This is a genomic window from Geodermatophilus sp. SYSU D00697 (assembly GCF_054050175.1).
The window spans coordinates 1-47,501 of record NZ_JBJGYV010000038.1; the positions used below are offsets into that span (position 1 = coordinate 1).

49 protein-coding genes are annotated in these 47,501 nt (G+C 76.4%); 22 read left to right on the forward strand and 27 right to left on the reverse strand.

Annotated features, from left to right (window positions below; all coding sequences use genetic code 11):
* The first annotated feature begins 114 nt into the window (after window positions 1–114).
* Window positions 115–1,164, forward strand: coding sequence for a 2,3-butanediol dehydrogenase (locus tag ACI79C_RS22445; RefSeq protein WP_456947906.1), 1,050 nt, complete (start codon window positions 115–117; stop codon window positions 1,162–1,164).
* A gap of 181 nt (window positions 1,165–1,345) precedes the next feature.
* On the forward strand, window positions 1,346–2,173 hold the full coding sequence (locus tag ACI79C_RS22450) for a cold-shock protein (protein ID WP_456947907.1): 828 nt from the start codon (window positions 1,346–1,348) through the stop codon (window positions 2,171–2,173).
* Between the two features lie 52 nt (window positions 2,174–2,225).
* Here ACI79C_RS22450 and ACI79C_RS22455 read toward each other — a convergent pair whose 3' ends face one another.
* On the reverse strand, window positions 2,226–2,381 hold the full coding sequence (locus ACI79C_RS22455) for a hypothetical protein (RefSeq protein WP_456947908.1): 156 nt from the start codon (window positions 2,379–2,381) through the stop codon (window positions 2,226–2,228).
* A 157-nt stretch (window positions 2,382–2,538) separates the two neighbouring features.
* Here ACI79C_RS22455 and ACI79C_RS22460 point away from each other — a divergent pair, with 157 nt between their 5' ends.
* Entirely contained in the window at window positions 2,539–2,730 is a 192-nt protein-coding gene (locus tag ACI79C_RS22460; RefSeq protein WP_456947909.1) for a hypothetical protein, read from the forward strand.
* A 28-nt stretch (window positions 2,731–2,758) separates the two neighbouring features.
* On the opposite strand, the gene ACI79C_RS22465 is transcribed toward ACI79C_RS22460, so the two are convergent.
* Entirely contained in the window at window positions 2,759–3,304 is a 546-nt protein-coding gene (locus ACI79C_RS22465; RefSeq protein ID WP_456947910.1) for a TIGR03086 family metal-binding protein, read from the reverse strand.
* Between the two features lie 37 nt (window positions 3,305–3,341).
* On the opposite strand from ACI79C_RS22465, the gene ACI79C_RS22470 reads away from it, so the two are divergent.
* Window positions 3,342–4,181: a helix-turn-helix domain-containing protein gene (locus tag ACI79C_RS22470; RefSeq protein ID WP_456947911.1), complete on the forward strand. Its 840-nt coding sequence runs from the start codon at window positions 3,342–3,344 to the stop codon at window positions 4,179–4,181.
* 19 nt (window positions 4,182–4,200) lie between these two features.
* On the opposite strand, the gene ACI79C_RS22475 is transcribed toward ACI79C_RS22470, so the two are convergent.
* From ACI79C_RS22475 to ACI79C_RS22485, 3 genes are all read right to left on the reverse strand, one after another.
* Complete coding sequence (locus ACI79C_RS22475) at window positions 4,201–4,788, reverse strand: hypothetical protein (RefSeq protein WP_456947912.1); 588 nt, start codon at window positions 4,786–4,788, stop codon at window positions 4,201–4,203.
* A gap of 92 nt (window positions 4,789–4,880) precedes the next feature.
* Window positions 4,881–5,597 (reverse strand): GDSL-type esterase/lipase family protein, encoded by a 717-nt coding sequence (locus ACI79C_RS22480; protein WP_456947913.1) that lies wholly within the window; start codon window positions 5,595–5,597, stop codon window positions 4,881–4,883.
* 30 nt (window positions 5,598–5,627) lie between these two features.
* Entirely contained in the window at window positions 5,628–7,004 is a 1,377-nt protein-coding gene (locus ACI79C_RS22485; RefSeq protein WP_456947914.1) for an FAD-dependent oxidoreductase, read from the reverse strand.
* Window positions 7,005–7,119: 115 nt separating this feature from the next.
* Between ACI79C_RS22485 and ACI79C_RS22490 the strand changes: the two genes are divergently transcribed.
* Window positions 7,120–8,097 carry an SDR family NAD(P)-dependent oxidoreductase gene (locus tag ACI79C_RS22490; protein ID WP_456947915.1) on the forward strand — a complete coding sequence of 326 codons (978 nt, stop codon included), beginning with the start codon at window positions 7,120–7,122 and terminating at the stop codon, window positions 8,095–8,097.
* An 18-nt stretch (window positions 8,098–8,115) separates the two neighbouring features.
* Here ACI79C_RS22490 and ACI79C_RS22495 read toward each other — a convergent pair whose 3' ends face one another.
* On the reverse strand, window positions 8,116–8,607 hold the full coding sequence (locus tag ACI79C_RS22495) for a hypothetical protein (RefSeq protein ID WP_456947916.1): 492 nt from the start codon (window positions 8,605–8,607) through the stop codon (window positions 8,116–8,118).
* A 116-nt stretch (window positions 8,608–8,723) separates the two neighbouring features.
* Here ACI79C_RS22495 and ACI79C_RS22500 point away from each other — a divergent pair, with 116 nt between their 5' ends.
* Entirely contained in the window at window positions 8,724–9,596 is an 873-nt protein-coding gene (locus ACI79C_RS22500) for an endonuclease V (protein ID WP_456947917.1), read from the forward strand.
* Between the two features lie 5 nt (window positions 9,597–9,601).
* Here ACI79C_RS22500 and ACI79C_RS22505 read toward each other — a convergent pair whose 3' ends face one another.
* The 8 genes from ACI79C_RS22505 to ACI79C_RS22540 form a co-directional block, all read right to left on the reverse strand.
* Entirely contained in the window at window positions 9,602–11,167 is a 1,566-nt protein-coding gene (locus tag ACI79C_RS22505) for a PucR family transcriptional regulator (RefSeq protein ID WP_456947918.1), read from the reverse strand.
* The gene (locus tag ACI79C_RS22510) at window positions 11,164–12,240 is read right to left on the reverse strand and encodes a DUF917 domain-containing protein (protein WP_456947919.1); all 1,077 of its coding nucleotides are present in this window, start codon (window positions 12,238–12,240) and stop codon (window positions 11,164–11,166) included. The genes ACI79C_RS22505 and ACI79C_RS22510 overlap by 4 nt, the downstream gene beginning before the upstream one ends.
* Before the next feature lie 62 nt (window positions 12,241–12,302).
* On the reverse strand, window positions 12,303–13,430 hold the full coding sequence (locus ACI79C_RS22515; RefSeq protein ID WP_456947920.1) for a DUF917 domain-containing protein: 1,128 nt from the start codon (window positions 13,428–13,430) through the stop codon (window positions 12,303–12,305).
* On the reverse strand, window positions 13,427–14,500 hold the full coding sequence (locus ACI79C_RS22520; protein ID WP_456947921.1) for a DUF917 domain-containing protein: 1,074 nt from the start codon (window positions 14,498–14,500) through the stop codon (window positions 13,427–13,429). Before ACI79C_RS22520 ends, ACI79C_RS22515 begins: the two co-directional genes overlap by 4 nt.
* Before the next feature lie 2 nt (window positions 14,501–14,502).
* The gene (locus ACI79C_RS22525; protein ID WP_456947922.1) at window positions 14,503–16,053 is read right to left on the reverse strand and encodes a hydantoinase/oxoprolinase N-terminal domain-containing protein; all 1,551 of its coding nucleotides are present in this window, start codon (window positions 16,051–16,053) and stop codon (window positions 14,503–14,505) included.
* Window positions 16,054–16,077: 24 nt separating this feature from the next.
* On the reverse strand, window positions 16,078–17,430 hold the full coding sequence (locus ACI79C_RS22530) for a purine-cytosine permease family protein (RefSeq protein ID WP_456947923.1): 1,353 nt from the start codon (window positions 17,428–17,430) through the stop codon (window positions 16,078–16,080).
* A gap of 146 nt (window positions 17,431–17,576) precedes the next feature.
* Window positions 17,577–18,011 (reverse strand): TIGR03618 family F420-dependent PPOX class oxidoreductase, encoded by a 435-nt coding sequence (locus ACI79C_RS22535; protein WP_456947924.1) that lies wholly within the window; start codon window positions 18,009–18,011, stop codon window positions 17,577–17,579.
* A 62-nt stretch (window positions 18,012–18,073) separates the two neighbouring features.
* Window positions 18,074–18,532 (reverse strand): winged helix-turn-helix transcriptional regulator, encoded by a 459-nt coding sequence (locus ACI79C_RS22540; protein ID WP_456947925.1) that lies wholly within the window; start codon window positions 18,530–18,532, stop codon window positions 18,074–18,076.
* A 93-nt stretch (window positions 18,533–18,625) separates the two neighbouring features.
* Between ACI79C_RS22540 and ACI79C_RS22545 the strand changes: the two genes are divergently transcribed.
* Entirely contained in the window at window positions 18,626–19,111 is a 486-nt protein-coding gene (locus ACI79C_RS22545; protein ID WP_456947926.1) for an N-acetyltransferase family protein, read from the forward strand.
* On the opposite strand, the gene mug is transcribed toward ACI79C_RS22545, so the two are convergent.
* Window positions 19,060–19,647, reverse strand: coding sequence for a G/U mismatch-specific DNA glycosylase (gene mug, locus ACI79C_RS22550; RefSeq protein ID WP_456947927.1), 588 nt, complete (start codon window positions 19,645–19,647; stop codon window positions 19,060–19,062). The genes ACI79C_RS22545 and mug overlap by 52 nt on opposite strands.
* Before the next feature lie 86 nt (window positions 19,648–19,733).
* Between mug and ACI79C_RS22555 the strand changes: the two genes are divergently transcribed.
* Window positions 19,734–20,201: a RidA family protein gene (locus tag ACI79C_RS22555; RefSeq protein WP_456947928.1), complete on the forward strand. Its 468-nt coding sequence runs from the start codon at window positions 19,734–19,736 to the stop codon at window positions 20,199–20,201.
* Between the two features lie 15 nt (window positions 20,202–20,216).
* Here ACI79C_RS22555 and ACI79C_RS22560 read toward each other — a convergent pair whose 3' ends face one another.
* From ACI79C_RS22560 to ACI79C_RS22570, 3 genes are all read right to left on the reverse strand, one after another.
* On the reverse strand, window positions 20,217–20,723 hold the full coding sequence (locus ACI79C_RS22560; RefSeq protein WP_456947929.1) for a hypothetical protein: 507 nt from the start codon (window positions 20,721–20,723) through the stop codon (window positions 20,217–20,219).
* Window positions 20,724–20,813: 90 nt separating this feature from the next.
* On the reverse strand, window positions 20,814–21,002 hold the full coding sequence (locus ACI79C_RS22565) for a hypothetical protein (protein WP_456947930.1): 189 nt from the start codon (window positions 21,000–21,002) through the stop codon (window positions 20,814–20,816).
* Window positions 21,003–21,004: 2 nt separating this feature from the next.
* Entirely contained in the window at window positions 21,005–21,331 is a 327-nt protein-coding gene (locus ACI79C_RS22570; RefSeq protein WP_456947931.1) for a hypothetical protein, read from the reverse strand.
* 89 nt (window positions 21,332–21,420) lie between these two features.
* On the opposite strand from ACI79C_RS22570, the gene ACI79C_RS22575 reads away from it, so the two are divergent.
* Complete coding sequence (locus ACI79C_RS22575; protein WP_456947932.1) at window positions 21,421–23,019, forward strand: RNA polymerase sigma factor; 1,599 nt, start codon at window positions 21,421–21,423, stop codon at window positions 23,017–23,019.
* 13 nt (window positions 23,020–23,032) lie between these two features.
* Here the strand turns inward: ACI79C_RS22575 and ACI79C_RS22580 are convergent, their stop codons facing one another.
* Together ACI79C_RS22580 and ACI79C_RS22585 are read right to left on the reverse strand one after the other, a co-directional pair.
* A complete protein-coding gene (locus ACI79C_RS22580; RefSeq protein ID WP_456947933.1) occupies window positions 23,033–23,950 on the reverse strand; it encodes a ribonuclease Z in 918 nt (305 codons plus the stop codon).
* Complete coding sequence (locus tag ACI79C_RS22585; RefSeq protein ID WP_456947934.1) at window positions 23,947–28,500, reverse strand: HAD-IC family P-type ATPase; 4,554 nt, start codon at window positions 28,498–28,500, stop codon at window positions 23,947–23,949. Before ACI79C_RS22585 ends, ACI79C_RS22580 begins: the two co-directional genes overlap by 4 nt.
* Before the next feature lie 138 nt (window positions 28,501–28,638).
* Here ACI79C_RS22585 and ACI79C_RS22590 point away from each other — a divergent pair, with 138 nt between their 5' ends.
* Window positions 28,639–29,817, forward strand: a complete 1,179-nt coding sequence (locus ACI79C_RS22590) for an LLM class flavin-dependent oxidoreductase (protein ID WP_456947935.1) — start codon at window positions 28,639–28,641, stop codon at window positions 29,815–29,817.
* A 63-nt stretch (window positions 29,818–29,880) separates the two neighbouring features.
* Here ACI79C_RS22590 and ACI79C_RS22595 read toward each other — a convergent pair whose 3' ends face one another.
* Together ACI79C_RS22595 and ACI79C_RS22600 are read right to left on the reverse strand one after the other, a co-directional pair.
* Window positions 29,881–30,153, reverse strand: a complete 273-nt coding sequence (locus tag ACI79C_RS22595; protein ID WP_456947936.1) for an amphi-Trp domain-containing protein — start codon at window positions 30,151–30,153, stop codon at window positions 29,881–29,883.
* 154 nt (window positions 30,154–30,307) lie between these two features.
* Entirely contained in the window at window positions 30,308–31,525 is a 1,218-nt protein-coding gene (locus ACI79C_RS22600) for an AI-2E family transporter (RefSeq protein WP_456947937.1), read from the reverse strand.
* A 93-nt stretch (window positions 31,526–31,618) separates the two neighbouring features.
* Between ACI79C_RS22600 and ACI79C_RS22605 the strand changes: the two genes are divergently transcribed.
* Window positions 31,619–32,002: a nuclear transport factor 2 family protein gene (locus ACI79C_RS22605; RefSeq protein ID WP_456947938.1), complete on the forward strand. Its 384-nt coding sequence runs from the start codon at window positions 31,619–31,621 to the stop codon at window positions 32,000–32,002.
* A 22-nt stretch (window positions 32,003–32,024) separates the two neighbouring features.
* Here ACI79C_RS22605 and ACI79C_RS22610 read toward each other — a convergent pair whose 3' ends face one another.
* Window positions 32,025–32,489 (reverse strand): DUF3237 domain-containing protein, encoded by a 465-nt coding sequence (locus tag ACI79C_RS22610; RefSeq protein WP_456947939.1) that lies wholly within the window; start codon window positions 32,487–32,489, stop codon window positions 32,025–32,027.
* Window positions 32,490–32,645: 156 nt separating this feature from the next.
* Between ACI79C_RS22610 and ACI79C_RS22615 the strand changes: the two genes are divergently transcribed.
* Window positions 32,646–32,876: a hypothetical protein gene (locus ACI79C_RS22615; RefSeq protein WP_456947940.1), complete on the forward strand. Its 231-nt coding sequence runs from the start codon at window positions 32,646–32,648 to the stop codon at window positions 32,874–32,876.
* Between the two features lie 183 nt (window positions 32,877–33,059).
* Here the strand turns inward: ACI79C_RS22615 and ACI79C_RS22620 are convergent, their stop codons facing one another.
* Window positions 33,060–33,842, reverse strand: coding sequence for an SGNH/GDSL hydrolase family protein (locus ACI79C_RS22620; RefSeq protein ID WP_456947941.1), 783 nt, complete (start codon window positions 33,840–33,842; stop codon window positions 33,060–33,062).
* Window positions 33,843–33,922: 80 nt separating this feature from the next.
* Window positions 33,923–34,747: an IclR family transcriptional regulator gene (locus tag ACI79C_RS22625; RefSeq protein ID WP_456947942.1), complete on the reverse strand. Its 825-nt coding sequence runs from the start codon at window positions 34,745–34,747 to the stop codon at window positions 33,923–33,925.
* A gap of 121 nt (window positions 34,748–34,868) precedes the next feature.
* Here ACI79C_RS22625 and ACI79C_RS22630 point away from each other — a divergent pair, with 121 nt between their 5' ends.
* The 6 genes from ACI79C_RS22630 (at window position 34,869) to ACI79C_RS22655 (ending at window position 41,701) form a co-directional block, all read left to right on the forward strand.
* Entirely contained in the window at window positions 34,869–35,438 is a 570-nt protein-coding gene (locus ACI79C_RS22630) for a quercetin 2,3-dioxygenase (RefSeq protein WP_456947943.1), read from the forward strand.
* Between the two features lie 8 nt (window positions 35,439–35,446).
* On the forward strand, window positions 35,447–36,352 hold the full coding sequence (locus tag ACI79C_RS22635; RefSeq protein WP_456947944.1) for an alpha/beta hydrolase fold domain-containing protein: 906 nt from the start codon (window positions 35,447–35,449) through the stop codon (window positions 36,350–36,352).
* 161 nt (window positions 36,353–36,513) lie between these two features.
* Window positions 36,514–37,839 carry an MFS transporter gene (locus ACI79C_RS22640; protein ID WP_456947945.1) on the forward strand — a complete coding sequence of 442 codons (1,326 nt, stop codon included), beginning with the start codon at window positions 36,514–36,516 and terminating at the stop codon, window positions 37,837–37,839.
* Window positions 37,836–39,533 carry an FAD-dependent monooxygenase gene (locus ACI79C_RS22645; RefSeq protein ID WP_456947946.1) on the forward strand — a complete coding sequence of 566 codons (1,698 nt, stop codon included), beginning with the start codon at window positions 37,836–37,838 and terminating at the stop codon, window positions 39,531–39,533. Before ACI79C_RS22640 ends, ACI79C_RS22645 begins: the two co-directional genes overlap by 4 nt.
* Window positions 39,530–40,450 (forward strand): fumarylacetoacetate hydrolase family protein, encoded by a 921-nt coding sequence (locus tag ACI79C_RS22650; protein WP_456947947.1) that lies wholly within the window; start codon window positions 39,530–39,532, stop codon window positions 40,448–40,450. Before ACI79C_RS22645 ends, ACI79C_RS22650 begins: the two co-directional genes overlap by 4 nt.
* A 3-nt stretch (window positions 40,451–40,453) precedes the next feature.
* Entirely contained in the window at window positions 40,454–41,701 is a 1,248-nt protein-coding gene (locus ACI79C_RS22655) for a DUF3500 domain-containing protein (protein ID WP_456947948.1), read from the forward strand.
* Window positions 41,702–41,728: 27 nt separating this feature from the next.
* Here the strand turns inward: ACI79C_RS22655 and ACI79C_RS22660 are convergent, their stop codons facing one another.
* Together ACI79C_RS22660 and ACI79C_RS22665 are read right to left on the reverse strand one after the other, a co-directional pair.
* Window positions 41,729–42,754 carry an alpha/beta hydrolase fold domain-containing protein gene (locus ACI79C_RS22660; RefSeq protein WP_456947949.1) on the reverse strand — a complete coding sequence of 342 codons (1,026 nt, stop codon included), beginning with the start codon at window positions 42,752–42,754 and terminating at the stop codon, window positions 41,729–41,731.
* Window positions 42,755–42,857: 103 nt separating this feature from the next.
* Complete coding sequence (locus tag ACI79C_RS22665) at window positions 42,858–43,787, reverse strand: AraC family transcriptional regulator (RefSeq protein WP_456947950.1); 930 nt, start codon at window positions 43,785–43,787, stop codon at window positions 42,858–42,860.
* A gap of 130 nt (window positions 43,788–43,917) precedes the next feature.
* On the opposite strand from ACI79C_RS22665, the gene ACI79C_RS22670 reads away from it, so the two are divergent.
* The 4 genes from ACI79C_RS22670 to ACI79C_RS22685 all read left to right on the forward strand — a co-directional run bounded on the left by ACI79C_RS22670 (window position 43,918) and on the right by ACI79C_RS22685 (window position 47,345).
* Window positions 43,918–44,967 (forward strand): carbon-nitrogen hydrolase family protein, encoded by a 1,050-nt coding sequence (locus ACI79C_RS22670; protein WP_456947951.1) that lies wholly within the window; start codon window positions 43,918–43,920, stop codon window positions 44,965–44,967.
* A gap of 206 nt (window positions 44,968–45,173) precedes the next feature.
* The gene (locus ACI79C_RS22675) at window positions 45,174–45,962 is read left to right on the forward strand and encodes a DeoR/GlpR family DNA-binding transcription regulator (protein ID WP_456947952.1); all 789 of its coding nucleotides are present in this window, start codon (window positions 45,174–45,176) and stop codon (window positions 45,960–45,962) included.
* Entirely contained in the window at window positions 45,959–46,201 is a 243-nt protein-coding gene (locus ACI79C_RS22680; RefSeq protein WP_456947953.1) for a hypothetical protein, read from the forward strand. Before ACI79C_RS22675 ends, ACI79C_RS22680 begins: the two co-directional genes overlap by 4 nt.
* Before the next feature lie 82 nt (window positions 46,202–46,283).
* Complete coding sequence (locus tag ACI79C_RS22685; protein WP_456947954.1) at window positions 46,284–47,345, forward strand: autoinducer 2 ABC transporter substrate-binding protein; 1,062 nt, start codon at window positions 46,284–46,286, stop codon at window positions 47,343–47,345.
* Window positions 47,346–47,501 lie beyond the last annotated feature (156 nt).

Below are 47,501 nucleotides of genomic sequence, written 5' to 3' on the forward strand. Positions count from 1 at the left end.
CGCCGCCCCCCCCCGCCCCCCCGCCCCCCCCCCCCCCCCCCCCCCCCCCCCCCCCCCCCCCCCCCCCCCCCCCCCCCCCCCCCCCCCCCCGCCCGACCTCCCGAGGAGGGACCCGTGAGGGCAGCCCGGTTCCACGCCCGCGAGGACGTCCGGATCGAGGACGTCCCCGATCCCACCCCAGGCCCGGGGCAGGTGAAGCTGCGCAACGCCTACGCCGGCATCTGCGGCTCGGACCTGCACGTGTACCACTCGCCGGAGAACTCCGGCCTGGACTACACCCAGCCCCACCCCATCACCGGGTCGATGCCGCCGCAGGTGCTCGGCCACGAGTTCTCCGGCACCGTCGTCGAGCTCGGCGAGGGGGTGGACGGCGTCGCGGTCGGTGACCGGGTCGCGGTCTGGCCGGTGTACCACTGCGGGCACTGCGCGGCCTGCCGCGCGGGCATGGTGAACACCTGCCGCAGCTTCGGGTTCCACGGGCTGACCAGCGACGGCGGCGGGATGGCCGAGTACACGACGGTGCCCGCGACCATGCTGCACCTGCTGCCCGACGGGGTGGACCTGCGCATGGGTGCCCTCGTCGAGCCCATGGCGGTGGCCTGGCACGCCGTGGACCTGGGCGAGGTCCGGCCGGGCGGGTCGGCCCTGGTCGCCGGCGCCGGCCCGATCGGCATCGGCGTGTACTTCGCCCTCCGTGCCCGCGGGGTCGAGACCCTCGTGGTGTCCGAGCCCAGCGCGGCCCGGCGGGAGGCGGTGCAGCGGCTCGGCGCGACGCACGTCGTCGACCCCACCGCCGACGATCTCGCCGCGGTCGTCGCCGACGTCACCGGCGGGGACGGGGTGGACGTCGCGTTCGACGCGGCCGGCGCGGGAGCCGCGGTGACCTCGGCCATCGGGCTGCTCGCGCCGGCCGGGCGCCTGGTGGTCGTCGCCCTGCACGAGAAGGGGTTCGAGTTCAACCCCACCGTGCTGGTGTTCGGCGAGACGTCGATGAAGGGGGCGCTGGCCTACCTGCCGCGGGACTTCGACGCGGTGATCGCCGCCATGGCCGAGGGGCGCTACGACGCGACCGGCTGGGTGGACGAGATCGGCGTCGACGACCTGGTGGACGCCTTCGGCCGGCTGCGTCGCGGCGACGGCATGAAGATCCTGGTCAGGGTCTGACCCCACGCCCGGCACCCGGCCCTCCCCGGCGTGAGGAACGCGACCCCGGATCCTGACCCCGGGGGCGCGCGATGTCGCGTCGGCGGGGTAAGGCACCCTGCGAGTACCGCGCACCAGCCAGAGGCCCGCGCGGGCGGTCGGTGGGACGGACCCGCCGACGCGAGAAGTGCAGGAGCAGGAGATGCCGCAGGGCACGGTGAAGTGGTTCAACGCCGAGAAGGGCTTCGGGTTCATCGAAGCCGACGAGGGAGGGCCGGACGTCTTCGTCCACTTCTCCGCGATCGCTGACCAGGGCGGCTACCGCAGCCTCGACGAGGGTCAGCGGGTGGAGTACGAGGCCAGCCAGGGGCAGCGCGGCCCGCAGGCCGACTCGGTCCGGCCGATGGGCGGTGGCGGCCGACCCCCGCGCGAGGCGCCGGCGCGCGACCGTGACCGCGGCGGCGACCGCGGCCGGCCGTCGTCCCGGGGTGGTGCGCGGAGCACGGGCACCGTGTCGTGGTTCAACGCCGACAAGGGCTTCGGGTTCATCGCCCCCGACGACGGCTCGGCCGACGTCTTCGTCCACTTCTCGGCCATCGCCGACCAGGGCGGCTACCGCAGCCTCGACGAGGGTCAGCGGGTGGAGTTCACGACGACCCAGGGCCAGCGTGGCCCCCAGGCCGAGGACGTCCGTCCCGAGGGGGGCTCCGGTGGCGGGTCACGCGGCCGGGAGGGCGGCTACCGCGACTCGGGCTACCGCGACTCCGGGTACCGCGACTCCGGCCCACGCGAGGGCGGCCGGCGCTCCGGCGGCGGTGGGGGGCGGACCCGCGGCACGGTGAAGTGGTTCAACGCCGAGAAGGGCTTCGGGTTCATCGAGCCCGACGACGGCGGCCCGGACGTCTTCGTCCACTTCTCTTCGATCGCCGACCGGGGCGGCTACCGCAGCCTCGACGAGGGCCAGCGGGTGGAGTTCGAGACGACCCAGGGTCAGCGCGGCCCGCAGGCCGAGGGCGTCGAGGGGGTCTGACGCGAGGGGCCGGCCTCCTCGCGGGGAGGCCGGCCCCTCTCGCGTCCCGGGGTCACTCCCCGGGGGCGCCGCCCTGGCCCATCGCGTCGTCGACCGTGGTCTCGCCGTCGGTGCGACCGCCGCCGGCGCGCTCGGGCTGCTGCCCGACGCTCGCGTGCGAGCCCTCCGGCTCCTGGTCCTGCTGTCCGGCGTCCGTCGGCTCACTCATCGCGTCCTCCTCGTTCCGGGTCGTCCCCGGGGAGTGCCCCGGCCCGGAGTCGGACACACCCCCACTCGTCGGGGGTTGAGCGGCGCAGCCGGGGTACCACAGGGGCACAGGCCCCGGGCGAGACGGTCCCGGCCCACCCCTCCGCCAGGGAGCCGCCGTGGTGACCACCGCCGTCCCCGTGTCCGAGATCGACCAGCAGATCGCCGAGGCCCACCGGGACCTGGGCGTCGCGCGCTCGGCCTTCGCCGAGTCGCCGAGCATCGCCGCCTTCACCGCCTGCCAGGTGGCCGAGGCCCGCCTCAACGAGTGGCTCGAGGCGCGCTGGGCACGCACCCGCCCGGCGGCCTGAGCCCGCGCGGCAGCGGAGCCGAGCCGCGTCACGCCCTCCCGAGCCGCGCCAGCACGCGGGTGGCCCGGTCGGCGTCCGCGGGCGCCTCGACCGCCGGCGCGCAGATGCCCTCCGTGTAGAGCGCGTCGCCGAAGCCCTCCGCGCCCTGCTCGATCCGGTCCAGCTCCTCGTCGGTGAAGCCGGCCTCGACGCCCGTGGCCCGCGCCACGTCCCAGCGGTGCACCAGCATGTCCCAGACGTAGAACCGCTCGAGCGTGGCACCGACGGTCGTCGGCCCGGAGAAGCCGTCGAACCCGGCGCCGGCGACGGCGTCGTCGGCGATGGCCGCGGCGACCCGCCGGGCGTGCTCCCGCCAGGCGGCGGCCGGGTCGGCGTCGACGTCGGGCTGCTCGCCCAGGTCCACGCCGCGCCCGGTCAGGAAGTCCCGCTGGGTCTCCACCATGTGCCGGACGACGTCCCGCGCCGACCACCCCTGGCAGGGCGACGGCGCGGTCCACGCCTCGTGGGGGACGGCGTCGAGGAGGGCGGTCAGCGGCCGGTCGGCCGCCTGGTAGGAACTCGCGGTGTCGGTCATGGCCGGACCGTAGGCAGCACGGCAGGGTGCGGTCTTGATGAAACCCGACACGCCCCCGGCGGCCCCGCTCGACGCGATCGACCGCGCCCACCTGCGCGATCCCCGCGACGCGTCCCACGTGATGCACCGGTACGCGGTCGACCCCGAGTTCGCCGGTCTGCTCCAGCGTTTCTGGATCCCGGTCTGGTCCGTGGCCCCCGGCCGGGAGGCGCCGCAGCGGGTCCTGCAGTACCCGGTCGCCCTGCTGGTCGTCTCGCCCGAGTACGCGCGCTTCTACGGCGTCGTCTCAGGGCTGTCCACGACCACCCTGACCGGGCGGGGCTGGGCGGTCGGGGTCATGTGTGCGCCGGCGGCCGGCCACCTCGTGACACGGGCGCCGATGGCCGCCTACACCGACCGGCACGTCGACCTGGGCGAGGTCCTGGGGGCCGAGGGGACCCGGCTGACCGGCCGCGTGCGCGCCGCGATGGCCCCCGACCCGGCCGCGCCGGCCGCGCACCGGGCGGCGATGGCGGCCTTCGGCGACGCGCTGCGCCCGCTGCTGCCGGTCGACGACGAGGGCGACCTGGTCAACCGCGTGGTGGCCTTCGTCGAGGAGGACGCCGAGGTGACCCGGGTGGCCCAGGTCTGCGCGCGGTTCGGCCTGTCGGAGCGGGCGCTGCAGCGGCTGGTGCACCGCCGGCTGGGCCTGACGCCGAAGTGGCTCATCCAGCGCCGCCGGTTGCAGGAGGCCGCCCAGCGGCTGCGGGCCGGCTCGACGACCCTCGCGGAGGTGGCCGCCGTCCTCGGGTACGCCGACCAGCCGCACTTCAGCCGCGACTTCGCGCGGGTCACCGCGATGACGCCCCGCGAGTTCGCCGCCCGCTTCGCCGGGTGACCCCGGAGCCCGGGCGCCCTCAGTCCGGCAGCAGGCGGCCCAGCAGGCCCTTGACGGTGGCGACCGGCCGGTAGGACTGCACCAGCCAGGAGCCGCAGACGATGTTGGCCCCGGCCAGTGCCGGGACGGCGAACTGGGTGATCCGCTGGCGCCGCTGCCACGCCGCGAGCTCCTTGGGCGTACCCGCGGTCGGCAGGGTGGCGTCCTTCACCTCGACCGGCGTGCCCTGCCGCTCGAGCTCCTCCGCCAGCTTGCCGATGCGGCTGCCGCTGTAGGCGGCGTACGCGGTGGCGCCGGCGCCGGCCACGGCGAGGCCGGCCTTCAGCGCGCCGACCGACGCGAAGCCCTCCTGCAGCGCGACCCGGCGACCCCCCACCTGGGTGAGCCGCAGGCCGGCCAGCAGCGTCGCCGCGATGCCGCCCCACTGGGCGGGGGCGAACCGGCTCCAGGCCGAACTGGCCACCCGGATGCGGTCGATGCCCTGGCTGAGGTCGCTGCCGGACTTGTTGACCCCGGCGATCCCCATCACCGCGCCGCCGAGCCAGAGGGCGGAGCCCAGGTCGTGCACCGCCTGGGCGAGGAAGTGGTTGTCGCTACCGGTCGTCATGTCTCCCCCTGGCTCGGTCGGCGTCCCGGATCCCTGTCCTGGGCCGCCCTCGCCCTACCCCCGTCCGGCCGCCGGGTAACTGCCGGCCGGCCTCAGGGGCCCAGCGCCGTCCAGAACGCCGCCCGGACGCCCGAGGCGCCCCAGGCGTTGGGCTCGATGACCCGGCAGAACCACGACGCCCGGTCCGGCGGGCGCGCCTCCGGCCGCGCGGGGTCCCCGGCGAGCAGGCCGTGGCCGCGGAACTCCTCGGCGATCTCGGCGACACGGACGCCGTGCCGGCCGGCGGTGGCGCGGAGCGCGTCGTTGAGCTCGCCGAGGACCGCGACCGCGTCCGGCCAGGGCGGCAGCCCCATCCGCGCCGCGTCGCCGGTGCCGTCGCTGGGGTCGTACACCGTGCCCAGGACGATCCGCGCCCCCGGCGCGGAGAGCCGGGCGATCTCGGCCAGCGCGCGGTCCGCGGCAGCCGCGACCCGGGCGACCGTCGCCCGCGCGGCCGCCGTGTCGCCGTAGGCGCCGAGCAGGTCGTTGCCGCCGATCGTCAGGGTGACCAGCGACGGGCGGGTCCCCAGCGCCGCCAGCCGGGGCAGCTGGACGTCGAGGAGGGTGCGGGTGGTCGCGCCGTCCGTGGCCAGCATCGTGAAGGCGGTCGCCGGGTCCGCGGTCACCAGGTCGCGCCCGCGCCACTCGGGGAAGTCGTCGTCGCGGTTGGCGAACAGCAGGCTTGCGCCTCCCCGGCCGGGGCCGCCCGCGTAGTCGTCGATGGAGATCGAGTCGCCCAGGGCGACGTATCCGGGCCCGCCGTCGGCCATGTGCCCTCCCCGCCCCGTCGTCCGCGACCTCTACAGCAGGCGGACGTCGGCCTCCACGGCCTCGAAGGCCTTGCGGGCGGCGATGAGGACCGGGTCCCACACCGGCGCGAACGGCGGGGCGTAGGAGAGGTCCAGGGAGAGGATCTCGTCGACCCCCATCTCGTTCCAGATGCAGATCGCCAGCGCGTCGATGCGCTTGGCCGCCGCCTCCTTGCCGACGATCTGCGCACCGAGCAGCTGCCCGCTGCGCCGCTCGGCGATCATCTTCACCCGGATCGGCTGGGCACCGGGGAAGTAGCCCGCCTTGGTCGTGGAGTCGACCCACGCGGTGACGTAGGAGTACCCCGCCGCGGTCGCCTCGGCCTCCGACAGGCCGGTGCGCGCGGCCTCCACCTCGCAGACCTTGGTGATCGCGGTGCCGATGACGCCGGGGAACGTGGCGTACCCGCCGCCGATGTTGATCCCCGCCACCCGGCCCTGCTTGTTGGCGTGCGTGCCCAGCGCCACCACGACCCGTTGACCGGTGAGCCGGTGCCGCGACTCGACGCAGTCCCCGGCGGCCCACACGCCCTCGGCGTGCGTGTGCATCCGCACGTCGACGGCGACGCCGCCGGAGACCCCGAGCGGGATGCCCGCCTCCCGGGCCAGCCGCACGTCCGGCCGCACGCCCAGCCCCAGGACCACCAGGTCGGCCGGCAGCTCCTTGCCGCTCGCGGTGACCACCGCCCGGGCGCGCCCGCTCCGGTCGACCTCGATGGCCGCGACCGGGTCGGACATCACCAGCTCGATGCCCTCGCTGCGCACGGCGTCGGCGATGAACTCCCCGACGTCGGGGTCGAAGGTGCCCACCGGCGTGGCGGAGCGGTCGACCACGGTGACCTCCAGCCCGCGGATGCGGCAGGCCTCGGCGATCTCCAGACCGATGTAGCCGCCGCCGACCACGACCACCCGGCGGACGTCGCCCCGCTCCAGCTCCGCCCGCAGCGCCACGCCGTCGTCGAGCACCTGGACGCCGTACACGCCGGCGGCGTCGATGCCCGGCACCGGTGGCCGCATGGGGACGCTGCCGGTCGCGTAGACCAGCTCGTCGAAGGGCTCGGTGCCCTCCCGACCGCCGTCGAGCTCCCGCCAGGAGACGACGCGGCGGTCCAGGTCGATCCCGACGACCTCGGTCCGCATCCGGACGTCGATGCCCGCGGCGCGGTGCTGCTCGGGCGTGCGGGCGATCAGGTCCGCCTCCGAGTCGACCGCGTCGCTGATCCAGTACGGGATGCCGCACGCGGAGTAGGACGTCGCCCGCCCCCGCTCGAACATCACGACGTCGAGGTCCCGCTGCCGCTTCTTCGCCTGGGAGGCGGCGCTGCCGCCGGCTGCGTCCCCACCCACCACGACCACCCGCGTGCCCACGTCCGGAACGTAGGCGACCCGGCGGGCGGTCGCCGCTCGACACCGACCCGACGCGGGCGTGCCCGGGCCCGGACGGGGGTAGCGGGGCTGGGCGCCGGCTGCCGGAGGAGGACCGATGACCCGCACGGTGGCCGGATCCGTCGTCGTCCTCACCGGGGCGTCCAGCGGCATCGGGCTGGCCACCGCCCGCGCGTTCGCCCGCGCCGGCGCACGCCTCGTGCTGGCCGCCCGCGAGCAGTCGCGGCTGGCCGCGGCCGCGGTGAGCTGCACCGCCCTGGGCGCCGAGGTGCTGCCCGTGCCGACCGACGTCACCGAGGCCGCGCAGGTCGAGCGGCTGGCCGAGGCGGCCGTGGCGCGGTTCGGCCGCATCGACGTCTGGGTGAACGACGCCGGCACCAGCCTGTGGGGACCGTTCGAGGAGATCCCCGTGGAGGTGCACGCCCGGCTGGTGGAGGTCGACCTGCTCGGCGTGCTGCACGGGTGCGCGGCCGCGGTCCCCCGCATGCTGGCCGCGGGCGGCACGGGCGTCATCGTCAACGTGGTGTCGATCGGCGGCCGGCTGCCCGCGCCCTGGGCGGCCAGCTACAGCGCCGCGAAGTACGGGGTGGCCGGGTTCACCGACGCGCTGCGCGCCGAGCTCGCCGTCCGCTCACGCATCGCCGTGTGCGGGGTCTACCCGGCCTTCGTCGACACCCCCACCCCCCTGGCGTCGGGCAACTGGACCGGCCGGGCGCTGCGGCCGGTGCCGCCGGTCGTGCCGCCCGAGCGCGTCGCGCGGCGGATCGTCGGGCTCGCCTCCCGCCCCCGGCGGGCCGTCCGGGTCGGGGCCCTCAACGGCGTCGCCGTGCCCTACGCGCTGGCACCGGAGCGGGTCGTGCGCCTCGCGGCCCGACTGGGCCGTCGGTACCTGCTCGGCTGGGGTCCCCCCGCACCCCCGGACCCCGGTGCGCTGTTCGGACCGGTGCCCGGGCCGGCCGAGCCCCGCGGCGACTGGGGCCGGCCGCAGCGGCGCCGGTCCCGCCTCGCCGCGGCGTCCCTGGTCCTGGCCGGCGCCGCGGCCGCCGCCCGCCCGGCCCGCCAGCGGCTGCGGTGACCCCTCGCGGGCCGGGGGTCAGCGGGGTCCCGCGCCCGGCCCGCTCCCGGCGCTCCCCGCCGGGACCCGCCCCTCCGCGTGCCGGCCGGTGCCCTCGGTGCCGGCCGGGAGGCGGAAGGCCAGGACGGTGAGCAGGACCGCCGTGACCGAGACCAGGCTGAGGGTCACCGTCTGCAGCACCCGGTCGCTCGCCGTCTCGAGCACGTCGAGGTGCTGCTGGTGGTAGAGCTGGTGGGGCAGGTAGGCCACCACCGCCGCGAGGCCGGTGGCGCGGGCCAGCCAGACGCCGCCCGTCACCAGCGCGACCAGCGCCAGCACCCCGAAGCCCAGGTTGCCCTGCCCCACGTCCCGCAGCAGGTGCTCGTTGTAGGGGCCGTCGACGTCGACCCAGTGCCGGCCGAGGCCGGGGAAGTCGTCGAAGAACGAGCGCGGTGCGAACGCCTGCCAGGCACCGACGGCCAGGCCGTAGAGCGCGAACCACGCCAGCAGGGCGGTCACGGCACGGCGCACGGGACACCTCCTCGGGGCGGGGCCGGGCTCCGGCGAGGCGTGCCCCGCCGGATGCCCCCGATCGTCCCGTCGACGTCGCCGGAGCAGAAGGCGCGGCGGCGCGCGGCGGGTGACCGGTGACCGGACACCGGGTAGGAGCCGCCCATGACCTCGCCTCCCCTCCCCGGTCCGCAGCCGCCGTCACCCTCCCCGTCGCCGATGGACCCGGTCTCGCCCCCCGGTCCCGCGCCGGTGCCGCAGCCGGGCCCCACCGACCCGACCGCCCCTCCTCCGGAGGGCCCGCCGCCGGTCTGAGCGGCGCGCCCGGCAGCCGCAGGGCCGGCCCCGGGGCCCGCTGGCCGGCCGGTCCCGAGGCCGCCACGGCCGAGCAGTGGCGACTGGGCGCGCTGCGACCCCCGGCGTGGACGCCCGGCGCGAGCCCTCCGCTGGTCGCGGCGGCCGCCGCCGTCTCCGCCGCCCAGGGGGAACGCTGCTGGGCCGCTGCGGTGCTGGTGCGCGGGACCCAGGTGCTCGCCGCGCGCACCGTCGAGGGCAGCCCCGCCGCGCGCTACGTCCCCACCCTCCTCGTGCTGCGCGAGGGCCCGTTGCTGGCCCGGGCCGTCGACGAGCTGGGCGCCTTCCCCGACGTGCTGCTGCTCGCCGCCACCGGCCGGGACCACCCGCGCCGCGCCGGCCTCGCGCTGCACCTCGGCGCGGTGCTCGACCTCCCCACCGTCGGCGTCACCGACGTCCCGCTGCTGGCGCGCGGTCCCGGCCCCGGACCGCGACGGGGGGACACCGCTGCGCTGCTGCTGGACGGGCGGGAGGTCGCACGCTGGGTGCGGACCGCGACGGGGGTCCGCCCGCTGGTCGCCGCCGCGGCCTGGCGCACGACCGCGGCCACGGCCGCGGACGTGGTCCTCGCCACGAGCACCGGGGTGCGCACGCCGCAGCCGCTCCGGGAGGCCCGCCGCCTGGCCCGCGAGGCCCGGGCCCGCGCGGTGCGCTGACCGGCTCAGGCCCGCCCGTCCCCGGCGACGCCGACCGTCCGGCAGGCCAGGTGGAGGGCCAGCCGCTGCTCGGGGTCCTGCAGGTCGACGGCGAGCAGCTGCTGGATGCGGGCCACCCGCGCGGCGACGGTGTTGCGGTGCACGCCGAGCACGGCCGCGGTCTCGGCGATCGAGGACTCCGCGTCCAGGTAGGCGCCCAGGGTGGCCAGCAGCTCCCCGGGCTGGTCCTGCAGCGGCTCCAGCAGGGTGCGGGCGGCCGGTTGGAAGGTGTCGGTGCGCGTCCAGGCGAGCAGCAGCTGCGCCAGCCCCAGGCGGTCGACGTGCACGAACCGGCCGGTGTGCGGCCGGCCCGCGGCCAGGCGGCTGGCGTCGGCGGCCTCCGCCAGGCTCCGCGGCAGCCCACCGGGACCGGGGTGGGCGCGCCCGACCCCCACCTGCGTCTCCACCACCGCGGTCAGCTCGCGCTGGGCGCGCCGCAGCGCCGCCGCGTGCGCCTGGACGTCGGCGGCGCTGGGCTCCAGCGACATCGTGGTCCAGGCCGACCACCCGTCCTGGGCCTCCACGACCACCGCCCGGACGCCCTGGCGGTCGAGGGCGGCCACCACCTCGGGCCGCAGCCCGACGGTGTCCACCTCGCCGGTGACCGCGAACCGGACGGCGATGTGCCACCCCTCCAGCGACCAGCCGGCCGCCACCGCCCGCCGCCGGGTGGCCACGCTGAGCTCGCCGCCGGCGTTGAGCACCTCGCCGAGCAGCGCCGTGCGCGCGCGGGCGTCCCGCTCGACGGCCAGCCGGCGCACCGCCAGCCGGTGGCCGACACCGATCGCCGCCACCCCGAGCGCCGCCGCGACCGCGGCCTCCTCCGCGGCCAGCGGCGTGGTCAGGGTGGCCGCGGCCCACGCGGTCGTCCGCCCGCCCGGCACCGCGACGGGGGCGGCCAGCACCACCGCGCCGGAGGGCAGGGGCACCCGCGCGTCCTCCCCGGGGTTGCGGCGGGTGCTGAGCGCGGCGCTCAGGGCGGCCCGGTCCTCCTCGGTCCGGGGGCCCTCGCCGGCGGTGACGTGCCCGCTGGCGTCGAGCAGCGCCACCGGCCGGCGCAGCACGCGGTGCACCTCCCCGACGAGGTCGGCCACGGTGCCGCCCGCCCGCCGGCAGGCCATCGCCGTCCGCAGCACCGAACGGGCGCGCACCTCCTCCGGCCGGGACAGCAGGGAGCGGGCGGCGAGGCCGGACTCCAGGGGGTCGGGGCCGCCCACGACCGGCAGCCCGAGCCGGTCGGCCAGGGCCTGCGTGGCTCGGCGCAGCGGCTCGACCCCGGGGACCAGCAGGGCGGCAGCGCCGGCCGCCCGCACCCGGCGGACGAGCACGTCCAGGCGCCAGTCGGCGCGGTCGGGCCCGTCGAGGACGACGACCAGCCGGCCGGGGCAGGCGTCCTCGGGCACCTCGGGCCCCGGGACGACGGTCACGCCGGAGAGGGCCCGGGCCGGGGCACCGGCCAGGACGCGGACCCCGCTCCACTCCGGCGCCGCGAGCAGGCCGGCCAGCGTGGCCTCGCCGCCGGGTGTGCTCACGCGCCCTCCATGAGCACCGGGTCGCAGTCGATCCCGAAGGCCCGCGGGCCCACCCGCGCCAGGTGCCCGGTGCGCAGCCACCACGCCGGCCCGGGGATGGCCACGACCACCACCTCGTTGCCGGTGCGCACCGTGTCGACGGCCAGCGGCCGGCCGGTCCGCCGGTCCAGGGCGCAGAGCAGGTCGGGACAGGTGGCCACCGGCTCGCCGTCGTGCAGCGCCACCAGGAACTCGTTCTCGGACTCCAGCCGCAGCACCGCGCCGTTCCCGGTGTCGACCACGGTGACGCTGCCGCGGGCGGACCCGGCCGACACCCCGTGCCGGTCGACGTCGACCACGCGCCCGGAGGTCAGCACCCGGCCGCCGAGCGCTCCCGCCAGCGCGGCGCGGTCCGGCGTGGACGGCAGGCGCTCCGCGGCCCGGCCGAGGGCGGCCGCCCGGGCCAGGCCGCCGGTCACGCAGGTCGCCGGGATGTCGCGCGCCGCGACGGGCGGCAGCGCCAGCGCGGCCCAGCCGCCGGACTCGGCCAGCATCGCCCGGATGCTGCGCTCGAGCCCCGGCGCGGCCGCCCCGTCGACCAGCAGCGTGCGCCCGCCGGGTTCGCGCACCACGCAGGGCGTCATGGGCTGCCCGCAGGCGGCCCAGGTGAACTGGTCGAGCCGCGGCAGCGCGCGGCCCATGAGGTCGGCGTCGACGAGGGGCAGGCCGAGGTCGAGGGCGGCCACCGCGCCGCTGAGCCCGTTGAGGCCGCCCACCTCGAGGTCCATCACCGCTGCCGGGCGCCGTCCCGTCCACCGGGAGACGGCGGCCACGGCCTGGGCGAACTCGGTGCCGTCGGGCAGCTTCTCGGCGAAGACCCGGGTGGCGCCGATGATGCCCACCGGGACCACGGGTGCGTCCCCGAGGTCGCCGGGGTCCAGGACCGGCAGCGAACCGCCGCCCAGTCCCCGGCGCAGGACGTGCGCGAGCATCCCCGCGTCGCCGCCGCCACCGGAGCCCAGCAGGGAGACGCCCAGCTCCAGCGGCGGCACGTCGGCCGCCGTGAGGCGGCGCAACGCCGGTGCCGACCGCATGCGCAGGATCGTGCCATCCCCCCGGCCGGCGACCGGGTCGCGCGCCCGGGCCGGCCGCGAGCTCAGCCCGGGCCCGCGCCCACCGGGTCGGCGTCCTCCGCCCAGGTCTCGACGGGGCGGAACTCCTCGTCGAGACCGAACGCGGACGGGCCGAACGTGGCCAGGGCCTCGGGTGTCCGCATGAGCTCCGGCGTCGAGATGCCGACGACGGTGACCCGCTGGCCGTAGCGCAGTCCCTCGGTGGTGATCGGCTCGGCGGTGTCGGCCTCGAGCACCACGATCAGGTCGGGCACCAGGCAGCGCACCACCCCGTCGACCGTCGCGACCAGGTTCTCGTTCTGGAAGGCGATCTCCAGGACCGAGTCGCCGCCCTCGCCGCGGAACCGCGCGCGGCCGCGGGCGAAGCCCTCCACGGTGCGCCGCTCGACGTCGACGACCGTGCCGCGGAACAGCACCCGGAGGGAGCTGTAGAGCGTCGGGGCCAGCGCGTCGCGCAGCGCGGCCACGGGGTCGCGGTGCTCCGCGCGGGCCTGCCGGATCGCCGTCCCGAGGGACAGGGCCAGGGAGATGGTGCGCGGGACGGCGGTCCGGCGGACCTCGGCGCCGGTCATCGCGTACTCGGCGATGTGCCCGACCCCGCCGAGGCGGATGGTGATCGCCCGGGCGAAGGACTCCATCCGCCGGTTGTCGGTTCCGGTGTCGATGACCGCCGTCTCGTCGTTCTCACCCGCGATGGCCAGGGGCGAGCCGCGGACCCCGTAGACGGAGAAGGTCTCCATCTGCAGCTCCGGGAAGGCCCGGCCCATGCCGTCGGCGTCGACCACCGGCAGGCCGGTCCGGGCGGCCACCAGCAGCGGGATCATCGAGTTGATGCCGCCGCACTCGATCGGCATGGTGGCCTGCGCCGTCCGGCCGAGGTGCCTCTCCAGGGCGCGCAGCGCGGCCACCGGCTCGGTGCCGCGGGGGATCTTCTCGACGACGACGGTGGGCGCCCCCATCTGTGCGGTGGGGATGACCAGGGCGTCGTCGTCGACCTCCTCGGGGTCGAGGACGGTGACCGGGCCGCTGTCGGCCATCGCCTGCTCGACCAGGAGGCGGCCGATGAACGGGTCGCCACCGCCCCCGGTGCCCAGCAGGGCGGCGCCCCGCGCGAGGTCGGCGAGCTGCCCCGGCCCGAGCTGCCAGCTCATGCCGGCACCGCCCGCACCGGCTCGGTGTCGTAGCCGAAGTACCGCGGGCCGACCAGCTCCAGGGCCGCGGCGCTGTGCCAGCGCGGGTCGCACGGGGCCGCCAGCACGGCGACCCGCTGCCCGAACCGCAGCGACTCGGTGGTGATCGGCTCCCCGGTGTCGGCCTCCAGCACGATGATCAGGTCCGGCGTGGTGGCCTCGATGACGCCGTCGCGCTCGGCGATCAGGTGCTCGTTCTGGAAGTGCAGCACCATCCGGTGACCGGCGTCGGCGCCGGTCCCCTCGACGACGCCCTCGCCGCGGGCGAAGCCGGTGGCCGTGCGGCGGGCCACGTCGACCACCTTGCCGGTGTGGACGACGCGGCCGCCGAGCACGCCGGTCACCGCGGCGACGGGGTCGGCGTGCGCCTCGCGGGCGGTGGTGATGGCCCGGCCCACCTCGGTGCACAGCGACAGCGTCCCGGGCACGTAGTTGTCCCGCAGCTGGCTGCCGCTCATGGCGTAGAGCGAGACGATCGTCGAGCAGCCCATGTCGATGGTGGCGGTGCGGGCCAGCCGCTCGGCCCAGTGGTTGGAGATCGTGTCGAGGACCCCGCGGTTGCCCTTCTCGTCGACGATCGACATGGGCGTCGCCGCGATGCCGCCCAGGGTGGGCAGCACCATCTGCAGCTCCGGGAAGGCCCGGCCCATCCCGTCGCCGTCGACCAGCGGCAGCCCCAGCTGGGCCGCGGCGACGAAGGGGATGGTGGAGTTGACGCCGCCGGCCTCGATGCAGGCCAGGTGCGTGGGTGTGCGCCCGAGGTAGGTCGCCAGGGCCTGCACGGCCGTGCCGACCTGGTCCGACGACGGCAGCTTCTCCACCATGACGGTGGGGGCGCCCATCATCGCGACCGGGACGACGACCGCGTCGTCGGGCACCTCCGTGACGTCGACGAGCGACACCGGGCCGTGCTCGCGCAGCGCCGCCTCGGCGAGCAGCCGCCCGACGTGCGGGTCGCCTCCTCCCCCGGTCCCGAGCACCGCCGCCCCGCGGGCGAGGTCGGCCAGGTCCTCGTGGGTGACCTTGCGCATCGTCAGCCCTCCATCCGCAGGTCGCCGACGGCCTTGCAGCGGATCCGTGTCGCGTTGCCGGGCAGGTACGGGATCGGCACCTCGTCGAAGTCGACGACCTGCACCGACGAGGGGTCGGCACCGGCGGCCACGGCCCGGTCCACCGCCTCGGCGCGGGCCTCCTCCACGACGGCCTCCCGGCGCCCGGGCTCGATCGCGAAGATGCGGTCGACCTCCCCGCCCACCTGCGCGATCGCCGCGCCGATGGCGTTGGCGACGGCGTAGTTCTCCGGCCGGTGCACCGCGCCGAGGCCGGGCAGCTCGTCGGGCAGCAGGATCGAGCCGCCACCGACCGCGACGACCGGGAGCGGCTCGGGCGAGGTGCGCATGCGCTCCACGACGTCGGCGACGTCCACGGCGACCCGCTCGAGCGCCCGGCGGGCCAGGTCGGGGTCGACCGAGCGGACCCGCTCCGGATCGCCGATCACCGCCCGGCCGGCGGCGACCGCGACGTCGGTGGCGGTCAGCGTCTGCCCACCGAAGACGAGCGCGTCCTGGATGAGCCGGTACCCGACGGAGTCGGGGCCGACGGTCACCCCGCCGTCGTCGCGGACCAGGCTGCCGCCCCCGATGCCGACGCTGAGGACGTCGGGCATCCGGAAGTTGGTGCGGATGCCGGCGACCACGACCTCGGTGGTGGCCTCCCGGGGGAAGCCGTTGGTGAGGATCCCGACGTCGCTGGTGGTGCCGCCGACGTCGATGACCGCGCAGGTGCCCAGGCCGGAGAGGACCGCCGCCCCGCGCATGGAGTTGGTCGGGCCCGAGGCGAAGGTGGCGACGGGGTAGCGCCGGGCGTAGTCGACGTCCATCAGCGTGCCGTCGTTCTGGCTCAGGTAGATCGGCGCGGTGATGCCGTGGCTGCTGACCGACTTGGCCAGCCCCTCGACGATGCCGGTGGCCAGCTCGCGCAGCGCCGCGTTGATGATCGTGGCGTTCTCCCGCTCGAGCAGCCCGATGCGGCCGATCTCCGACGACAGCGAGATCGCCACCTCGCGGCCCAGCTCCTCGGCCAGGACCGCCGCGGCACGGTGCTCGAACTCGGTGTTGACCGGGGAGAACACCGAGGAGATGGCCACGCTGCGCACGCCGGAGGCGGCCATGTCCGCGGCGTGCCGGCGCAGCTCGTCCTCGTCGATCTCGGAGATGTGCCGCCCGTCGAACTCGTGCCCGCCGTGGGCCAGGTAGGACCGGCCCTTGACCGCGTCCACGAGCCGCTGCGGCCAGTCGACCATCGGGGGCAGCGAGGCGGTGGCCGGCAGGCCGAGCCGCAGCGCCGCGGTCGGCGCCAGCCTGCGGCCCTCCACCAGCGCGTTGATGAAGTGGGTGGTGCCGATCATCACCGCCCGGACGTCGGCCGGGTCGAACGCCCGCTGGCCCTGCAGCCCGTCGAGCGCGCCGACGATGCCGCTGGTCACGTCGTCACTGGTCGGCGCCTTGACCGCCGCGAGGACGGTGGACCCGTCCATGAGGACCGCGTCGGTGTTGGTGCCGCCGACGTCGATGCCGATGCGCACTGTGGTTCTCCTCCTGGTGCCGGCTCAGCCGGCCGTCGACGACTCGGGGGTGGCGGTGTGCACGCGCGGGCCCGCCAGGTCGCGGGTGTAGGAGACCCCGACCCCGCGGACGAGCCCCAGCTTGCCCGCGACCACGTACAGGACCATCGCGACCACCAGCGAGTTGATCGACGGCAGGCCCCAGGTCACGAACTTCCCGACCAGCGCGCTGACCAGCCAGATGACGAGGGTCGCGGGCACCCACGTGGGGGCCTCGTCGGGCACCGCGCCGCGGGCCCGGGACTCCTCGAGCGCGCCGCGCCACTGCCGCACGACGAAGTACTCGGCGACCATGATCCCGGCGATCGGCGGGAAGGCGACGCCGAGCAGGGTGAGGAAGTCGGTGAAGCGCTGCAGGATGCCGCCGGCGGCCAGCAGGCTGCCGACGACGCCCACGGCGAGGGTGACCGCGGCGCGGTTGACGTGCCGGCCGAAGACCGCGCCGACGAAGTTCACGATGCCCAGGCCGGAGCTGTAGAGGTTCCAGTCGTTGATCTTCAGCGTGCCCAGGATGATCACGAGGGTGCCGACCCAGCCCACCGACGAGGTGACGATCGTGATGATGTCCGCGGACTGCACGGCGTGGGCGAGCAGCACGCCGGACAGGCCGATGACGTACTCGCCGAGGGTGATGCCCACGACGGTCTGCTTGACGACGTCGGCGGTCGACCGGTTGAAGCGGGTCATGTCCGGGGTGATGACGGCGCCGACGATGAACGCGCCCGCGACCAGCGTCGTGCCCTGCAGCAGGGACAGCTCGGGGCCGGGGGGCGGGGAGGTGACCAGCGCGCCGATCTCGACGTCGAGCAGCGCGGAGACGATCGACCAGCCGACGAGGACCACGAACGCCGGCACGGTGATGTAGGCGACCCACTGCATCGAGCCGAAGCCCCAGAGCACCACGAGGGTGACGGCCAGGCCGAAGACCAGCGACCACGCCCACACCGGCAGGACGCCGACCAGGGACACCAGCCCCTCGGCCGACACCGCCGACTGGATGCCGAACCAGCCGATCAGGCTGATCCCGATCGCCAGGCCGACGAGCGACGAGCCGCCGTGGCCGAAGCCCGACCAGCGGGCCAGCAGCGAGGTCTGCATCCCCTCGCGGGCGCCCATCACGCCGACGAAGATGGCGACCACCTCGAGGATGACCGCGCCGAGGGTCAGTGCCCAGAAGGCCTCCCAGAACCCCATGCCGAAGCCGAGCGTCGAGCCGAGGAGGAACTGGCTCAGGGCCGAGATCTGCCCGAAGCGCTGCACCGCGACCGAGCGCCAGGAGTAGCGCGCTTCCTGGGGGACGCGGCCGAGGGCGTAGTCGTCCGTGCCAACAGCAACCATGGGGGCCTCCGGGTGGGCGTGGAAGGCCCGCAGGCTATGGACGCGTCCCGCTCCCGGTCACTGTGCGGACTGCCTGGTCGCCGGTCGACCGCTGTTCAGGGTGCACAGCCGGGCCGCGGGGCCGGGAGCGGCTCCCGGTGGCGCCCTCAGTCGCTCCGGTCCTCGTTCTGGTCGACGATCGTCTGGCGGCGCGGGGTGACCCAGAGGATGACCCGCTCGGACTTGATGGCGTCCTCCGAGTAGTCCCGGCCGGTGTACTTGCGCGCGAGTTCGTCGATGTGTGCGCGCGCCTCCGGCCCGGTCGTCGTGCGGGTCACCTCACCGCGCACCTCGGCGTACCGGTAGGGGTCGTCCTCGTCCCGGACCAGGACGGTGATCCGCGGGTCGCGCTGCAGGTTCTGGTACCTCTTCCGGTGGGTCTCGGTGTTCAGCACCACCGATCCGTCACGGACGCCCACCCACAGGACCTGCGTCTGGAACAGCCCGCTCGGCAGCAGGGTGGTCACCGCGGCGAAGTTCCTGCCGGAGGCGAGTTCCTCGGTGACCGGGTGGAGCTCGGGCGCGTTCGTCGTCTCGGCCATGGCCCCATCGTTGCCGGGGTCGGCCTCCGCCGCGCTCCGGGAGCGGGGTGGAGCCGCAGTGCTCAGCCGGCGGGGACCCGGGGCAGGGGCCGGACGTCGCGGGCGCCGGAGAGCTCGTGCCCGGCCTCGCAGACCAGGGCCAGGTGCACCGGCTCGCCGCACTCGCGGTGTCGGAGCTCCAGCGGCGCGCCCCCCTCCTCGGCCAGGTACCGGTCCCCCCACTCCATCAGCGCGACCAGCGCCGGGTGGAGGTCGATCCCCTTCTGCGTGAGCCGGTACTCGTGCCGCTGCCGCTCCCCCTGCGCCTGGTAGGGCACCCGGCGCAGGATGCCCTGGTCGACCAGGGTGGCGAGCCGGTCGGTGAGCACCGCCCGCGGCACGCCGAGCACCCGCTGGAAGTCGGCGAACCGGCGCACGCCGAGGAACGCCTCGCGCAGCACGAGCAGGCTCCACTTCTCGCCGACGACGGCGAGCGTGCCCGCGACCGAGCACCGCGACCGGTCCCACACGGCTCCGCTCACGAGGCCAGTCTATCCGGCTGGGTTCACTTGACGAACTCGCCGGACCAGAGCAGGGTTCGGTTCCTGAACTCAGGGGGCGGGATGGACATCGGAGTGACCACCAGGCCGGTGCGGGAGGACGACGGGCCGCGGTTCTGCCGGCTGTGGGGCCGGCTGTCGCGCGAGACGATCTACCGCCGCTTCCACGCGCCGCTGCACCGCCCGCCGGCGGACGCGCTCCCCCGGCTGGTGGCGGTGGACCACGACCTGCGGGAGGCGCTGGTCGCCGACATGGGCGGCGAGGTGGTCGGGGTGGCCCGCTACGACCGCTCCCCCGCCGACCCGGCCACGGCCGAGGTCGCCGTCCTCGTCGAGGACGGGTGGCAGGGGGTCGGCGTCGGCCGCCAGCTGCTGCGCGAGCTGGTCGAACTGGCGGCACGCCGCGGCGTCGCCACCCTCACCGCCGACGTCCAGGTCGACAACGACCGCGTCGTCGGGCTGGTCCGCCGGCTGCTGCCTGGCTCGTCCCTGAGCGCCGCGGACGGCGTCTACGCCGTCTCCGCCCCCGTGCCCCGCGTGCCGGCCCCCGCCGGCGCCTGAGCCCCGGAGGGACCGCCGGGTCCCGGGCAGCCCGCCGCTGACCGGAGCTCCCGGTACAGCCGGGCCAGGTCGGGCAGCTGGTAGTGGGCGTTGAGGCCGCTGGGATTCGGCACCACCCAGGTGGACGCCCCGCCGATCCGCTCGTCCTGCCGGCCCAGGACCGCCCGCGGCCGGCCGAAGCCGGTCCGGTAGGCACCGACCCCGAGGACGGCGACCACCCGCGGCCGGTACCGCCCGACCAGGTCGGTCAGCGCGGCAGCGCCCGCGCGCAGCTCGTCGGGGGTCAGCTCGGCCGCCGTCCGGGTGGGCCGGTCCACCAGGTTGGTCACGCCGAGGCCGTACCGGGGCAGCTCGCCGTCCTCGTCGGGCGTCATCCGCCGCGGGGTGAGGCCGGCCAGGTGCAGCGCCGGCCAGAAGCGGTTGCCCGGCCGGGCGAAGTGGTGACCGCGCGCCGCCGACAGCAGCGAGGGGTTGATGCCGCAGAAGAGGACGTCGAGGTCGGGCGCGACGACGTCCCGCAGCGGCTTGCCGGGCACCAGGGGAGGCTAGCCCCGAGCCGCGGTCGCGAGGTCGGGACCTCCGGCCGCTCGCGGACGACGGGTCGCCGGGCCAGGGTCGGTCCATGACCGTCGACGACCGGCTGCGCGAGCTCGGCATCGAGCTGCCCGAGCCGATGAGCCCCCGCGCCAACTACGCGCCGGCCACGTGGGCCGGGGACCTGCTGTTCCTCTCCGGCACCGGACCGGTGCGGCCGGACGGGAGCCTGCTCACCGGCAAGGTCGGCGAGCGGGGGCTGGACCTGGACACCGGGCGCGAGGCGGCCCGGCTCGCCGGTCTGCAGATCCTCGGCCGGCTGCGGGCCGAGCTGGGCGACCTGGACCGCGTCCGGCAGGTGGTCAAGCTCTTCGGGATGGTGAACTGCGCGCCCGGGTTCACCCAGATCCCGGCCGTGGTCGACGGCTGCTCCGACCTGCTCACCGACGTCCTCGGCGACGCCGGCCGAGCGGCCCGCTCCGCGGTGGGGATGGCCGAGCTGCCCTTCGACATCGCCGTGGAGGTCGAGGCCGTCGTCCTCGCCGCGCCGGGGTAGTTGGACTGGTCCGCGTCAATGCGAGCTGAAGTCGTCGATGAACATTAGCCGGTTCAGCTCGGCAGCCTTGCGAGGGTCGCCGCGGACCTCCTCGAGCCATCGCTCGACCGCTTGGCACAACTCTTCGCAGAATTGGTCCACCTGCAGCATCAGCACGGAGTCGACCTGGTTGCGGTGGACGACCCAGCCGCCCGCCGTTGGCTGGACGAAGTGGAATCGCTCCACCACCTCGCGGGCCCGGTGGGCCGTCACGTCGTCGAGGCCCTGGTGAAGAAGCGCGCACCGGAGTGCGTAGCAGTCGCCACCGGTCATGAACACGTGCTCTTGAGCCTCAGCTCCAACCGGGTGCCGGTAGAGGGCGCCGACGTGCTTGTCCCACCAGCCGGTGTAGCGGCGCCTGCTGCCGTCGTCGCCGGGCTCGATGCTGCCGCAGATGTCCGGCAGCGTGAGCGCCAGCGCGAGCGCGGCGTACAAGTTGCGCTGGGCTACCGCGGCTCGCACCGCTTGGACCAGGTGCTCCACAGAGGCCAGCGTGCCATCGACGCGCACTGCCGTTCGGCGTAACTGGGCGCTGCGATGTGCGAGAGGCACTTCAGCCAGGATGATCAGGAGTCACCGTCGCCTCCAGGGGAGAGCGCGACAGGTGCGGTCTTCTCGCAGGTAGTGCACTACCCCGCGGGGTGCGAAGGCGTCCTCGCCCACCCGCACCAGCTCACCGCGGGCCGGCTGGCCGAGGAGGCCGGCGATGCTCCACGCCGAGGCGTACAGGTCGCCGTCCTCGAGCAGCAGCCCGGTCGGCATGGTCACCTGCGCGCGGAGGTCCGCTCCTCGCCGTCCACGCGGGTGAGCCGGCCCACGGTGGCCGGGTCGAAGTCCGGGCCCGGCTCCCCCTCCGGGAGGCCCTCCAGCAGGTCGGAGGGGGAGCCGGTCCCCGCGCGGCCGACCTCGACGCCGGTCAGCGAGGTGGAGTCCTCGTGGACCTCGACCTCCTCGCCGTCCGCGCTGAGCACGTACACCCGGGCCGCCCCCGGCACCTCGGCGCCCAGCGTGCTCACGTGGATGCGGCCGTCCGGGCCGCGGGCCAGCCCCGTGGGAACGGAGTCGCAGCCCACCGACCCGCTCGGGATCATGGACCCCGGCGTCCTGTGACGGCGCCGTCTCCCCGGCCCGTCCGGGAGCTGCCGGGGCCGGGCCGCGCCGGCCGCCGCAGACTGGAGCGGTGAGCGACGTCGAGGAGGCGTTCGGCCGGTTCGTGGCCGCGGAGCGGCCGGCGCTGCTGGCCGAGGCGCTGCGGCTGACCGGCGACCCCACCCGGGCCGAGGACGCGGTGCAGGCGGCGCTGTCCCGGGTGCACCGCCGCTGGGGGCGCGCGGGCACCGACCCGCGCGCCGCCGCCATCGCCGCGCTGGCCGACACCGCCGGCCGGGTGCGCGGCAGCGGGCAGGTGCTCGAGTCCCTCGACGCCGCACCGCCTCCTCCGGTCGTGCCGGGGAGGTGGCGGCTGGGCACCGCAGAGGCGGTCGCCGATGCCGTCTCCCGCAGCCGCCGGTCCCGCCGGCTGCGCGCCGCGGCGGGGACGGCGGTGGTGGCGGTGGCCGCGGTTGCCGGACCGCTCGCGCTGCGCGGCCCGGAGGCCCCGGCCCCGGCACCGGCCGCCGCGGCGCCCTCCGACACCGCCGTCCTGGCCGAGCCGACCCGGGGCACGCTCGCAGGCGACCGCGCGTACGTCGACGCCCTCCGGCGGCTGGACTGGGGACCGCTGGTGCCACCGCCGGAGGACGAGCGGCAGGTCGTCCTGGCCACCGACACGCCCGCGGGCCGGGTGGCCCTGGTCGCAGGGACGGTGGACGAGGACCTCCGAGGGGTGTGGCTCACCGGGCCGGTCGGCGCCGCGGCCGGTGAGCTGGTCGCCCACGTGCCGCAGCACCTGGGCCCGGGCCGGCCGGCGTCGCTGCTGGTCGGTGACCCGGGTGCGACCACGCTGGTCGTCGTCGCCGGGCGGGACGACGCCGTCGAGGTGTCCCCGCGACTGCAGGTCGGCCCCCGCGGGACGGTCGGCCGCACCTACCGGCCGGTGGACGACGTCGACGGCGTGGCGGTCGTCCCGGTGGCGACCGCGGCGGTCGGCGCCGCGCTCAGCGTCCGGGTGGTGCGGGACGGGCGGCCGGTGCACCGCTCCGAGGTCGACGTCTCCACGGTCCCCGAGCCCGCCCCTGCCCCACCGGGCCCGCTCGAGCCCCTGCGCCCGTCGCCGGTCCGGCCGGCGGCCGCCGCCGTCGCGGCCGCGCTCGCGGAGGTGGCGGTCCCCCTGGGCGCCGAGCCGGCGGCGCTGGAGCCGCAGCTGCTCTGGTCGGGCCCGGTGCCCCTGGAGGGCGTGCCCGGCACGGCCGCCGTGGTCGTCGCGCGCAGCCCCGGCGGCGGGCTGGTCGTCACGACCTGGGCGGCACAGGTCGGCCCGAGCGGCACCGGGCGGGTGGTCCCGTGCGGGGTCTCCACCCCGCCCGGCAGCGCCGAGGTGGCGGGCCTGGTGGTCGCCCGGGTCTGCGACCTGTCGGTGCCGGAGACCGAACCCTCGGACGACGGCCGCTGGCTGGTGGTCACCGCTCCCGCGTCGGCCGCCGACGCCGCCGTCCTCGACGACCGCGGCGCCGTGCTGGGCACGGTGGCCCTGCAGGACGGCAGCGCGGTCGCGCTCCTGCCCGACGGCGGGCGCACGGTCCGCATCCGCGACGCCACCGGCCGGGCGGTCACCGACGTCCCGGTCGCCGCGGCACCGGTGAGCCCCTTCGGCGACTACGGCGGCGGCCCGGTGCGCTGAGCCGCCGGCCGGCTCAGGCCCGGCGCCGCGGCACCGTGACGGTCTGCAGGTCCCGCGCGACGACGAGGTCGCCGTCGAAGACCGCGGCCGCCTCGTCGCGGAACGCGTCGGGCTCGGGGTACCGCTGGGAGAAGTGGGTGAGCACCAGCCGGCGCACGCCGCACCCCGCCGCGACGGTGGCCGCCTGACGGGCGGTGAGGTGGCCGTAGGCGGCGGCGAGCGCGGCGTCCTCCTCCAGGAAGGTCGACTCGACGACCAGCAGGTCGGCGTCCTCGGCCAGGGCGAAGACCGCGTCGCACAGCCGCGTGTCCATGACGAAGGCCACCCGCTGCCCCGGCCGCGGCGCGCTCACCTCCTCCAGCCGGACGACCCGGCCGCCGACCTCCAGGGACCCCTCGCGCTGCAGCCGCCCCACGTCCGGGCCGGCCACGCCGGCGCGGGCCAGCTCGTCGGGGAGCATCCGCCGCCCGTCGGGCTCGACCAGCCGGTAGCCGAAGGCCTCCACCAGGTGGTCGAGGCGGCGGGCCTCCAGCGTCCACGACGGTCCCGAGGCCACCGGCCCGTCGGCGTTCAGCGGCACCTCCCGCAGGTCGAGGACGTCGTGGAAGACCGACGCCGCCCGCAGCCGGGCGAAGTACTCCCGGCCCGACGCCGGGAAGTGCGCGTGCACCGGGTGCGGGACCCGGTCCAGCGACATCCGCTGGACCACGCCGGGCACGCCGAGGCAGTGGTCGCCGTGGAAGTGGGTCAGGCAGATCCGGGTGACCGCGCTGCTGGGCACGCCGGCCAGCAGCAGCTGCCGCTGGGTGCCCTCCCCGGGGTCGAACAGCAGGCCCTCGCCGTCCCAGCGCAGCAGGTAGCCGTTGTGGTTGCGGGTCCGGGTCGGCGCCTGGCTGGCCGTGCCCAGGACGACGAGCTCGCGGACCGTCACGCCGGGGCGGGCCCGCTCGCCGACCGGGCGCGGTACCGCTGCACCAGGGCCGGGACGACCTCGGCCCCCGCGGTGCCGGCGGCGGCCCAGCCCAGCACGACCCCCCACGACAGCGGGTCCAGCGGGGTGCAGCCGAAGAACCGGCTGACGCCCGGCGTCGAGACCACCGCGACCAGCACCGCCAGCGACCCGGCGGCGGTCGCGAGCACCAGCGGGCTGCGCCGCCCGGCCCACGCGGTCTGGCCCAGCTGGGTGGTGATCAGCGCGGCCAGGCCCATCGTCCCCGCCCGCCCGGCGGGCCCGGTGAGCCGGCCGGCCGCCCACGCCCCGGTGGCGCCGGCCGCGGTGGCCGCGCCGCGCACCAGCACCATGCGGCGGACCGCCCCGGAGAAGCCGCGCTGCGGACCGGCGCGCAGCACCGCCTCCTGCGGGTGCCCGGCCAGCGGGCCCTCCGACTGCTCCAGGACGGCGGCGCGCGGGGAGGACACGGCGACGGCGAGCGCCGGGAACATGTCCGTGAGCAGGTTGACCAGCAGCAGCTGACGGGTGCCCAGCGGGGCGCGCCCGCCGAAGGCGGTGCCGAGGACGGTGAAGGCGACCTCGCCGGCGTTGCCGCCGACGAGGATGGACACGGCGTCGCGCACCCGCAGCCACATGGCCCGGCCCTCGCCGATCGCGTCGACCAGGCGGGTCAGGTCCAGGTCGGTGAGCACCAGGTCCGCAGCGGCCCGCGCGGCCGGGGACTCGGCACCGGAGACGCCGATGCCGACGTCGGCCAGCCGGATGGCGGCGGCGTCGTTCACGCCGTCGCCGGTCATCGCCAGCGTGGCGCCGGCGCGGCGCAGCGCGCTCACCAGCGACACCTTCTGCTCCGGGGACAGCCGCGCGAACACCGCCCCCTCCCGCACCATCTGCGCGCGCTCGGTGTCGGAGGCCCGGGCGAACTGCGCCCCGGTGACCACCCGGTCGGCACCGGGCACGCCGGCCTGCGCCGCGATCGCCCCGGCGGTCTCCGGGTGGTCCCCGGTCGCCAGCACCACCCGGACCCCGGCGGCGCGCAGCTGCTCGATCGCGGCCACGGACGACTTCCGGAGCGTGTCGGAGAGCCCGACCAGCCCGCGCAACCGCAGGTCGGTCGCCGCGGCGTCGAGGTCGTCGGGCACCTCGTCGAGGTCCCGGTCGGCGACGGCGAGTACCCGCAGTCCGTCGGCCGCCAGTTCCTGCACGGCCGACCGCACGTCCGGCGCCCCGGAGCAGCGCGCGACGACGACCTCCGGCGCGCCCTTCACCAGCAGCCGGCCGTCCCGGACCGCCGCGGAGAACCCGCGCTCGGCGGCGAAGGGCACGCAGGCCTGCGCCTCGCCGTCCGGGGTGAGGTCCCGCTCCCGGGCGGCCTCGACCACGGCGCGGTCGGTCTCGTGCGCCTCGGCGTCGCCGTTGGCCACCCCCGCCGCGGCCAGCCGCAGCACGTCGTCCTCGTCGGCGCCGTCGTCGAGCGGGAGCAGCCGGGACACGCTCAGCCGGTTCTCCGTCAGCGTCCCGGTCTTGTCGAAACAGACGGTGTCGACGCGGCCGAGCGCCTCCAGCACGCGCGCGCTGCGCACGACCGCGCCGCGGCGGGACAGCCGGCGGGCGGCGGCCTGCTGCGCCACCGTCGCGACCAGCGGCAGCCCCTCGGGGACGGCGGCCACAGCGACCGCGACGCCCGCGGCGACCGCCTCGCGCAACGGACGGCGCCACAGCACCCCGAGAGCGGTCACCGCCGCACCGCCGGCGAGGGTCAGCGGGAGCACCGCCCGGGTCAGCTCGGCCAGCCGGGCCTGCACGCCGGCCGGCGGCGCGGCCCCACCGGCGGCACGCGCGGCACGCCCGGCCTGGGTGGCCGAGCCGACGGCGACGACGACGGCCCGGCCGCTGCCGGCGACCACGGTGGTGCCGTCGTGGAGCATGCAGGTGCGGTCGGCGACGTCGGCGCCCGGTGTGGCCGGCACCGACTTGCCCACGGGCAGGGACTCGCCGGTCAGGTTGGACTCGTCGACCTCGAGGTCGGTCGCCCCGAGCAGCCGGGCGTCCGCGGCGACCACGTCCCCGGCGGCCACGCAGACGACGTCGCCGACCCGCAGCGCGCTGGCGGGGACCTCCTCGCACCGGCCGTCGACCTCCCGCCGGACGGTGACGTCCTGCTCGAGCAGCAACGCCTCCAGCGCGGTCTCCGCCCTCAGCCGCTGCAGCCCGCTCACCAGCGCGTTCATCACCGTGACGCCGCCGACCAGCAGCGCGTCGGTGTTCTCGCCGAGCGCCGCGGTCGCCCCCGCGCCGGTGGCCAGCACCGGCGTGAGCGGGTCGGCGAGCTCGGCGGCGACGGTCCGCGCGAAGCGGGCGGGCACCCGCACGACCGGGAGCTCCCGCACCGCGCGGGCGGCTCCGGACAGCCGGCCGGCCCGGCCGTCGGACTGCTCGGGGAGGTCGGCGAGCCGGCCGAGGACGTCGTCGGGCTCCAGGGCGTGCCACGGGGTGTGCACCGACGGCGGCGGCACGGGCCGCCGGGCGGCGCGGAGCGCCGTCCAGGCGCCGTCGACCAGCGTGGCGGTGCTGGCCGTCTTGCCCGGTGCGGTCGCCTTCGCCTGCCCGTACCGGGGGCTGCCGACCGCGGCCAGCAGCCCGCCCAGCACGTTCCCGGTCACCGCGGTGGTCACCGACCGGCGGCTGACCGCACGGGCCGGGACCGTGGCGGCGACGACCGCACAGGCGTCGACCAGGCCCGGGCCGGTGACCAGGTCGGCGCCCCAGGCGGGCGCGTGCCCGGGCACGACGGGGGCGACGGCGACGTCCGCGGCCATCAGCGCGGGGCCGTCCGCGGCGGAGACGAGCAGCACGGCGTGCCCGTCGCCCTGCAGCCGCCGCACCGTCTCCACCAGCGGCTCGCCGGCGGGGGCGACCTCGTCGGCGGCGGCGCCCACCTCCCGCGTGCCCACGTGCCGGGTCAGCACGACGCGGTGGCCGGCGTCGGCGGCAGCGGCCATGAGGGCCTCGGCGTACGGGTCCAGCTCGGGGGCGACGGTGACGACGCCGACCCGGCGGCGCCCGCGCAGCAGACTGCGCACCTCCCCGCCCGCGGCGTCCGCGGCGGCGCGCGCCGGCCCCAGCCGCAGGTGCGGCTCGCCGTCCGCCGCGCCGGCGCCGGGGGTGTCGTGGTCGCCGAGCAGCCGCACGGCGGCGGTCCACACGGCGGCGTCGTCCTCCCCCTCGGCGGTGGCGGTCGCCTCGATGACGACGGGTGGGCCGGTGCAGAGGGTGGCGGAGTCGAGGACGACGGTGTCGACGCGGTCGAGCCGGCGGTAGGCCGCGCCGTCGAGGGGCAGCACCCCGCGCCGGCACATCAGCAGGTCCAGCGTCGCGGCGAAGGACTCCCGCCCGAGGCCCGCGGCCTTGGGGTTCTGCGACTTGAGCATGTCGGCCGAGCGCCCGGGGCTGCCGGTCAGCGGCAGCATCCCGAGCGAGGCGGCGAGCGCGACGGGCTCGAGGCGGCTGCGGTAGGTCTCGACCGGCCCCGGCGGCAGCGGCACCGGCCGCGGGCCCGGGGGGACCAGCGGCTGCGCCTCGTCCTCCGGCTCGGGGCCGCACAGCTCGCCCTCGCGGCGCTGCCACACCTGGCGGCGGGCGCGCATCTCGACCACCTGCTGCAGGGCCGCGGCGGCGTTGAGCGCGGGGATGACCGGGCTCTGTGTGAGCGCGTGCAGCAGCGCGCTGGTGCCGTTGAACAGCAGGTCGGTGCCGATGACGCCGATCCGGGCCTCCAGCCCCGACCGGACCCAGCGCTGGCTGTCGAGCAGGGCGATGGCCAGCGTGGCGTGCCGGGACAGCGCCGGGATCGGCAGCGCCTTGCCCATGTAGGCGACGCCGACCGAGACGGTGTCGATGGCCGCGGCGACCGCGGCGGCCAGCAGCGGCTCGAGGTCGGCGGGGTGCTCCACCGTCTCGGGGAACACCTGGGCACCGCCCCGCGCCTGCTCGATGGCGGTCACCGCGCCGACGACGTCCTCGATGCCCACCCGGTGCTCGTCGAAGGCGACGAACACCCGGCCGACGACGTCGTTGACCGTGGCCCACTGGACGCCCTCGAGCCGTTCCAGCTGGCGGCGCAGCGCCCGGCGCACCTCCGGCTGCTCCTCGATCGAGGGGGCGCAGACCTCCATCTGGACGTGCCCGTGGTCGGCCCAGACCCGGCGGGTGTGGCGGTGCCGGGGCGGCTCGACCATGCCGCGGGCGGCGTCGACGAGCGAGTGCAGGTGGCCGTCGGGGACGGGGTCGGCGCCGGTGAGCAGGGTGCCCACCGCGCGGGTGCCGGTGACCGCCGCGCTGTGGGCCAGGTGCCGGGTGGCGCCGGCCACCGCGGAGCCGACCTCGGACGCGGTCCGGACGGTCGCCCGCGCCGGCCCGCCGAGCAGGCCGGCGGTGACCAGCGCCGGGGCGGCGGCCAGGCCCAGTCCGAGGCGCGCGGCCGTGCCCGCCGCGCTGCGCGCGGCGTCGATGCGGCGGAACCGGCCCATGGCGCCCCTCGAACGGTGGTGCGCGGAAACCTACGCCGCCGGAACGGGATCGGCCTCCCCAACGGCCGCGCCCGGGACTCCCGGCGGAGCTGTGATCCACGTTACGTTCTGGCCCACCGCCGGACCCCAGGAGGACCCATGGACAGGCTGCGCTTCGGCACCTTCCTCGCCCCGTTCCACCCCGCCGGGGAGAACCCGACGCTCGCCCTGCAGCGCGACATGGAACTGGTCGAGCACCTCGACCGCCTGGGGTACGACGAGGCGTGGATCGGCGAGCACCACTCGGCCGGGACCGAGATCATCGCCTCGCCGGAGATCTTCATCGCCGCGGCGGCCGAGCGGACCCGCCACATCAAGCTCGGCACCGGCGTGACCTCGATCGCCTACCACAACCCGCTGTGGGTGGCCGAGCGCATGGTGCTGCTGGACCACCTCACGCGCGGCCGGGCGATGCTGGGGTGCGGGCCGGGCTCGCTGCCCACCGACTCGATGATGCTGGGGCTCAACCCGACCGACACCCGCGAGCTGCTGGAGGTCGACCTCGACATCATCATGCGGCTGCTGCGCGGCGAGACGGTCACGCAGAAGACCCGCACGCACGAGCTGGTGAACGCCCGCCTGCACCTGCGGCCCTACACCGAGCCGCGGTTCGAGGTCGCCGTCGCGGCCGTCGCCTCCCCCACCGGGCCCCGGATGGCCGGCACGCACGGCATCGGGCTGCTCTCCATCGGCGCCACGCTGACCAAGGAGGGCTTCGACGCGCTGGCCCACCACTGGAACGTCGTCCAGGAGCGGGCCGACCACGTCGGCCAGACGGTGTCGCGGCGGGACTGGCGGCTGGTCGGGCTGATGCACATCGCCGAGACCCGCGAGCAGGCCTACGCCGACGTCCAGTACGGGATCGAGACCTGGTTCCGGTACTTCCAGAAGACCGCGGCGTTCCCGCAGATGGCGGTCGAGGGCGGCGACGCCAAGGAGATGATCGACTTCATCAACGAGGCCGGGATCGGCGCGATCGGCACGGTCGAGGACGCCCGCGCCCAGGTGCAGCGGCTGTGGGACCAGTCCGGCGGGTTCGGCTGCATGCTGCTGCTCGGTCACGAGTGGGCCAACCCGCAGGCCACGAAGCGGTCGTGGGAGCTCATCGCCCAGCACGTGATGCCGCACTTCCAGGGCGGCGAGGTGAGCCACGCCCAGCAGACGCTGGACTGGAAGGCCTACGCCGGCGGCAAGCGCGAGGACTACGCCGCCCAGCAGATGCAGGCGGTGGCGACGATGACCGAGCGCTACGAGCAGGAGAAGGCCGGGGGGAACTGAGCCGCAGCCGCCGGCGACGCCGTCCTCGGCCGGGCAGCACGGGCCGAGGACGGCGCGGGGCCGTCAGCCGCCGGTGGGGCCGCCGTCGGGGTGGGCGTCGGCCTTCGCGCGGCGGGTGGACCAGGTCAGCTCGATCTCCAGCTCGACCTCGTCGCCGTCCACCTCGATCTCGGCCTCGGCGCGCACCTGGTGGGGCACCTCGAGCTCCACCGTGCTGCGGGCCAGGGAGAAGGTCACCGGCCCGTCGCCGGCCAGCCCCTCGGCCAGCTCGCGGAGCCAGCGCGCGGCGTCCTGCCGGGTCATGGTGACCTTGTGCTCGACCTTCACGTCGGACATGGGCCCGTCCTCTCGCTGTCTCCGTCGTGCTCCGTCGCCGTCGGCGGGCCGTTCCGGGACCCGCGGCCCGTACCGCCGATCATGGGTCAGGACGGGCCGGCGTGGGTCACGACGGGCGACGGCACCCGGCCGGCGACGCGGCAAGCCGGACCGGTCAGGCGGGGCCGCGTGCCCCCGGCGGCCCGGGCTCCCCGGCCCGCTCCGCCGACGCGGCCTGCGGCGGCGGGCCGAGGCCGTTGTCCGGACCGGCCTCCTCGGGGACCAGCTCGTAGCGGCGGCCGTAGGTCTCGACGACCGCCTGGACCGCGGCGACGACGGGGATGGAGACCAGCGCGCCCATCGGCCCGAACAGCGCCGCGCCGACGACGACCGACCCGAAGGCCACCGCGGGGTGGATGGCCACGGTGGCGGCGGTGATCCGCGGGCCCAGCAGGTAGTTCTCGACCTGCTGGTAGACCGCGCCGAACACGACCACCCACAGCGCGTCGAGCGGCTGGCCGGCCAGCGCGATGAGGGCCGGGACCCCGATGGCCAGGTAGGTGCCGATCGTGGGGATGAACTGGGAGACCACCCCGGTCCACAGCGCGAGCGGCAGCCAGAACGGCACGCCGAGCAGCCACAGGACGACCCCGGTGGCCAGGGCGCTGATCGTGGCCAGCACCAGCCGGGAGACCACGTAGCCGCCGGTCTTCTCCGCCGCGATCGCCCACACCGTGGAGATCACCCGCTGCTGGCGCGGCGGGAACCGCCGGGCGACCGTCGCCCGCAGCGCGGGGCCCTGCGCGGACATGTAGAAGGCGAACAGCAGGAACGTCAGGCCCTGGAAGAGCAGCCCGACCAGCGCGGTCAGGATGCCGACGACCCCGGGCGTGAGGTCGGACAGGATGCCCTGCACCCGCTCGGGCGTGAGGTCGAGGGAGTCGACGATGTCGCTGGGCCGGAACGAGGTGTCGAAGGTGCGGTTGACCCACACGACGACCTCGCGGACCACGTCGGGCAGCGCCCGGAACAGCGAGGTGAGCTGGTCGACCAGCAGGGTGCCGAACGCGGTGAGGAACCCGACCACCAGCACGGTGAGCCCGAACAGGACCAGCCCGGTGGCCGCTCCGCGCCGCATCCCGGTCCGGGCCAGCCGCGCGACCACCGGTTCGACGCTGATGGAGAACAGCCAGGCGAGGAAGAGCAGCCCCAGGAAGCCGCGGAGGCTGGCGAAGGCCCACACCGCGACCTGGAAGACGGCGATCGCGACGAGCGCGAACACCACTCCGCGGCGCAGCCAGGTCGGGGCCTGCCGGAACCAGCCGGCCTCGTCGGCGGGACGCCGGACATCCTGCTCCGCGAGGCGGGGAGCTGCGCGTTCGTCGCCGTCCACGCGCGGACGCTAGACCCTCCCGGCCGGCGGCGGCACCGGTCTGCCGACGGGTCCGGGGTGCGTGCCGGCGCCGCCGCCCACCAGGATGGGCGCATGGCCGACACCAGCGACGACGTGCAGGCGGTGCTCGACGCGGAGGACCGCCGCTACCGGGCGATGGTGGAGGGCGACCTGACCGCGCTGGACGCGCTGCTGGCCCCCGGGATGACCTACACCCACTCCAGCGGCCGGCGCGACACCAAGGACGAGTACCTGGACAAGCTCCGGTCGCGCTACTACGTCTACCGGAGCGCGGAGCACCCGGTCGAGCGGGTCGAGGTGTCCGGGGACGCCGCGGTCGTGGTCGGCCGGATGACCGCGGACGTCGACGTCGACGGCGTCCCCAAGGAGCTCGACAACCTCGCCACCGCCGTCTGGACCCGCGCCGACGGGGACTGGCGGCTGCTCGCCTACGCGTCGAGCCCGCCGCCCCGCTGAGCCCCGCCGCCCACGCCTCCGCTCAGCCGACCCGGAAGAAGTCGAAGACGACGGCGGTGGGGTGGCGCACGCCCGACCCGACGAAGACGTGCGAGGTCAGCGTGGCCAGCCGGGGGACGTCGGTCTCGAAGCGGGGCGTGGACCGGAAGTAGATGCGCGCCGGGTCGACCGGGAGGTCCTGGCGGAGCCGGGCGACGTCCTCGGCCGAGCCGGTGCGCAGGCCGAGGTTCTCCACGTACACCCGCTCGCCGTCGTCGCTCTCCAGGACGTAGCGGGCCTCGGCCACCGTCTCGGTCTGGGTGCGGATGACCTGGAAGTCCGCGCCCCCGGGGAGCACCCGCCCGGTCATCAGCGGCCCGGACACGGTGCCGCCGGTGATCGGGATGACCCGCCGGTGCCCACCCGGCGTCGTCCCGATCTCGATCGGCCGGTCGACGGTCACCTCCAGGTGCAGCACGTGCTCGAGCGGCGGCGGGACGACGGCCACGGTTCTCCTCCGGGGTGGGGGGTGCAGGTCGCCGCGATCCTGCCCGACGGGACACAGCGGCCCTCCCTCACGGCCGTTCGGACGGTCCTCCTGGCCGGCGCGGGGTGCCCGCGGCAACCCTCCCCGGGACCCGCTGGACAGGAGGAACCCGCCCCCATGTGTGACGAGATGGGCCGCGTCGCCGCGGACCCGGCACTGCCGGAGTCCAACCGCCGCCAGTTCCTGGAGGTGCTGGCCACGACCGCGGCCGCGCGCGGCCTCGTCGCCGCCGGGGCCGGCTCCGCCTCCGCGGCTCCGGGCCGGCCGGCCGGACGGGGCGGTGCGCGCAGCCGCCTGGTGCTGCTGGGCACCGCCGGTGGCCCCGGCATCCTCGACGGCAGCCGCTAGGGCATCTCGACCGCGGTCCTCTACGGGGACCGGGTGTACGTCGTGGACCTGGGGCTGGGCGCCGTGCTCCGGTTGCGGCAGAGCGCCGCCGCGGGCGGGGCGGGGCTGGCCTCGACGTGGACGAGGGTCCGCGGGGTGTTCTCCACGCACGTGCACAGCGACCACGACGTCGACCTGACGACGTCAGACCTGCCGCAGGTGGTCGGTCAGCAGGTCGGCGACCGCGCGCATCCCGGCCGCGTTCGGGTGGTAGGGCACCACCCCGCCGGCCGCGATGTCGCCGAACCCCCACCCGGTGACCCACGGCTCCGCGGAGCAGACCGAGTGCTCCCGGCCGGCCGCCGACGCCCGTACGAGGTCCGCCCCGGTCTCCCGGGCGGCGGTCGCGGTGGCCACCTCCAACTGCTCGGCGATGCCGCGGCAGTACGCGAGGTCGTCGTCGGCCATGGGCAGCGCCGCGCACCCGCCGGACTGCGGCAGGACGGTGAGGTAGTCGACGAGCACCACCCGGGCCCGCGGTGCGCGCCCCCGCACGGCGGTGACCAGCCCAGCCAGCCCCATCGGCAGCCCCGCGAGCCCGCGCTCGACCGCCGCGCGGTCCACCGGCAGCCCGAGTAGTGCCCGGACGGAGGCCGGAGCCGTTCCCGGCGCCACGCGGTACGAGCAGCGCAGCATGGTCAGCAGGTACTCGACGTCGTTCCCACCGACCGTGACCGTGACCAGGTCCGCCCGGTCGTCGACCGCGTCGACCTGCGGCGGCACGGTGCCCCCGCCGAGCAGCACCTGCGGGGTCCGCAGGACGGCGTCGAGCGTGGCGCCGCCGCAGGAGACGTCCACCAGGTCGAGGCCGAGCCGCTCGGCCACCAGGCGCGGGTAGTTCGCGCCGGAGCGCCCGCAGCCGGGGTCGAGCACCGGCTCGACCCCCGGCCCGGCCGCGAACGAGCTGCCGAGGGCCACGTAGGACACGTCAGCCCACCCGCGAGCGTCGGGCCGCAGCGGCCGGCGGGGTCGTCACCGGCCCAGCATGCCCGGCCCGCCGCCGACGGTCACCGCTCGGCCGACGGCCGGACGGTCATGGCCGTGGGGGCGCCCAGCCCGCGGGACACCGCGCGGGCCGCGGCCCGGACGGCCGGCTCGAGGGTCTTCGGGGACGTGCCGCCCGCGGGCACGACGATCGAGAGCGCGGCGAGCACCCGGTCCCCCTCGCCACGCACCGGCGCGGCCACCGAGACGACCGCGGCAGGCCGGCGCCGGTTGATCACGGCCACGCCCGACCGGCGCACCTCCGCGAGGGTGCGCCGCAGCGCCGCGGGGGTGGGCGCGGGGTCGGCCGCGTTCCCCGGGACCTCCCCGGCGAGGGCGCGCTCCTGCAGCTCGTGCGGGGCGTGGGCGAGCAGCACCAGGCCCACGCCCGTCATCGGCAGGGGCAGCCGGCCGCCGACCCGGTACTCCACGGGCACCGCCGCCCGCCCCGACCGGCGCTCGACCAGGAGCGCCTGGTCCCCCTCCAGGACGGCGAGCAGCACGTGGTGCCGGGTGGCCTCGTAGAGGTCCTCCATGTAGGGCATCGCGACCTCGCGCAGGCCGTGACCGCGCGGCGCCAGCGAGGCCACCTCCCACAGCCGCAGGCCGACGACGTAGTCGCCGTCCGCCCCGCGCTCGAGGGCGCCCCAGGCGACGAGCCGCTCGGCCAGCCGCCGGCCGGTGCTCAGCGGGACGCCGCCGCGCCGGCTGAGGTCGGACAGGGTCAGCCGGCGGTGCGCGGGGTCGAAGGCGGCCAGCAGTCCCAGGGCGCGGTCGACCACCGGGTCCCCCTGCGGTGGCCGCTTGCCGCGGGCGACCGGCCGCGGACCGGCGTCGTCGGCGGTCACGCCGCCATGGTGGCAGACCGCACCGCGAGTGGTCTGCCACCCAATGGCAGCCCAGTGGGCTGCGGTGGCACCGGTCACCCATGCTCGGACGGTCCACCGCCGACCCGGCCCGGGAGCACGCATGAGCTTCGAGTACCTGATCGACCCCGCGAAGGGCCCGCAGTGGAAGGGCCTGCTCCCCGGCAGGCCGGAGCCCTACGTGCTCCGCCGCGGCGAGGGCGAGCACGCGATGCTCTTCACCGACCTGTTCACCGTGCTGGTGTCCGGGGACGAGACCGAGGGCCAGTTCGGCGTGATCGTGAGCGAGTCGCCGGCCGGGGACGTCATCCCCACGCACTCGCACAACGCCACCCACGAGACGTTCTACGTGCTCGAGGGCAAGGTCCGGCTGTTCTTCGAGGACGCCGAGGGCACCAAGACCACCAAGCTGCTCACCGCCGGCGACTTCGGCTACGTGCCGGCCGGGGTCGCGCACGCCTACCAGATCGAGGAGGCCGCCCGGATGATGGGCGTCCTCACCGGCGGCTTCGAGCGCTTCTTCCAGCACATGGGCACCCCGACCGACTCCCCCACGGCCGACCAGGTGCCGTTCGTCCCGGACTTCCCCCGCATGCGGGCCGCCGCGCAGCAGCACGACATGCAGTTCATGCCGGACTTCCGGTGGGACGACGCCCGGCGCGACGACTCCTGAGGGGCGCCGTGCCCACCTCGGCCCTGCCCCTCCCGCCGCCGGCGCACGAGGCGCCCCTCCCGCGCCCGGCGCCCGGCCCCGGCGGCACCCGCGTCCTGCCCGGCGTCCCGTACGCGGCGCTCCCCGGGATCCGGCCACTCGAGCTGGACCTGTACCTCCCGGCCGGGGAGGGCCCGGCTCCGGCCGTCGTCTTCCTGCACGGCGGCGGTTGGCGGCTGGGCAGCCGGCGGTCGGCCGGCCCGGCGTTCCCCGGCCCGTCGCTGTTCGAGCAGGTGGCGCAGGCCGGCATCGCCGTCGCCAGCGTCGACTACCGGCTCTCCGGTGAGGCGGTGTGGCCGGCGCAGCTGCACGACGCGAAGGCCGCCGTCCGCTGGCTGCGGGCCCGCGCCGGCGAACTGGGCGTCGACGGCGACCGCGTCGCCGCCTGGGGCGAGTCGGCCGGCGGCCACCTCGCCGCGCTGCTCGGCCTGACGGGGGACGACCCGGCCCTGGCGGGGGACGTCGGGCTGACCGGCCCGTCGTCGGCGGTCGTCGCCGTCGCCGCCTGGTACCCGCCCACCGACCTGACCGGGTTCGCCGCCGACGCCGGTGCCGACCCTGGGGACGCCACCACCCGCGAGGCCCAGCTCCTGGGCGCCCCGCCGGCCGCGGCCCCGGACGCCGCCGCGCAGGCCAGCCCCGTCACGCACGTCTCCCCCGGCGCCCCGCCGTTCCTCCTGCTGCACGGGCAGGCCGACCGGTTCGTCCCGGCGGTGCAGAGCGAGCGGCTGGCCGACGCGCTGCGCGCCGCCGGGGCCGGCGTCGAGCTGTCCACCTACCCCGGCGCGGACCACATGTGGCTCGGCGCCCCCGACGTCGCCCGCGACGCGCTCGCCCGGACGACGGCCTTCCTCCGGGACCGGCTCGGCAGCTGAGCCGAACCGCAGGCTCGTCTGCCATTGGGTGGCACGGCCCTCGGACGACGTGACCGGCGTCACCGAGGGTGGGAGCAGGCCCAGCACGCGCCCCGGGGCTCCTCCCGGACCGGCGCGAGGCCCCAGCCCTGAGCCCGATCCCCTCAGATCCGGAGACCTCCATGGACGATCTCGCCCCCGCGCGCCCCGCACGCCGCGCCGCGGTCCTCGTGCCGCTGCTGTGCTGGCTCGCGCTCATCGCCGACGGGTACGACCTGTTCTCCTACGGCGCGACGGTGCCCGGCCTGCTCGCCGAGCCGGGCTGGGGCGTGACGCCCGGGGGAGCCGGGGCCGTGGCGAGCCTGGCCCTCGTCGGGGTGCTGTGCGGCTCCCTCGTGGCCGGCACGCTCACCGACCTGCTGGGCCGGCGCCGGCTGTTCGTCACGTCGATCGCCGTCTTCTCCCTGGCCATGCTCGCCTGCGCGCTGGCCCCGTCGTTCGGCACCTTCGCGGTCTGCCGGTTCGTCGCCGGCCTGGGCATCGGCGGCCTGCTGCCGACCGCGGTGGCGCTGACCAGCGAGTTCGCCGCGCCCGGCCGGCGCTCCCGGATCATCGGCGCGGTCCTCACCGGGCCGCCGCTGGGCGGCCTGCTGGCCTCGGGGGTCGCCGTGGCCACCGTGGCCGACGGCGGGTTCCGCTGGGTCTACGGGCTGGGCGTGCTGCCCCTCGTGCTCGTCCCCGTCGCGCTGTGGCTGCTGCCCGAGTCCCCGGCCTTCCTGCGCGCCCGCGGCCGGACCGACGACGCCGACCGCATCGCCGCGCGGTTCGGGCTGCCCGCCCCGGCCGCGGGCCCAGCGGGTCGCCGCTCCCCGGTCGGTGCCCTGTTCGCCGACGGCCGCGGCCCGGTGACGGTCGGGATCTGGCTGGTCAACGTGTGCAGCCTGCTCACCGTCTTCGGCGTGAGCACCTGGCTGCCGCAGATCATGCGCAGCGCCGGCTACGGCGTGAGCTCGGCGATCGGCTTCCTGCTGCTCTACAGCGCCGGCGCCGTGGTGGGCACCCTGATCGCCGCCGCGCTGGCCGAGCGGGTCGGGGCCAAGGCGATGGTGCTCACCGGCTTCGCCGCCGCGGCGCTCGCCCTGCTGGCCATCGCGACCACGCCGCCCACCGGCGTCGCGCTGGTCCTGGTGGCGCTGGCCGGCTTCGGTGGCCTGGGCACGCAGAACATGCTCAACGACCACGTCGCCGGCTACTACCCCGCCGCCGCCCGCGCGACCGGGCTGGGCTGGGCGCTGGGCATCGGCCGGCTCGGGGCGATCGCCGGCCCGACGTACGGCGCCGCCTTCGTGGGGGCCGGGAGCGCCGTGGTGGCCGGCTGCCTGGCCTTCGCCGGTCCCGCCCTCCTGGGCGCCCTCGCCATGGCGCCGCTCCCCCGCCGCGACCGCGCCGCCACCCCCGGCGGCGCGCCGGTCGCCGCCCGCCCCGCGCAGATGGAAGGTGCCGCATGACCGTCCCCCAGACCCCCCGCGAGCCGGGGACCGTCGAGCACGTCCCCGTCGTCGTGGTCGGCGGCGGCCCGGCCGGCCTGGCCGCGGCCCTGGAGCTCGACGGCCACGGGGTCGCGAGCCTCGTCGTCGAGCCCCGCGTCACGGTCGACCCGCTGCGCCCCCGGGCGAAGACGACCAACGCCCGGACCATGACCCACCTGCGCCGGTGGGGGTTGGCCGACCGGCTGCGGGCCGCCGCCCCGCTCCCCGTGGACTGGGCCCAGGACGTCGTCTTCTGCTCCACGCTGCTGGGCCGCGAGGTGCGCCGCTTCGAACACGCCTTCCAGCTCCACAGCGAGCCGCAGGAGTGGTCCCCCGAGGTGGGCCAGCAGGTGCCCCAGCCGGTGATCGAGGAGGTGCTGCGCGAGGCGCTGACCGGCTCGGCGCACGCCCGGCTGGAGACCGGCTCCCGGGTCACCGGCGTCCGACAGGACGACGACGGCGTCGAGGTCACCGTCGCCGGCGAGGACGGCGCCACCCGCACGGTCCGCGCCGACCTCGTCCTCGGCGCGGACGGCGGCGGCAGCGTGGTCCGCGGCGCGGTCGGCGCAGCCTACGAGGGCTCCTCCGGGGAGAAGCCCAACCTCAGCATCCTGTTCCGCGCGCCGGGCCTGGCCGAGCGGGTGCCCCACCGGAACGCCGTCCACTCCTGGGTGATGGCCCGCGGTGCGGCCGGCATCGTCGGCCGGCTGGACCTCGGTGACACCTGGTGGGCCATCGTCCAGGGGGTCGACGTCCGCACCGCGGGCGACGTCGACCCGGTGGCGCTCGTGCACGCCCTGGTCGGCGAGCCGGTCGACGTCGAGGTCATCGCCACCGACCCGTGGGTGGCCCGGATGCTGCTGGCCGACTCCTACGGGACCGGCCGCGTCCTGCTCGTGGGCGACGCCGCGCACCTGAACCCGCCGTGGGGCGGGCACGGCTTCAACACCTGCGTCGGTGACGCCGTCAACGCCGGGTGGAAGGCCGCCGCCGTCCTGCAGGGCTGGGGCGGGCCGGGCCTGCTCCCGAGCTACGAGGCCGAGCGCCGGCCGGTCGCCGCGCGCACCATCGCCGACGCCGGCGCCAACGACCGCGCGCTCGCGCACCACTTCGCCGACCCCCGGCTGGGCGCGGACGGCGCCGAGGCCGACCTGCTGCGCAAGGAGACCGCGGAGGCGCTGCAGGTCAAGGAGAGCGAGTTCTCGTCGCTGGGCCTGGTGCTGGGGTACCAGTACTCGGACTCGCCGCTGGTCTCCGACGACGGCAGCCCACCGCCGGTCGACGACCCGGTGCACTACACGCCGTCGGCACGCCCCGGCTGCCTGCTGCCCCACCGGTGGCTGACCGGCGACCGCTCGGTGTACGACCTGCTCGGCCGGGGCTTCACCGTGCTCGCCCTGGCGGACACCGACGTCGGGCCGGTGCGGCGTGCCGCCACCGACCGGGGCATCCCGCTGACCGTCGTCCGGCTCGGGGACGACGACGTCCCGCCCGGCACGGTCCCGCTGCGGGACACCTGGGGCGCGCCGCTGCTCCTGGTGCGCCCCGACCAGCACGTCGCGTGGCGCGGCGGGGACCCGGCTGCCGCCGCTGCGGCCCTGGTGCGAGCCTGCGGGTGGCACGAGGACGCGCAGGCAGCGTCCCCAGAGGAACGAGGAGAGGACGACGCATGAGGATCGTGGGCATCCGGCGGCCGGACGGCGCCGGTGTGGAGGTGGCGTCGCTGTCGGAGGACGGCGGGTCGGTGACCGTCGTCGCGCCGCTGGAGGCGTTCTGGGCCGACGCCGCCGCCCACCTGAGCCGCGAGCCGGGCGGCCCGACGCTGCCGGTCGGCGACGTGGAGCGGGTGCCACCCGTGCTGCCCGGCGCCCGGGTGGTGTGCATCGGGCTGAACTACCTCAAGCACGTCGCGGAGGGCTCGTTCGCCGGCCAGGAGCTGCCCCCGTACCCGACGCTGTTCGCCCGCTGGACGCAGTCGCTGACCGTGGACGGCGCCGAGGTGCCGGTGCCCGCCGACGAGGACGGACTGGACTGGGAGGGCGAGGTCGTGGCCTACGTGGGCTCGACCCTGGTCGACGCGACCCCGGAGGAGGCGCTGGCCGCCGTCGTCGGCTACTCGACCTTCAACGACCTCACCTCGCGTCGGGCACAGAAGTTGACCAGCCAGTGGATCCTCGGCAAGAACGGCGACAACTCCGGCCCGCTGGGCCCGCTGGTGCCCGCGGCCGAGGTCGGCGACCTGCGCGAGGGCCTGCGGGTGCAGACCCGGGTCAACGGCGAGACCGTCCAGGACGGCCGCACCGACGAGATGGTCTACACCGTCGGTGACACCCTCGCGCACATCTCGCGGACCTTCACCCTGCGGCCGGGTGACCTGCTGGCCACCGGCACCCCATCGGGCGTCGGGTACGCCCGCACGCCCCCGTGGCTGCTGCAGCCCGGTGACGTCGTCGAGGTCGAGGTCGAGCGGCTCGGCGTCCTGCACAACACCGTCGTCGGCAACGACACCCGGCACGCCGGGCACGACCTCGGGTCTGCACCCGCCGCGTCGACTGATCTGGATGCCCGACCCGTCGCGAGGGAGGCCTGAACCGTGTCCGGTGAGTTCCGCCAGTACCTGTTCCCGCACGACCACCCGCGGCTGGCCGAGGTCCGCGGCATGGACCCCTACACCTACCGCGAGCACGCCCGGACGCCCGGCACGTTCACCGGCGGGCTGGTCGAGGGCTGGACGCCGCTGTACCGCAACCAGTTCCGCGGCGTCACCGAGGACGGCACCCTCCGAGAGGGGCTGTACCGGCTGGAGCCCGCGCGGCCGGGCGAGGAGGCGCCGGTCGAGGCGATGGTGGCCTCCGCCCGCGACCTGCTGGCCGCCCTGGACGACGAGGGCCGCGAGCGCATCTCCTTCGCCGTGGACGCCGTCGAGTGGCAGACCTGGGCCAACCCGGAGTTCATGCAGTTCGACACCGGCCTGCGGCTGGAGTTCCAGCCGCCGGAGGTGCGGGAGGCCGCACTGGCCCTGGTGCGCGCCTCGCTCTCGCCGGAGGGCTTCGAGCTGGCCCACGCGATGATGCTCATCAACGGCTTCCTCGGCGACGTCGTCGACCTCCCGACGGTGCTGGGCGAGTGGAGCTACAACATCGCCCTCTACGGCGAGCCGGACCTGCGGGCCCCCTGGGGCTGGCAGCTCTACGGCCACCACTGCGCGGTCAACTGCCTGGTGGTCGAGGGCCGGATGGTGCTCTCGCCGGTGTTCCTGGGCGCCGAGCCCGACGAGATCGACGAGGGCCCGCACGCCGGCCTCAGCGGCCCGTTCGCCGAGCGGATCGACCTGGGCACCGCGCTCATGGCGGCCCTGGACCCCGACCAGCGGCGCGCGGCGACGGTCTACCAGCAGATGGTCGACCCGGCCATGCCGCCCGGCCGGGTGCACCCCGGCGACGAGCGGCACCTGGCCGGCGCCTTCCAGGACAACCGGGTCATCCCGCCCGAGGGGGTCCGGGTCGCAGAGATGCCCGAGGAGGCCCGACGCCTGGCGCTGCGGATCGCCGAGACCTTCGTCCGGGTGCTGCCCGAGGGCCCCCGCGCCGCACGGCTGCGCGAGGTCGAGGAGCACCTGGACCGGACCTGGTTCTCCTGGATCGGCGGGCACGCCCCCGGCGACGTCTTCTACTACCGCCTCCAGTCGCCGGTGTTGATCGCCGAGCTCGACCACCACTGCGGGGTCTTCCTGGACTACGACTCCCCGAAGACCTTCCACATCCACACGGTCCTGCGCACGCCGCACGGCAACGACTACGGCCGGGCCTGGGTCCGGCAGTGGCAGGCGCGGCAGACCTGACGGCGCGACCGCCCCGGCCGCCGCGCCTCAGCCGCGGCCGGGGCGCAGCGCGCGGTCGAGGAAGCGCTCGATCGTCTCCACGGTCGGCCGGGTGCCCGTGCGGCCGTGCCAGGCGTCCGTCGTGCGCACCCGCGCCTCCGGGAGGTCCGGCGAGACGATCGTCGGGCTGTGCCCGGCCTCCGGCACGGAGTAGAGCACCGCCGGGACGCCGGCCCGGTCGAGCGCCGTGAACAGCAGCTCGCTCTGGCCGTGCGGCACGAGGGCGTCGGCCAGGCCGTGGGCGATGAGGACCGGCGGGTCACCGCGGTCGGCGTAGGCCGCCGGGTCGGCCGCGCGGACGGCGTCCGGGCAGCTCTGGATCGGGCACCCCACGAGCAGCGACTCCGGCGACCGCGGGTCGTCGTGGCAGTCCGTGAGGCCGAACTGCTCGTTGAAGGCGTCGCAGGCGCCGGGCAGCATCTGCGCGTCCATCTGCAGGAAGGCGGTGGGCCCGTAGAGGTCGACGACCGCCTGCACCGCGCTCGACGGACCGGTGACGCCGACGTCCCCCTCCAGCTCGGGCACGTACCCGGTCACCCCGGCCATCGTCGCGGTCCAACCGCCGGACGAGTCCCCGAGGACGGCGATCCGGTCGGGGTCGATGCCGTACTGCTCCGCGTGCGCCCGCAGCCACCGGACGGCGGCCTTCACGTCGTGCACCTGGGCGGGGAACCGCGCCTGCAGGCTCGACCGGGTGGAGACGCCCGCGACGACGTACCCGGCGTCGGTGAAGTGCGGCGCGAACTGCGGAGCGAGGTACTTCCCGTCGTCGCCCAGCCAGCCGCTGCCGCCCATGACGACCAGCAGCGGCCGGGGGCCGCCCCCAGGACCGTCCGGCACGTAGAGGTCGAGCAGGTGGCCCCGGCTCTCCGGCGGGTCGGCCGGCGCGTAGGCGATGTCGGTGTGGACCTCGACGGCACGGGCCGTTGGCGTGGCTGCGGCCGGGATCGCGCCGCCGAGAGTGGTGACCGCGCCCAGCAGGCACGCGGACAGCAGTCGAGGGAACCGGCTCACGGGGGCCTCCGCGGAGAGAGACGGGCGGGTCCCCCGATCCTCGCCCCGGGGGCGCCGTCCGGCAGCGTGGACCCCTTCCGCACGATGCCGCCGCGTGGGCGGGTCAGTCCGCGGCTGCTGCCCGGTGCCGCCGGCGGTAGACCCGCGGCGGGACGCCGTGCGCCGCCCGGAACACCCGGCTGAAGTGCGCCGGGTCGGGGAAGCCGACCGCCACGGCGACGTCGGCGACGCCGAGGTGGTCTCGACGCGGGTCCAGCAGCAGGTCGCGGGCCCGCGCCATCCGCTCACCGCGGACGTAGGCGGCCACCGGGCCGATCTCGGCGGAGAAGGCGGTGTAGAGGCGCCGCCGCGAGACCCCGAGGACCGCCGCGACCAGCTCCGGGCCGAGGTCGGGGTCCTCGAGGTGCCGGGCGACCACCTCGCGGCCGCGGGCCACCAGGTCCGCGTCGCCGGTCCCCGCGCCGGCCCGGGAGCGGGGGGTCTCCCGGACCGCCCGGTCGAACTCGCCGGGCAGCCCGCCGTCCGCGGCCCCGCCCAGCAGGCGGGTGGCCAGCCGCTCGGCTGCGGCACCGGCCATGACGGTCGCCGAGACCGCGGCCACCCGGTCCCGCGAGACGGTGACCAGCTCGGAGGGCAGCAGGGCGATGAGGACGCCGAAGGGCAGCTCGCTGCCCACCTCGTAGGGCTCCGAGGTGTCGTAGACCGCCACCTGCCCGGGCGCGAGCCGGCAGCGCCGTCCGTGCTGGCCGACCGACACGCTGCCGGCCAGGGCGACCGCGGCCTTGTAGTGGCCGGCCCCCGCTCCACCGGCGAGCTCCCCGGTGCGGACGCCGGTGTGCCCGGTCGCCTGCAGGCGACACAGCCGCACGCCGCCGGATCGGCGCATCCGCATCCGGCCGTGGATGTTCGCCGCGGTGCTGCGCATCCGCAGCGGCACCAGCATCCGCGAGGCGGCCGCCGTCCAGCCGGCGACCGTCTCCAGGCCGCCCGCGGGCCCGGACTCGAAGCGGTCCTCGTCGGGGGGTGGGGTCACGGGCCGTCCAGGGAGGTCAGGAGCGGGTGCGCGGTGTGGCCGGGGACGACAGACCGTACGCCGTGCGCTCGCGGGCACCCGTGCACGGATGTCCAAGGACGCAGGCCGCGTGCTCCCTACCGTCCGCGCCATGACCTCCTCACCCTCCTCCGTCCGCGTGGCCGCCGTCCACGGCGCCGCTCCGTTCCTCGACCTCGACGCCGGCGTCGCCCGCGCGGCCGAGCTGATCGTCGAGGCCGGGCGCAACGGCGCCCAGCTGGTCGCCTTCCCCGAGACCTACCTGCCCGGCTACCCGAGCTGGATCTGGTCGCACACCGCCAAGTACGCCGCGCCGCTGTTCGCCGAGCTGTTCGCCGCCTCGGTCGAGCTCCCCGGGCGCGCCTCGGACACCCTCGCCGCCGCCGCGAAGGAGGCCGGCACCTGGGTGGTCATGGGCATGGACGAGCGCGACGGCGGCACGCTCTACAACACCCAGGCCTACTACTCCCCCGAGGGCCGCCTCGTGGCGCGGCACCGCAAGCTGGTCCCCACGAACGCGGAGCGGACGGTGTGGGGCCGGGGCGACGGCCGTGACGTCTTCGTGGTCGACACCGGCTTCGCGAAGGTCGGCGGGCTCATCTGCTTCGAGCACAGCATGGACCTGAACAAGTACGCCCTCGCCACGCTCGGCGAGCAGATCCACGTCGCCGCGTGGCCGGCCATCAGCGCCACCCACGCCGACCCCAACGCCGGCAACTTCGACCACTACTCGCAGACCCTCGCCGCCGCCCACGCCATCTGCGCACAGACCTACGTGGTCGTCGTCCAGGGGCGCCTGTCCGAGGAGATCGTGGACCGGCTCGGTGTGCCCGAGGGCCCGGACGCCCCCACCGTGGGTGGCGGGATGACCGGCTTCATGGGACCCGACGGCCGGTGGCTGTCCGAGCCGCACCGGCACGACGAGGCCGTCCTCTACGCCGACCTGGACCTGGGGGTCATCCCCTTCGCCCGGTTCTTCGCCGACTCGGCCGGCCACTACGCCCGTCCCGACGTCTTCCGCTTCGGCGTCGACCGCACCCCGCAGACCGTCCTCGGGGCCCAGCAGGTGGCGCCGGTCCCGGTCGCCGCCGTGGGCGGCGTCGAGCCGCGGGACGGCGAGCCGGCGGCGAGCTACCGGGTGCTGTCGGCCGTCGACGCCTGAGGCCCGGAGGGCGCCCGACGGGGCGATGGACCAGTCCGGCACGGTTCCCGGACCGGTCCGTCGCGTCGTGCGAAACCGCCTGGCCGGCGATGTGAAACCGCGGCGCTTTCGTTTCCTTTTCGTGTCTTGACGTTGCTTTTCGTCCGGCTCTACCTTGTCGCGCGCCGAGTGACCCCGGTCACAGCAGCGGACGCGAGGAGGTGGCGGTGCCATCGCTGGACGAGCACGCCCGCTCCCAGGCGATCCTGTCCGCACTCGGGGCCACCGGCCGCGTGGAGGTCAACGACCTCGCGCAGCGGCTCGAGGTCTCCCCCGTCACGATCCGCAAGGACCTCGACGCTCTCGAGCAGCGCGCCGCGCTGCGCCGGGTCCGCGGCGGCGCGGTCGCCGCACCGCTGGTCGACGAGGGGTCCTTCGAGACGCGGCTGCGCGCGCGGCGGGCGGAGAAGGCCGCCATCGCCCGGGCCGTCGCCCCGCTCGTGCAGGACGGCGACGTCATCGCGCTGGACTCCTCGACCAGCTGCCACTACCTCGCGCACGAGCTGCTGCACCGCCGGTCCCTGGTGGTGATCACCAACAGCATGCCGACCGCGACGCTGTTCTCGGAGCGGTCGGAGGCCACGGTGCTGGTCACCGGCGGCATCGTGCGCCGGTCGGCGCGGTCGGTCGTCGGGCTGATCAGCGACGTCCTCGCCGGGCGCGGGCGCATCGACAAGGGCTTCATCGGCGCCCACGCCGTCTCCGCCGAGCGGGGCGTGCTGGACATGGCGCTCGAGGAGGCGCAGGCCAAGCAGTACTTCGCCGCCCACTGCAGCCAGCTGTTCGGGCTGGCCGACTCCAGCAAGTTCGGCAGCTTCTCGCTGCACACGGCGACGCCGTTGTCGGAGGTCACCGCCCTCTACACCGACGCCGCGGCCGACCCCGCCGTCGTGGCCGCGATCGAGCGGGCCGGCACCCGGGTCCACCGGGTCGAGGTCCCCGAGGAGCACCGGTGAGCGCCCGCCGTCCGGCCGTCACCGTGGCCGCCGTCGACCTCGGCGCCGGGAGGGGCCGGGTCGGGCTCGTGGCCCTCGGCGAGCCGGCCGGCATCGCCGACATCCGCACGGTCGTCGCCCGGACGGCCGACCTCCGAACTTGGTCCCCGCGCCCCGATCCGCGCCGGGAGCAGGCCGCAGCCCTGCTGCGGGAGCGAACCCAGGACGACGACGGCGAGCGGGGGCTGATCCCGACCTGACCGGCGGACGTTCCTGGGGACCACCGGCTCGCCGAGCCCGGTGACACCGCGGGGGGCGACCCCCCACTCCGAGAGGTGACCGATGAGCAGAATCCGAACGACGAGGTTGGCCGTCGCCCTCGGCCTGGCCGCCACCCTGACCCTCGCCGCCTGCGGGGAGGGCAGCGGCGGCTCGGCCTCCGGCGGTGGGGGCGGCGGCGGCGGTGGTGGTGAGGGCGGCTCCGAGGGCGGCGGCGGCGTGACCGTGGCCTTCGTGCCGAAGCTGCAGGGCATCCCGTACTTCGAGGCGATGAACACCGGCGGGCAGGCCGCCTGCGAGGAGATCGGCTGCACCTGGCTCTACCAGGGCCCGGTCGAGGCCGACCCGGCCGCGCAGGCCGACATCGTCCGGTCCTACATCCAGCAGGGCGTCGACGCGCTGATCGTCGCCCCCAACGACCCCGACTCGATGGCACCGCTGCTGCAGCAGGCCGCCGACGCCGGCATCTCCGTGGCCACCTCGGACACCGACGCACCGAACTCGGTGCGCGAGGTGTTCGTCAGCCAGGCCTCGACCGAGGGCATCGGCCAGGCGCTCACCGACGCGCTGATGGAGGCGATGGGCGGGTCGGGCAAGTACGCGATCGTCTCCTGCGGGCAGACGGCCGAGAACCTGAACTCCTGGATCGAGGTGCAGAAGGCCTACACCGCCGAGAAGTACCCCGAGGCCGAGATCGTCGACATCGTCTACGCCGGTGAGGACCAGGCGCAGGCCACCCAGATGGCGACCGACCTCATGAACGCCCACCCGGACCTCACCGGGCTGGTCGGCGAGTGCACCTCGTCGGCGCCGGGCGTGGCGCAGGCCGTCCGGGACGCCGGGAAGACCGGCCAGGTCTTCACCGTCGGCCTGGGGACGCCGCAGTCGATGCTGCCCTACCTCGAGGACGGCTCGTCCAGCGCCAGCATCCTCTGGGACGTCGAGAACCTGGGCTACCTGACCGCGTGGGCCGGCGTCCAGCTGGCCAACGGCGAGCAGCTGCAGGCGACCAACAACGTCAACGCGGACATGCCCGAGGTGACCTTCGACGAGAGCACCAAGGTGCTGCTGCTCGGCCCGCCGCTGCGCATCACCAAGGACAACGCCGGACAGTACGACTACTGACCGTTCCCCCGGGGGGGGGGGGGGGGGGGGGGGGGGGGGGCGGCGGCGGGGGGGGGGGGGGGGGGGGGGGGGGGGGGGGGGGGGGGGGGGGGGGGGGGGGGGGGGGGGGGGGGGGGGGGGGGGGGGGGGGGGGGGGGGGGGGGGGGGGGGGGGGGG

Coding starts and splice junctions, on each gene's coding strand:
- ACI79C_RS22480 (WP_456947913.1), bottom strand. CDS start 5,597: ATGGCCGACGGCGGGCCCGGATACGTCGCCCTGGGCGACTCGATCTCC.
- ACI79C_RS22615 (WP_456947940.1), top strand. CDS start 32,646: ATGTGTGACGAGATGGGCCGCGTCGCCGCGGACCCGGCACTGCCGGAG.
- ACI79C_RS22455 (WP_456947908.1), bottom strand. CDS start 2,381: ATGAGTGAGCCGACGGACGCCGGACAGCAGGACCAGGAGCCGGAGGGC.
- ACI79C_RS22490 (WP_456947915.1), top strand. CDS start 7,120: ATGACCCGCACGGTGGCCGGATCCGTCGTCGTCCTCACCGGGGCGTCC.
- ACI79C_RS22640 (WP_456947945.1), top strand. CDS start 36,514: ATGGACGATCTCGCCCCCGCGCGCCCCGCACGCCGCGCCGCGGTCCTC.
- ACI79C_RS22590 (WP_456947935.1), top strand. CDS start 28,639: ATGGACAGGCTGCGCTTCGGCACCTTCCTCGCCCCGTTCCACCCCGCC.
- ACI79C_RS22465 (WP_456947910.1), bottom strand. CDS start 3,304: ATGACCGACACCGCGAGTTCCTACCAGGCGGCCGACCGGCCGCTGACC.
- ACI79C_RS22570 (WP_456947931.1), bottom strand. CDS start 21,331: ATGATCCCGAGCGGGTCGGTGGGCTGCGACTCCGTTCCCACGGGGCTG.
- ACI79C_RS22650 (WP_456947947.1), top strand. CDS start 39,530: ATGAGGATCGTGGGCATCCGGCGGCCGGACGGCGCCGGTGTGGAGGTG.
- ACI79C_RS22670 (WP_456947951.1), top strand. CDS start 43,918: ATGACCTCCTCACCCTCCTCCGTCCGCGTGGCCGCCGTCCACGGCGCC.
- ACI79C_RS22585 (WP_456947934.1), bottom strand. CDS start 28,500: ATGGGCCGGTTCCGCCGCATCGACGCCGCGCGCAGCGCGGCGGGCACG.
- ACI79C_RS22645 (WP_456947946.1), top strand. CDS start 37,836: ATGACCGTCCCCCAGACCCCCCGCGAGCCGGGGACCGTCGAGCACGTC.
- ACI79C_RS22595 (WP_456947936.1), bottom strand. CDS start 30,153: ATGTCCGACGTGAAGGTCGAGCACAAGGTCACCATGACCCGGCAGGAC.
- ACI79C_RS22530 (WP_456947923.1), bottom strand. CDS start 17,430: ATGGTTGCTGTTGGCACGGACGACTACGCCCTCGGCCGCGTCCCCCAG.
- ACI79C_RS22535 (WP_456947924.1), bottom strand. CDS start 18,011: ATGGCCGAGACGACGAACGCGCCCGAGCTCCACCCGGTCACCGAGGAA.
- ACI79C_RS22565 (WP_456947930.1), bottom strand. CDS start 21,002: ATGCCGACCGGGCTGCTGCTCGAGGACGGCGACCTGTACGCCTCGGCG.
- ACI79C_RS22450 (WP_456947907.1), top strand. CDS start 1,346: ATGCCGCAGGGCACGGTGAAGTGGTTCAACGCCGAGAAGGGCTTCGGG.
- ACI79C_RS22515 (WP_456947920.1), bottom strand. CDS start 13,430: ATGAGCTGGCAGCTCGGGCCGGGGCAGCTCGCCGACCTCGCGCGGGGC.
- ACI79C_RS22630 (WP_456947943.1), top strand. CDS start 34,869: ATGAGCTTCGAGTACCTGATCGACCCCGCGAAGGGCCCGCAGTGGAAG.
- ACI79C_RS22685 (WP_456947954.1), top strand. CDS start 46,284: ATGAGCAGAATCCGAACGACGAGGTTGGCCGTCGCCCTCGGCCTGGCC.
- ACI79C_RS22470 (WP_456947911.1), top strand. CDS start 3,342: ATGAAACCCGACACGCCCCCGGCGGCCCCGCTCGACGCGATCGACCGC.
- ACI79C_RS22510 (WP_456947919.1), bottom strand. CDS start 12,240: ATGCGGTCGGCACCGGCGTTGCGCCGCCTCACGGCGGCCGACGTGCCG.
- ACI79C_RS22475 (WP_456947912.1), bottom strand. CDS start 4,788: ATGACGACCGGTAGCGACAACCACTTCCTCGCCCAGGCGGTGCACGAC.
- ACI79C_RS22555 (WP_456947928.1), top strand. CDS start 19,734: ATGACCGTCGACGACCGGCTGCGCGAGCTCGGCATCGAGCTGCCCGAG.
- ACI79C_RS22605 (WP_456947938.1), top strand. CDS start 31,619: ATGGCCGACACCAGCGACGACGTGCAGGCGGTGCTCGACGCGGAGGAC.
- ACI79C_RS22520 (WP_456947921.1), bottom strand. CDS start 14,500: ATGCGCAAGGTCACCCACGAGGACCTGGCCGACCTCGCCCGCGGGGCG.